At 64.8% G+C, this 56,808-nt stretch carries 56 protein-coding genes and 1 pseudogene (1 of these 57 only partly in view); 25 read left to right on the top strand and 32 right to left on the bottom strand.

Translation table 11 applies throughout. The features are described from left to right. On the bottom strand, positions 1-129 hold the start of the coding sequence (locus tag R4P47_RS18440) for a peptide deformylase (RefSeq protein WP_317785382.1). It extends 438 nt beyond the left edge of the window; 129 of the gene's 567 nt are visible here — the first part of the coding sequence; it begins with the start codon at positions 127-129; its stop codon lies off the left edge, out of view. On the opposite strand from R4P47_RS18440, the pseudogene R4P47_RS18435 reads away from it, so the two are divergent. From R4P47_RS18435 to R4P47_RS18425, 3 genes and pseudogenes are all read left to right on the top strand, one after another. Beyond that, positions 113-280, top strand: a pseudogene (locus R4P47_RS18435) (DUF2256 domain-containing protein); the annotation flags it as partial. The gene R4P47_RS18440 and the pseudogene R4P47_RS18435 sit on opposite strands and share 17 nt — an antisense overlap. A gap of 15 nt (positions 281-295) precedes the next feature. Continuing rightward, entirely contained in the window at positions 296-547 is a 252-nt protein-coding gene (locus tag R4P47_RS18430; RefSeq protein ID WP_255183390.1) for a DUF3253 domain-containing protein, read from the top strand. 45 nt (positions 548-592) lie between these two features. Further along, positions 593-2,386: an HNH endonuclease signature motif containing protein gene (locus tag R4P47_RS18425; protein ID WP_317785381.1), complete on the top strand. Its 1,794-nt coding sequence runs from the start codon at positions 593-595 to the stop codon at positions 2,384-2,386. A gap of 7 nt (positions 2,387-2,393) precedes the next feature. Here R4P47_RS18425 and R4P47_RS18420 read toward each other — a convergent pair whose 3' ends face one another. Beyond that, on the bottom strand, positions 2,394-3,890 hold the full coding sequence (locus R4P47_RS18420) for an acyl-CoA synthetase (protein ID WP_317785380.1): 1,497 nt from the start codon (positions 3,888-3,890) through the stop codon (positions 2,394-2,396). An 89-nt stretch (positions 3,891-3,979) separates the two neighbouring features. Between R4P47_RS18420 and R4P47_RS18415 the strand changes: the two genes are divergently transcribed. Then, the gene (locus R4P47_RS18415; protein WP_317785379.1) at positions 3,980-4,519 is read left to right on the top strand and encodes a DUF2231 domain-containing protein; all 540 of its coding nucleotides are present in this window, start codon (positions 3,980-3,982) and stop codon (positions 4,517-4,519) included. A gap of 1 nt (position 4,520) precedes the next feature. Here R4P47_RS18415 and R4P47_RS18410 read toward each other — a convergent pair whose 3' ends face one another. Next, a complete protein-coding gene (locus R4P47_RS18410; protein WP_317785378.1) occupies positions 4,521-4,970 on the bottom strand; it encodes a hypothetical protein in 450 nt (149 codons plus the stop codon). A gap of 174 nt (positions 4,971-5,144) precedes the next feature. Between R4P47_RS18410 and R4P47_RS18405 the strand changes: the two genes are divergently transcribed. Next, positions 5,145-7,442 (top strand): excinuclease ABC subunit UvrA, encoded by a 2,298-nt coding sequence (locus R4P47_RS18405; RefSeq protein ID WP_317785377.1) that lies wholly within the window; start codon positions 5,145-5,147, stop codon positions 7,440-7,442. Positions 7,443-7,516: 74 nt separating this feature from the next. Next, complete coding sequence (locus R4P47_RS18400) at positions 7,517-8,443, top strand: ABC transporter substrate-binding protein (RefSeq protein ID WP_317785376.1); 927 nt, start codon at positions 7,517-7,519, stop codon at positions 8,441-8,443. Positions 8,444-8,827: 384 nt separating this feature from the next. Here the strand turns inward: R4P47_RS18400 and R4P47_RS18395 are convergent, their stop codons facing one another. The 9 genes from R4P47_RS18395 to R4P47_RS18355 are packed head-to-tail and all read right to left on the bottom strand — an operon-like array spanning position 8,828 to position 18,184. Beyond that, positions 8,828-10,018 (bottom strand): CaiB/BaiF CoA transferase family protein, encoded by a 1,191-nt coding sequence (locus tag R4P47_RS18395; protein WP_068282244.1) that lies wholly within the window; start codon positions 10,016-10,018, stop codon positions 8,828-8,830. Further along, the gene (locus tag R4P47_RS18390; protein ID WP_317785375.1) at positions 10,015-11,481 is read right to left on the bottom strand and encodes a dihydroorotase family protein; all 1,467 of its coding nucleotides are present in this window, start codon (positions 11,479-11,481) and stop codon (positions 10,015-10,017) included. The genes R4P47_RS18395 and R4P47_RS18390 overlap by 4 nt, the downstream gene beginning before the upstream one ends. Positions 11,482-11,501: 20 nt before the next feature. Further along, complete coding sequence (locus R4P47_RS18385; protein ID WP_317785374.1) at positions 11,502-12,875, bottom strand: FAD-binding protein; 1,374 nt, start codon at positions 12,873-12,875, stop codon at positions 11,502-11,504. Next, positions 12,872-13,504, bottom strand: a complete 633-nt coding sequence (locus tag R4P47_RS18380; RefSeq protein WP_317785373.1) for a hydantoin racemase — start codon at positions 13,502-13,504, stop codon at positions 12,872-12,874. The genes R4P47_RS18385 and R4P47_RS18380 overlap by 4 nt, the downstream gene beginning before the upstream one ends. 13 nt (positions 13,505-13,517) lie before the next feature. Beyond that, the gene (locus tag R4P47_RS18375) at positions 13,518-14,222 is read right to left on the bottom strand and encodes an ABC transporter ATP-binding protein (protein ID WP_068047080.1); all 705 of its coding nucleotides are present in this window, start codon (positions 14,220-14,222) and stop codon (positions 13,518-13,520) included. Further along, complete coding sequence (locus R4P47_RS18370; RefSeq protein WP_317785372.1) at positions 14,219-14,941, bottom strand: ABC transporter ATP-binding protein; 723 nt, start codon at positions 14,939-14,941, stop codon at positions 14,219-14,221. Before R4P47_RS18370 ends, R4P47_RS18375 begins: the two co-directional genes overlap by 4 nt. Next, positions 14,938-15,981, bottom strand: coding sequence for a branched-chain amino acid ABC transporter permease (locus tag R4P47_RS18365; protein ID WP_068047081.1), 1,044 nt, complete (start codon positions 15,979-15,981; stop codon positions 14,938-14,940). Before R4P47_RS18365 ends, R4P47_RS18370 begins: the two co-directional genes overlap by 4 nt. Beyond that, entirely contained in the window at positions 15,978-16,967 is a 990-nt protein-coding gene (locus R4P47_RS18360; RefSeq protein ID WP_094670731.1) for a branched-chain amino acid ABC transporter permease, read from the bottom strand. The genes R4P47_RS18365 and R4P47_RS18360 overlap by 4 nt, the downstream gene beginning before the upstream one ends. Beyond that, the gene (locus R4P47_RS18355) at positions 16,964-18,184 is read right to left on the bottom strand and encodes an ABC transporter substrate-binding protein (protein WP_068051173.1); all 1,221 of its coding nucleotides are present in this window, start codon (positions 18,182-18,184) and stop codon (positions 16,964-16,966) included. Before R4P47_RS18355 ends, R4P47_RS18360 begins: the two co-directional genes overlap by 4 nt. 210 nt (positions 18,185-18,394) lie before the next feature. Between R4P47_RS18355 and R4P47_RS18350 the strand changes: the two genes are divergently transcribed. Further along, a complete protein-coding gene (locus tag R4P47_RS18350; protein ID WP_068051171.1) occupies positions 18,395-19,183 on the top strand; it encodes an IclR family transcriptional regulator in 789 nt (262 codons plus the stop codon). Then, a complete protein-coding gene (locus R4P47_RS18345; RefSeq protein ID WP_317785371.1) occupies positions 19,180-20,007 on the top strand; it encodes a CoA ester lyase in 828 nt (275 codons plus the stop codon). Before R4P47_RS18350 ends, R4P47_RS18345 begins: the two co-directional genes overlap by 4 nt. Positions 20,008-20,072: 65 nt before the next feature. Here R4P47_RS18345 and R4P47_RS18340 read toward each other — a convergent pair whose 3' ends face one another. Both R4P47_RS18340 and R4P47_RS18335 read right to left on the bottom strand, forming a co-directional pair. Beyond that, positions 20,073-21,500 (bottom strand): MmgE/PrpD family protein, encoded by a 1,428-nt coding sequence (locus R4P47_RS18340; protein ID WP_317785370.1) that lies wholly within the window; start codon positions 21,498-21,500, stop codon positions 20,073-20,075. After that, positions 21,497-22,309 carry a cyclase family protein gene (locus tag R4P47_RS18335; protein ID WP_068051189.1) on the bottom strand — a complete coding sequence of 271 codons (813 nt, stop codon included), beginning with the start codon at positions 22,307-22,309 and terminating at the stop codon, positions 21,497-21,499. The genes R4P47_RS18340 and R4P47_RS18335 overlap by 4 nt, the downstream gene beginning before the upstream one ends. Before the next feature lie 178 nt (positions 22,310-22,487). On the opposite strand from R4P47_RS18335, the gene R4P47_RS18330 reads away from it, so the two are divergent. Next, positions 22,488-23,855 (top strand): MmgE/PrpD family protein, encoded by a 1,368-nt coding sequence (locus tag R4P47_RS18330; RefSeq protein ID WP_317785369.1) that lies wholly within the window; start codon positions 22,488-22,490, stop codon positions 23,853-23,855. Here the strand turns inward: R4P47_RS18330 and R4P47_RS18325 are convergent. From R4P47_RS18325 to R4P47_RS18305, 5 genes are all read right to left on the bottom strand, one after another. Then, complete coding sequence (locus R4P47_RS18325; RefSeq protein ID WP_317785368.1) at positions 23,852-24,382, bottom strand: LpqN/LpqT family lipoprotein; 531 nt, start codon at positions 24,380-24,382, stop codon at positions 23,852-23,854. The genes R4P47_RS18330 and R4P47_RS18325 overlap by 4 nt on opposite strands. Then, positions 24,379-25,296, bottom strand: coding sequence for a hypothetical protein (locus R4P47_RS18320; RefSeq protein ID WP_317533735.1), 918 nt, complete (start codon positions 25,294-25,296; stop codon positions 24,379-24,381). The genes R4P47_RS18325 and R4P47_RS18320 overlap by 4 nt, the downstream gene beginning before the upstream one ends. Then, entirely contained in the window at positions 25,293-26,300 is a 1,008-nt protein-coding gene (locus tag R4P47_RS18315) for a hypothetical protein (RefSeq protein ID WP_317785367.1), read from the bottom strand. The genes R4P47_RS18320 and R4P47_RS18315 overlap by 4 nt, the downstream gene beginning before the upstream one ends. Beyond that, the gene (locus tag R4P47_RS18310; RefSeq protein WP_317785366.1) at positions 26,297-26,596 is read right to left on the bottom strand and encodes a type VII secretion target; all 300 of its coding nucleotides are present in this window, start codon (positions 26,594-26,596) and stop codon (positions 26,297-26,299) included. The genes R4P47_RS18315 and R4P47_RS18310 overlap by 4 nt, the downstream gene beginning before the upstream one ends. A gap of 211 nt (positions 26,597-26,807) precedes the next feature. Next, on the bottom strand, positions 26,808-27,482 hold the full coding sequence (locus tag R4P47_RS18305; RefSeq protein ID WP_094639859.1) for a GntR family transcriptional regulator: 675 nt from the start codon (positions 27,480-27,482) through the stop codon (positions 26,808-26,810). 199 nt (positions 27,483-27,681) lie between these two features. On the opposite strand from R4P47_RS18305, the gene R4P47_RS18300 reads away from it, so the two are divergent. Next, the gene (locus R4P47_RS18300; RefSeq protein ID WP_317785365.1) at positions 27,682-29,100 is read left to right on the top strand and encodes an MFS transporter; all 1,419 of its coding nucleotides are present in this window, start codon (positions 27,682-27,684) and stop codon (positions 29,098-29,100) included. A 3-nt stretch (positions 29,101-29,103) separates the two neighbouring features. Further along, the gene (locus R4P47_RS18295) at positions 29,104-29,769 is read left to right on the top strand and encodes an aspartate/glutamate racemase family protein (protein ID WP_317785364.1); all 666 of its coding nucleotides are present in this window, start codon (positions 29,104-29,106) and stop codon (positions 29,767-29,769) included. A 1-nt stretch (position 29,770) separates the two neighbouring features. Here R4P47_RS18295 and R4P47_RS18290 read toward each other — a convergent pair whose 3' ends face one another. The 10 genes from R4P47_RS18290 to R4P47_RS18245 all read right to left on the bottom strand — a co-directional run bounded on the left by R4P47_RS18290 (position 29,771) and on the right by R4P47_RS18245 (position 40,521). Next, positions 29,771-30,397: an SRPBCC family protein gene (locus tag R4P47_RS18290; protein ID WP_149407881.1), complete on the bottom strand. Its 627-nt coding sequence runs from the start codon at positions 30,395-30,397 to the stop codon at positions 29,771-29,773. Next, positions 30,394-30,897, bottom strand: a complete 504-nt coding sequence (locus R4P47_RS18285; RefSeq protein WP_149407882.1) for a (2Fe-2S)-binding protein — start codon at positions 30,895-30,897, stop codon at positions 30,394-30,396. The genes R4P47_RS18290 and R4P47_RS18285 overlap by 4 nt, the downstream gene beginning before the upstream one ends. Further along, positions 30,894-33,260: a xanthine dehydrogenase family protein molybdopterin-binding subunit gene (locus tag R4P47_RS18280; RefSeq protein WP_317785363.1), complete on the bottom strand. Its 2,367-nt coding sequence runs from the start codon at positions 33,258-33,260 to the stop codon at positions 30,894-30,896. The genes R4P47_RS18285 and R4P47_RS18280 overlap by 4 nt, the downstream gene beginning before the upstream one ends. Then, positions 33,257-34,108: an FAD binding domain-containing protein gene (locus R4P47_RS18275; RefSeq protein WP_317785362.1), complete on the bottom strand. Its 852-nt coding sequence runs from the start codon at positions 34,106-34,108 to the stop codon at positions 33,257-33,259. Before R4P47_RS18275 ends, R4P47_RS18280 begins: the two co-directional genes overlap by 4 nt. Beyond that, positions 34,108-35,538 (bottom strand): MFS transporter, encoded by a 1,431-nt coding sequence (locus R4P47_RS18270; protein ID WP_317785361.1) that lies wholly within the window; start codon positions 35,536-35,538, stop codon positions 34,108-34,110. The genes R4P47_RS18275 and R4P47_RS18270 overlap by 1 nt, the downstream gene beginning before the upstream one ends. Further along, positions 35,535-36,794, bottom strand: coding sequence for an FAD-dependent monooxygenase (locus R4P47_RS18265; RefSeq protein WP_317785360.1), 1,260 nt, complete (start codon positions 36,792-36,794; stop codon positions 35,535-35,537). The genes R4P47_RS18270 and R4P47_RS18265 overlap by 4 nt, the downstream gene beginning before the upstream one ends. Before the next feature lies 1 nt (position 36,795). Then, positions 36,796-37,827, bottom strand: a complete 1,032-nt coding sequence (locus R4P47_RS18260; protein ID WP_283347516.1) for a hypothetical protein — start codon at positions 37,825-37,827, stop codon at positions 36,796-36,798. After that, positions 37,805-38,698, bottom strand: coding sequence for a carbon-nitrogen hydrolase family protein (locus tag R4P47_RS18255; RefSeq protein ID WP_283347515.1), 894 nt, complete (start codon positions 38,696-38,698; stop codon positions 37,805-37,807). The genes R4P47_RS18260 and R4P47_RS18255 overlap by 23 nt, the downstream gene beginning before the upstream one ends. Next, positions 38,695-39,327, bottom strand: a complete 633-nt coding sequence (locus tag R4P47_RS18250; protein WP_317785359.1) for a flavin reductase family protein — start codon at positions 39,325-39,327, stop codon at positions 38,695-38,697. The genes R4P47_RS18255 and R4P47_RS18250 overlap by 4 nt, the downstream gene beginning before the upstream one ends. A gap of 159 nt (positions 39,328-39,486) precedes the next feature. Further along, a complete protein-coding gene (locus R4P47_RS18245) occupies positions 39,487-40,521 on the bottom strand; it encodes a formamidase (protein WP_317785358.1) in 1,035 nt (344 codons plus the stop codon). Between the two features lie 112 nt (positions 40,522-40,633). On the opposite strand from R4P47_RS18245, the gene R4P47_RS18240 reads away from it, so the two are divergent. The 11 genes from R4P47_RS18240 (at position 40,634) to R4P47_RS18190 (ending at position 51,492) form a co-directional block, all read left to right on the top strand. Continuing rightward, entirely contained in the window at positions 40,634-41,686 is a 1,053-nt protein-coding gene (locus tag R4P47_RS18240) for a LacI family DNA-binding transcriptional regulator (RefSeq protein ID WP_317785357.1), read from the top strand. A gap of 187 nt (positions 41,687-41,873) precedes the next feature. Further along, positions 41,874-43,625, top strand: coding sequence for a pyruvate dehydrogenase (locus tag R4P47_RS18235; protein WP_317785356.1), 1,752 nt, complete (start codon positions 41,874-41,876; stop codon positions 43,623-43,625). Positions 43,626-43,872: 247 nt separating this feature from the next. Continuing rightward, positions 43,873-44,868 (top strand): tripartite tricarboxylate transporter substrate binding protein, encoded by a 996-nt coding sequence (locus tag R4P47_RS18230; RefSeq protein WP_255183385.1) that lies wholly within the window; start codon positions 43,873-43,875, stop codon positions 44,866-44,868. Continuing rightward, positions 44,865-45,374 (top strand): tripartite tricarboxylate transporter TctB family protein, encoded by a 510-nt coding sequence (locus R4P47_RS18225; protein WP_317785355.1) that lies wholly within the window; start codon positions 44,865-44,867, stop codon positions 45,372-45,374. Before R4P47_RS18230 ends, R4P47_RS18225 begins: the two co-directional genes overlap by 4 nt. After that, positions 45,371-46,876 (top strand): tripartite tricarboxylate transporter permease, encoded by a 1,506-nt coding sequence (locus R4P47_RS18220; protein WP_317785354.1) that lies wholly within the window; start codon positions 45,371-45,373, stop codon positions 46,874-46,876. The genes R4P47_RS18225 and R4P47_RS18220 overlap by 4 nt, the downstream gene beginning before the upstream one ends. After that, complete coding sequence (locus R4P47_RS18215) at positions 46,869-47,789, top strand: sugar kinase (RefSeq protein WP_094639845.1); 921 nt, start codon at positions 46,869-46,871, stop codon at positions 47,787-47,789. Before R4P47_RS18220 ends, R4P47_RS18215 begins: the two co-directional genes overlap by 8 nt. Before the next feature lie 24 nt (positions 47,790-47,813). Then, entirely contained in the window at positions 47,814-48,569 is a 756-nt protein-coding gene (locus R4P47_RS18210) for an IclR family transcriptional regulator (protein WP_317785353.1), read from the top strand. Next, a complete protein-coding gene (locus R4P47_RS18205; protein ID WP_283347507.1) occupies positions 48,545-49,177 on the top strand; it encodes a bifunctional 4-hydroxy-2-oxoglutarate aldolase/2-dehydro-3-deoxy-phosphogluconate aldolase in 633 nt (210 codons plus the stop codon). The genes R4P47_RS18210 and R4P47_RS18205 overlap by 25 nt, the downstream gene beginning before the upstream one ends. 10 nt (positions 49,178-49,187) lie before the next feature. Continuing rightward, positions 49,188-50,240, top strand: a complete 1,053-nt coding sequence (mgrA, locus tag R4P47_RS18200) for an L-glyceraldehyde 3-phosphate reductase (protein ID WP_317785352.1) — start codon at positions 49,188-49,190, stop codon at positions 50,238-50,240. Next, the gene (locus R4P47_RS18195; protein ID WP_317785351.1) at positions 50,237-50,713 is read left to right on the top strand and encodes a heme-degrading domain-containing protein; all 477 of its coding nucleotides are present in this window, start codon (positions 50,237-50,239) and stop codon (positions 50,711-50,713) included. The genes mgrA and R4P47_RS18195 overlap by 4 nt, the downstream gene beginning before the upstream one ends. Before the next feature lie 74 nt (positions 50,714-50,787). After that, positions 50,788-51,492, top strand: a complete 705-nt coding sequence (locus R4P47_RS18190) for a tellurium resistance protein (protein WP_094615559.1) — start codon at positions 50,788-50,790, stop codon at positions 51,490-51,492. Here R4P47_RS18190 and R4P47_RS18185 read toward each other — a convergent pair whose 3' ends face one another. Further along, positions 51,493-52,560: a DNA polymerase IV gene (locus tag R4P47_RS18185; RefSeq protein ID WP_317785350.1), complete on the bottom strand. Its 1,068-nt coding sequence runs from the start codon at positions 52,558-52,560 to the stop codon at positions 51,493-51,495. A 34-nt stretch (positions 52,561-52,594) separates the two neighbouring features. On the opposite strand from R4P47_RS18185, the gene R4P47_RS18180 reads away from it, so the two are divergent. Then, positions 52,595-53,023 (top strand): DoxX family membrane protein, encoded by a 429-nt coding sequence (locus R4P47_RS18180; RefSeq protein ID WP_300522456.1) that lies wholly within the window; start codon positions 52,595-52,597, stop codon positions 53,021-53,023. Here the strand turns inward: R4P47_RS18180 and R4P47_RS18175 are convergent. Next, positions 53,017-54,009 (bottom strand): isopenicillin N synthase family dioxygenase, encoded by a 993-nt coding sequence (locus R4P47_RS18175; protein WP_300522453.1) that lies wholly within the window; start codon positions 54,007-54,009, stop codon positions 53,017-53,019. The two genes, R4P47_RS18180 and R4P47_RS18175, sit on opposite strands and share 7 nt — an antisense overlap. Positions 54,010-54,096: 87 nt before the next feature. Between R4P47_RS18175 and R4P47_RS18170 the strand changes: the two genes are divergently transcribed. Then, on the top strand, positions 54,097-54,765 hold the full coding sequence (locus R4P47_RS18170) for an SIMPL domain-containing protein (protein WP_317785349.1): 669 nt from the start codon (positions 54,097-54,099) through the stop codon (positions 54,763-54,765). A gap of 23 nt (positions 54,766-54,788) precedes the next feature. Then, positions 54,789-55,538 (top strand): YqjF family protein, encoded by a 750-nt coding sequence (locus tag R4P47_RS18165; protein ID WP_262498609.1) that lies wholly within the window; start codon positions 54,789-54,791, stop codon positions 55,536-55,538. On the opposite strand, the gene R4P47_RS18160 is transcribed toward R4P47_RS18165, so the two are convergent. Continuing rightward, positions 55,517-56,134, bottom strand: a complete 618-nt coding sequence (locus R4P47_RS18160) for a DUF6188 family protein (protein WP_317785348.1) — start codon at positions 56,132-56,134, stop codon at positions 55,517-55,519. The two genes, R4P47_RS18165 and R4P47_RS18160, sit on opposite strands and share 22 nt — an antisense overlap. Positions 56,135-56,808 lie beyond the last annotated feature (674 nt).

Raw genomic sequence — 56,808 nt, 5'->3', positions numbered from 1 at the left:
GTGCGCCGCAGTGTTGGTCTCGAACAGGTCCTCCACGAACGCGGCCAACTCCGCGTCGAACTCGGTGACGGGAGCCGCACAGGTCGTCAAACGTGGGTCGCCGGCAACGAGGATGGGTCGAATCGCCATGCGAGAAGGTTACTGTCGAAGCATGGCTCATTCCCGTCGCTCCCCCACGGCTCACCCCGCGGACAAGTTCTGCGCATCCTGCGGACGGCGAATCGAATGGCGCAAGAAGTGGGAGAAGAACTGGGATGACATCAAGTACTGCAGCGACGCATGCCGGCGGCACAAGGTGAGCACCACCGACAAGGAACTCGAAGACAAGATCCGTTCCCTGCTCGACGCCCGATCCCGCGACTCCACAATCTGCCCTTCCGACGTCGCACGAGCACTGTCCGACGACAATTGGCGTGAGTTGATGGAGCCCGTCCGCCGCGCCGCCCGCCGCATGGTCGACGCGGGAGAAGTCGAGATCACCCAGAAAGGATCCGTCGTCGATCCGTCGACCGCGAAGGGGCCCATCCGCATCCGATGGACGCGCTGACCAGCGACACAGAAGTTGTCGGTGGGTGGGTATAGCTTTCGTGGTGTGAAGACATGGGGGGATGTGTTCGGGCTCGGCGACCAGGATTTGGTCTCCGAGCTCGCCGACGTGTCCTCCCTCGAAAACGAGCTAGCTGCAACACGATTGACGCTGCTGGCGGAGATGGACCGACGCGGTCTGGCCATGAAACTCGGCTACTCGTCGGTCACCCGGTGGTACGCGCGATCGGTGCGCATCACCGACGGGTCCGCCGCTCGTCAGATGGAGCTGGGGCAGTGGCTCACCGACCGGCCCAGTGTGTTGAATGCCCTCGCAGGTGGCGATATCCACGCCGCGCACGCCTCGGCGATCGCCGACGGCTACGCCACCGTGGTGGTCGCCGACCCCACCCTCGACGAACGACGCCGCGACGCTGTCGTCGCCGAACTGCTCGAAACCGCTATGCGCAGCACCGCCGGGCAGGTCGCCTCCCGCGCGCAGGCACTGGCGCATTCCGCCGCGGACGACGCCAGAGCCCGCCACGAGCAGGCCGAGGAGCAACGACAAGAACAGGAGCGGACACAGGGGCGGGACCGGGCGAGCCGAGCTGATGCAGGTGGCGCGGGTGACGCAGCAAACTCCGGTGATGCAGGCGGGTCGGATGAGCCCGAACCTGCTGGGCCCGAGCCTGTTCCAGCTGGGCCGCCGCCGATACCGGTGTCGGAGAACCCGGAGTTGAACCGTTTCGATGTTCACCCGCTTGCCAGTGGCCGCTTCCAGATGGGTGGCAACGTCGACCGGCTCCTGGCCGAGAAGCTGCTCACCGCACTGTCGGCGTTGACCGCACCGCAGCCCGGCCCCGGTGGGGAACGCGATCGACGTGGTCCGTCGAAGCGGCGGGCGGACGCACTCGATCGGATCCTCGACCGGCACCTGAGCGGTGGTGGCCGCGGATCGGCGGGCGGGTCGCGCGCATCGGTGCACTTGATCGTCCCGCTGCGGGACCTGCTCGCCGACCGTGGACACACGCAATCGAACAGCGCAACAACGAGTTCGACGACAGACGGTTCCGGCGGCCACTCACGGACCGGTGGTGCCGACACGCGTCGCGATCGTGGTGCCGGCGGCGGTCACGTCGGCGAGAGCAATGCTGGTGCCGGCGGCAGTTCACGAGCCCGCGATACCGACGTCGGTCCCGATCGTGGCAACGGTCGTCGCGTCAGCGGGAGCGGCGCGGGTGCCGGCGACGACTCACGGACCGGCGATGCCGACACGCCTCCCGTGGCTGGCACTGACGGCGGGCACGACGTCGGGAGCGGTGTCGGTGCCGGTTCACGGACCGGTGATACCCGCGGCGACCGTGTCGGTCCCAGCACTGGTGCCGGTGACCATCGCGGACAGAAGTCTGCACCCAAGCCCGGTGATGCCGACTGGCCGTTCCACTTCGACTGGCCCGGGCCGATGAGCCGCGCCTTCGCCGAACTTCTCACCTGCGATGCCGACCTCACCCCGGTCATCGTCGACCACCACGGCGTCCCCCTCGCCCTCGGCCGCAGCACCAGACTCGCCAGCGACGACCAACGCATCGCCCTGACCATCCGCGATCGATGCTGCGTGATGTGCGGCCGCCCCGCACAGTGGTGCCAGGCCCACCACGTGAAGTTCTGGGAACACGGCGGCCGCACCGACCTGAACAACCTCGCGCTGGTCTGCGGAGAATGCCACCGCCTCGTCCACCACGGCGACTGGCAACTGCTCATGGGCGACGACGGACACCCCTATGCCATCCCACCCGAATCCATCGACCCCACAAGACAACCCATCCCCAGCTACCACCGCCGAAAACGTCGCGCAGCGTGACAACAGGTCAGCTGCGCAGCTCACGCTTGAGCAATTTTCCGCTCTGATTGCGCGGCAATTCGTCGACGAAGGTGACGGTCTTGGGTACCTTGAACGGCGCTATCCGCCCCTTCACGTGGTCGATCAACACCTGCGACGACAGCTCACTTCCGTCCTTGAGCACGACGACGGCCGTCACCGCCTCGATCCACTTGTCGTCGGGCGTCCCGATCACCGCGACCTCGGCGACCGCCGGATGGGTGTAGATCGCATCCTCCACCTCGCGGGACGCGACGAGGATGCCGCCGGTGTTGATGACATCCTTGATCCGGTCGACCACGGTGATGAACCCCTCGGCGTCGCGTGTCACCAAGTCACCGGAATGAAACCACCCCTCCGAGAACGCATCTGCCGTCGCCTCCGGCTTGTCCCAGTAGCCGTCGCACAACTGAGGAGAACGGTAGAGAATCTCACCGGGCTCGCCGTCCGGCACATCGTTGCCGTCGGCATCGACGACGCGGGTCTCGACGAAGAACACCGCACGTCCGCACGACGCCGGCCGCGCCTCGTGCTCCTCGGGCTGCAATACCGTTGCCAATGGCCCGATCTCGGACTGCCCGAAGCAGTTGTAGAACTCGATGTCCGGGTACCGCTCACGCAGCCGAGTGAGAACGGTGACAGGCATGATCGAAGACCCGTACTGCGCCTTCTTCAACGACGAGAGGTCGCGCGTCGCCAGGTCGGGGTGATTGGCGAGCGGAACCCACACCGTCGGTGCCAGGAACAGAGACTTGATCTTCTCCGCTTCGATGCGGCGCAGGATCTCCGGAACGTCGGGCCTGCGCATCAAACGGACGGTGGCACCCACCGACAGGTACGGGAGCATGAACACGTGCATCCCCGCCGAGTGGTACATCGGCATCACCAGCAGCGGATCGTCGTCCTGGGTGAACCCGAGCGCGATGACGCACGAGACGTACTCCGCGACCAGCGCGCCGTGAGACATCATCGCGCCCTTGGGTTTCGACGTCGTCCCGGAGGTGTAGAGCAATTGAGCGAGGTCGGTCGCATCGGCGACGGGGTCGAGTTCGGAGCCTTCGCCGTCCGTGCCCAGCACGTCGGGAAGGGAGACCACGTGCTCGATGCTCAGCGTGCCGCGAACCGAATCGAGCGTGCCCGCCAACTCCGGGTCGACCAACACTGCCCGAGAACCCGATTGCTGCAACAGGTACTGCAATTCGTCGCCCACGAGCGCATAGTTGATCGGGACGTGCACCAATCCGGCTCGCGCACAGGCGAGGAACGCGACCACGTACGCGTCGGAGTTGACGCCGTACGCCGCCACTCGGTCACCCTTGTTCAATCCCAACGCGATCAGTCGTCGAGCGGCGCGGGTGACCGCGGTATCGAGTTCTGAGTAGGTGTGACTGCGTCCCTCGAATGTCACCGCAAGACGGTCCGGGAATTTCGCGGCAGACCGTCGAAGGACGCCGTCGACGGTGTTCACTCGTGTTCCGCTGCTCATCACCCGACGTTATAGGACGTCCAAGCATCTCGTGCCGTGTTTGGCTGCCCTCAGGGTTCGATCGATGCCATCGGGGCATGCGAGAAGGTATGACAGCGAAACAAGCCCTCGACAGCCTCGAATCTGCCTCGTTCCTCGACGGAGCAAGCAACGCGATCAACAGTGTCCTGAAACCCGCACTGGACGACACCGCCGTCGGCGCAGGTCTACGCGGCCGGTGGATCGGTCACCCCATCCACCCGGCCCTCGTCAACGTCACCATCGGAAGCTGGACGAGCGCCGTCGTCCTCGATCTGCTGAACCACCAGTCCAGGGCGAGCAAGCTGGTCATCTCCCTCGGGCTTGTGTCCGCGCCGGCAGCCATCGCCACCGGATGGGCCGATTGGTCGACGATGAACACCCGTCAGCGACGCGTCGGGATGATCCACGCGGCGTCCAACGCGACCGGCGTCTTCCTCTTCCTCGGCTCCTGCTTGCGGCGCCGCAAGCAGACCGATGGCATCGCCAAGGCCCTGGCCGCTGCCGGTCTGGCAACGGCGAGCGTCGGCGGTCTCATCGGAGGCCACCTCGCCTACACCTCGACCGAGCAGGAACCGGCTCCGGCAGGCAAGCACAGCATTCGCCGATAGATCAGCAGTTGTTCGGCTCCCCGATCTTCACCGCGGACAGCAGAGCATCACCCTCACCGACGAGCACCCCTGCTTGCGGATCCTGCGCCACAACAATCCAGTTCGAGTCGTTGACCTGCATCCGGCTCGCACCGGACGCGTCGACGCTCCGGGAGTAGAAGATCCCCGCCGCCTGGATCGCGTTCTGGGCGGACTGCAGATTCATGCACACGACCGAAGGCATGGCGGCGAGGACGGGCTCTGCCGCGGGCGGCTCGGACGCGGTGGTGTCCGGGACAACGATCCTGTCGACCGGCGTCGGTGCGGGCGTGGTCGCCTCGACGGTCACGGTCCGAACTTCGGTCCGGACTTCGGGCTCGGCGGAGTCCGTGGATCCGCAGCCCACGAGGACGAGCGCAGGAAGGGCGAGCCCGATGACCGAGTGCACGCGGGAACGACTACTGCTTGTCATGAAAACCCTTCGACACGACCGATGGCCTGGCGCAACCGGTACCCATGGGAGATCGCCAGACCGGTAAGTCTGTTACTTCCCGTCCATCGGTGGCGTTTCCGTACACCGTACGGTAAGCTGCGTCGGCCCCGGGCGAACCAGCGTCGGGGGCGGCGAAAGGCGACCGAAGCGCACATGACCCAGGCCCAGCCGACGACACCAACTCAGCCATCCATCGACGAACTGTCCACCATCCTCGTTCGCGGAGCACGCGAGAACAATCTCCGCGACGTGAACCTCGACCTGCCCAAACGCTCGCTCGTCGTCTTCGCGGGCGTCTCAGGGTCAGGGAAGTCATCACTCGTCTTCGACACCATCGCTGCCGAAGCTCAACGGCAGATCAACTCGACGTTCACCGCGTTCGCGCAGACGTTCCTTCCGTCCTACGGCCGTCCCGACGCCGATCTCATCGCCAACCTGTCGGCTGTCGTCATCGTCGATCAGAAGCGTCTGTTCGGCGGCCCGCGCTCGACCGTCGGCACCATCACCGACATCGGCGACTGGCTGCGCATGCTGTGGTCCCGCGGCGTCACCCCGACGATCGGGTTCGCGAACGCGTTCTCGTTCAACGACCCGGCCGGCATGTGCCTCGAGTGCGAGGGGCTCGGCGAGGCGAAGGTCGTGGACCTCGGCGAACTGGTGGACGAGTCGAAGTCTTTGCGCGAGGGGCCGTTCAAGCATCCGGACTTCGAGGTCGGCAAATGGCCGTATCGGGTGTTCGCCGACTCGGGCCTGTTCGATCTCGACGTCCCGATCGAGCAGTACTCCGCCCGCGAGCGCCACATGTTCTTCGACGCGAAACCCGGCGAGTTCGAGGTACTGAACCCCGATGCCGTCATGAAGAGCTACGAGGGGATCGTGTCCCGGTTCCGGCGTAGCTACCTGGCCAAGGACGCCGACGCCCTGAAGGGCAAGGCCAAGCTCGCGTTCGAGCGCATCGTCACGCGCGGGGTCTGCGAATCCTGCGGCGGCTCCCGCTACAACGAGACCATCCGCGGCGCGACCCTCGAGGGCCTGTCTCTGCCCGACGCGTTCTCGATGCAGGTGTCCGAGCTCGCCGACCGCATCGACGGGTGGCAGATCGACGGCCTGGGCACCGTCACCGCCGAAATCGTCACGCAGCTGCGAAGACTCGTCGATCTCGGTCTCGGCTACCTCAGCCTGGACCGCGCGACGTCATCGCTGTCGGGCGGTGAATCCCAGCGCATCAAGATGGTCCGGCACCTCGGAGCCACCCTGAACGACATGCTCTACGTCTTCGACGAACCGACGACAGGCCTGCACCCCCGCGACGTTCACCGCCTCGACGACATGTTGCTCGCGCTGCGCGACAAGGGCAACACCGTCCTCGTCGTCGAGCACGACCCCGAGGTCATGGCCATCGCCGACCGCATCGTCGAGATCGGCCCCGGCGCGGGAAAGGCGGGCGGCACGGTCGTGTTCGAGGGAACCTACGACGAGCTGCGCGACGCCGACACCAGGACCGGTGCCGCGTTGCGGCGCGAGGATGTCGTATTGCGCAATCCCCGAACTGCTTCGGGCTGGCTGAGCATCACGGGAGCCAGCACCCACAATCTGCGCGACGTCAGCGTCGACATTCCGCTGGGAGTCCTGACGGCCGTCACCGGCGTCGCCGGTTCCGGGAAGTCGAGTCTCATCCACGGGCACCTCCGTGAGGCCGCACCGGACGCCGTCATCATCGACCAGGCACCCATCCGCGGATCGCGGCGCTCCTCCCCCGCGACGTACACCGGTCTGCTCGATCCGATCCGTACGTACTTCGCCAAGAAGACCGGCCAGCCGCCGTCGCTGTTCTCGCCCAACTCCGACGGCGCGTGCCCCGACTGCCAGGGCAGCGGTGTCATCTTCACCGATCTCGGGTTCACCGACCCGGTGACGAGCACCTGCGAGACGTGCCAGGGCAGGCGATTTCGGTCGGGCGCGATCCGGCATACCGTCGATGGCGTCAGCATCGCCGATATCTTCGAGATGTCCGTCGAGGACGCTCAGGACTTCTTCGAGGTCAAGAAGATCCGCGACATCCTCCGCCGGTGCCGGGACGTCGGGCTCGGCTACCTCTCGCTCGGCCAGAACCTGTCGTCGCTCTCCGGCGGCGAGCGACAACGGCTCAAGCTCGCCACCGAACTGGTCGGGTCGTCACCGGTGCTGGTCCTCGACGAGCCGACGACCGGTCTGCATCCGTCGGACGTGTCGAACCTGATCGCGTTGCTGTCCGGGATGGTCGACGAGGGCAGGTCCGTGATCGTCATCGAACACAACCTCGACGTCATAGCCGCCGCCGACTGGGTCATCGACCTCGGCCCCGACGGCGGGCACAACGGCGGTTTGATCACCTTCACCGGAACCGTCGACGAGTTGGTGGTCTCCGACACCCACACCGGCACGTACCTGGCACGGAGCCTGGGCCGGTGACCACCACCCGATAGTGTTGGCGCTCCAGGGGCATCGGACACACAGGAGTGGCAGTGCAGCGTCGATCGGCACTAATGATCTCAGCAGGGTTCGCGGTCGTCGCGCTGGTCGCGACCGGCTGCGGCAGCACGACGGCCGACTCCCCGCCGGCGACCACCTCGGCCACGGCGTCGAGCGGAGAGTTCCCGAGGACGATCGCGTCGGGCACGGACGGCGGGACCGTCACCATCGACGCGATGCCTCGTTCGATCGTCTCGCTGAGCCCGACGGCGACGGAGACCCTGTACGCCGTCGGAGCGGGCGAGCAGGTGGCGGCCGTCGACGATCAGTCGGACTATCCCGCCGACGCACCGAAGACCGGGCTGTCGGCGTTCACGCCGAGCCTCGAGGCGATCGTCGCGTACGACCCCGATCTGGTGATCACCTCCACCGACCTCGGCCTGGTGACGTCCACTTTGGCCGAGGCCGGTATTCCGACGCTGCTGGTCCCGGCCGCGACGAGCCTCGACGACGCGTACTCGCAGATCGAGCTCGTCGCGGACGCGACCGGGCACGACGCCGAGGGCGACGCGGTGGTCACACAGATGCGCGACCGAATCGATGCCGCCGTGGCGAGTGTCCCCGCGCGCGACGAGCCCCTGACGTATTTCCACGAACTCGACGACACGCTGTACACGGTGTCGAGCGCCAGCTTCGTCGGTCAGATCTACGGTCTGTTCGGCCTGACGAGCATCGCCGACAGCTCCGGCGCAGGCGACTACCCGCAACTGTCCGCCGAATCGGTGATCACCGCGGATCCCGATGTCGTGTTCCTCGCCGACGCCCAATGCTGCGGCGTCACAGCCGAATCGGTTGCAGCCCGACCGGGGTGGGGATCGATGACCGCCGTCCGAGACGGCAGGATCTTCCCGATGGACGAGGACCTGTCGAGTCGATGGGGCCCCCGCATCGCGGACCAGGTCGAGGCCGTCGCCGCAGTGATGCAGCAGATTCCGGCGTGAACCCAGCGACGATGGGGTAACGCGTCACCCAGCCACAGCCGCCTTCCGCTGCACTGCAGCAGATTCCGGCGTGAGCCCGGCGACGATGGGGTAAGGCGCTAATCGGCCAAGGCCGCCGTCCGATGTGGTGAGACAGGTTCCGGCGCGCACGCGGCGACGATGGGGTATCGAGTCAGCCGGCCACGGTCGCCTTCCGATGTGGTGAGACAGGTTCCGGCGTGCACCCAGCGACGATGGGGTAACGCGTCAGCCGGCCACGGCGACCTTCCGTCGTCGTGCAACAGATTTCAGTGTGAACCGAGGACCGGCCCGATGGCGCGTCCATCGGCAACGGACCCTCGGCAGTGCTGCCGAAGGGGACCGTTGCCGGGCACTGGCCGTGCTCTACACGACGCTGTCGCGCCGCATTGCCTCGATTTCGTCGGCGCTGCAGCCTATTTCGGTGAGCACCTCGTCGGTGTCGGCCCCGTGCTTGCGGCCGGTGTACCTGATGCGGCCGGGGCTACCACCCATTCGCCACATGACGTTCTGCATCCGGACGGGACCGAGGTCGTCGTCCTCGACGGTCGTCACCATCTCGATGGCGTTGACCTGCGGATCGGACAACAGATCGCTCGGCTTGTAGACGGGAGCGACTGCGGCACCTGCCTTCTCGAACTCGTCGATCACCACGTCCTTCGTCCGTTCGCCGATCCAGCCGCCGACGTACTCGTCCAACAGGTCCGCGTGGGCGGCGCGCTGACGCCCGGTGGCGAACCACGGTTCGTCGAGCACTTCAGGGTGACCCACCAGCACGAGCACGCGCTCGGCTATCGAATTGGCGCTCGTGGAGATGGCCAACCAATGCCCGTCTGCGGTCTTGTACAGGTTGCGGGGCGCGTTGTTGCTGGACCGGTTCCCGGTTCGCTCCTGATCGATCCCCAGCTGGTCTGCGTAGATGACGCCCGGCCCGACCGCGGCCATGATCGGGCTCAACAGATCCAGATCGATCTGCTGGCCGATGCCGCCGTTGTTGGTGCGGTGCAGCAGAGCCATCGACACGGCCGACGAGCCCGCGATCCCGGCGAGGGAATCGGCCAATCCGAACGCCGGAAGTGTCGGCGGCCCGTCGGCTTCACCGGTCAGGTGCGCGAACCCGCTCATCGATTCGACGAGCGTGCCGAAGGCGGGCCTGGTGGCGTACGGTCCGGTCTGACCGAAGCCGGTGACACGCAACAGGATCAGACCCGGGTTGAGCTCGGAGAGCACGTCGTATCCCAGCCCCCAGCGTTCGAGGGTCCCGGGCCGGAAGTTCTCGACCACCACGTCGGCCTCCGCGGCGAGGCGGCGAAAGAGAGCTCCGCCCTGCGCGCTTCCGAGGTCGAGGGTCATCGTCCGCTTGTTGCGACCTATCATCGTCCACCACAGTGGGTGACCGTCCTTGTCAAGACCGTGCCCGCGCATCCCGTCGGGCTTGGTGGGGTGCTCGATCTTGATGACCTCTGCCCCGAAGTCGCCCAGGATCTGCGCGACGAGGGGCCCGGCGAGGATCGTCGAGATGTCGAGAACCTTGATGCCCTCCAGTGGGCCCGTCACAGGTACGGACGGTGCAGGTAGCGGCCTGCGGGGGCACCGGCGACGGTACCGTCGGCGAGTACCCGCTGACCACGGACGAACGTGTCGGTCACCTTGGCACCGAGCTCGAATCCCTCGAACGGCGTGTACTCCTGAGCCGACTCGGAATCCTCCGGGCGCACGGTCCATGTGTGATCGGGGTCGATGAGGGCGATGTCTGCGTCCATGCCGACTGCGATGTCTCCCTTGCCCGGCAGGCCGTAGCGTCGGGCCGGGTTCAGTGACGTGAGCTCGGCGATACGACGCCAGCTCAGGCCGCGCTTGCGTCCTTCGCTGACGAGACCGGGCAGCAGGTATTCCGCACCACCGAAGCCGGACTTCGCGGCGAAGATGTCGCCCCGGTCCTCGGCGAACTTCTTCTCGTCCTTGCAGCAGGCGTGATCACTGACGACCCAGTCGATGTCACCGGCGAGCAGGTGCTCCCACAGTGCTTCGACGTCGTCGCGCGGGCGCAGCGGCGGGTTGACCTTGCCGCCGAGTCCGTAGGCGGTGACGATGTCGGCCAGCAGGTGCCCGATGGTGACCTCGCGGCGGAAGTCGACGTGCGGGAACGCCTTTGCCATCCGCATCGCCGCGGTCAATGCCTTGCGCGAGGACAGGTGCAGCAGGTTGATGTTGGGCAGCTGCGTCTCGTCGGCGAGGAACGATGCGATGGTGACGGCGAGGCCCTCGGAATGCGGCGGCCGTGACGCGCTGTATGCCGCGAGGCCCTCGAGAGTGCCTTCCTCCTCGACGATCTTGGTGTACGCGCTCATGATCTCAGCGGTCTCGCAGTGCAGCGACAACGAGATGTGATCGGCCTTGTCGCCCATCTGCTCTCGGGCAGCCTGGATGCCGCGCATGACGAACTCGAAGTGCGCCAGGTCGTAGCGCTCTCCCTCGGGTGTCATGAGGAATTCGCTCTGATCGGTGGACCGGCCGTGCAGCCCGTGGCTGCCGTAGAACATGAAGATCTTGAACGACGTGACGCCGTGATCTGCGATGAGCGCAGGGATTTCGTCGATGTGTTCCTTCGACATCGGCGCGAGGTGGTACGCGTAGTCGACGTAGGGGCGCCCCTCGGTGGCATCGAGGACCTTGGGGAACACATCCGCGTACGAACCACCGGTGTTCATGTAGTACTGCCCGGTCCGCATGTAGGAGAGCGACGTGGTGACGCCGCCCTGGACACACGCCCGCGACTCGGTCTCGGCGTCGTCACCGAGGGAGTTGTAGATGCCCCAGTGCTGGTGTGCGTCGACGACACCGGGGAACGCGACCTTGCCGGCCGCGTCGATGACGGTATCCGCTGCCGAGGCATCGATATTCGCTTCGATGCGAGTGAACTTGCCGTCTTCGATCAGCAGGTCCAGAAACTCGCCCTCGTCGGGGGCGTCGGATCCTGGTCGAACTACGCGCGCATTGGTGATCAACAGCGTTGACATGGTGGTCCTTTCGAATTTTTTCACAAGAGTTGGGTTGTTCGAGGCGAACTTGCCGCGAGGTATGCGAGTCCGAGCGCCGGGAGCAGTCCGTTCCCCGCGAGATACCCGGCAGCACCGTGGCCGGAGATGCCCGTTGCGGCACCGCCCGAGGCGAACAGACCGGTGATGGCGGAACCGTCGGTGCGGAGAACACGTGCGTTCTCGTCGACGACGAGCCCGCCCTGGGTGTGGAACAACGCGGGCACGATCTTGATGGCTGCGTACGGTCCGGTGAGCGAATGCTCGAAAGAGGTGCGGCCGAACGGATCCGACGCCTCTCCCCGTGAATACTTTTGCACAGCGGCGAGCTCCTCCGCCACTGCCGCAGGTGGGAGCCCGGTTGCGGCAGCAAGGCCGTCCGTGTCGTCGGCCCACACCGCGGCACCCGAGTCGACGGTCTGCTGGAAGTCCTTGAACGACAGGCACTTGTCGTAGATCTCGCGGTCGATGACGACCCAGCCCTCCGAGCCCGGCCTGGCGGCCAGAATGGCTGCGTACTCGGAGTACCCGGTCGTCTCGTCACCGAACCGGTGCCCGGATGCGTCGAGCACGATGCCGCCGTGCATCACCGTCGCCCATCCGACGAGAGTCGTCGCCTGCTTCGAGAGTGCCGCGTGTCCCTGGTACGCATCCAGATACGCCGAATCGGCACCGAGACGGCGCCCGATGGTCAGCGCGTCACCGTTGGAGTGCTCACTTCCGTGATAGCGCGCCGCGGATATCTCCGGCACGTGCTCTGCCACCAACTCTGCGTTGGCACCGTAGCCGTTGGTGGCCAACAGGACTGCGCGCGTCGGAACTTCGTCGACGCTGCCGTCGGGCATCGTGATCGTCACGCCGTCGACGGCCCCGTCGGAATCGACGGACACATCGGTCAGCCGGGCGGGCATCAGCATGTCGATGCGCGGCTCGGCGGCGACCGCTCGCGCGAGGTGCTCGAGCATCCCACTGCCGTGACGGCCTTCGACCGTGTGACAACGCAACTGCGAATGGCCGGGGTATGCGAAATCGGTGACGAGCGTGAGGGGCAGCTGCACGTGATCTGCGAGCCATTCCACCAGCGGCGCACTGACATCGGCGAGGGTGGACGCCAGCCGCAGATCGGCAGTGCCCTTCGTTTTGCGCAGGACGTCGTCCAGGAACTGTTGCGGCGAATCGTCGATTCCGGCCGCTCGCTGCCACCGTGAGCCGGCACCGGGGATCATGGCCGTGGACATCGCCGTGTTGTTGCCCCGCTTGAAGTGCGCACTGGCCTCGACGACCAGCACGTCGAGCCCCAGCTCGGCTGCACGCAGAGCAGCGACGAGGCCACCGCCCGCGCCGGCCACCACCAGGTCGGGGCCGTCCTCGCTCACGCGGAGACCTGCAGCTCGGAACGCAGACCCAGCAGCCGCAACGCCGTGCCGGTCGGGTCCACCACCTGCGGTGACGTCGGTGGATCGACGAGATCGACGGCAGAGCAAGCATTGATGGCGATGGTGCAGCGGAGCTTGCCCGCGTGTTCGGAGACCGCTCTCCCCCAGGTGCCGGTGTCTGCGATGTCGTGCACACCGAGCCCGAGTACTTCGGTGGCCTCGGCGACGATCCCGTAGAACCCGAGTCGGCGGTCCAGTTCCGCAGCGATCGCGTCGTTTCTCGCCAGGGCACCGATCCGGTGCCCCTGGGAGGCATAGAACGAGGCCGTCAGCCGGGTGAGGCCGTAGAGCGGCCGAGCGAACGAATCCGCTTCCTCGGCGCAGGGGTCGAGCACGCAGTCGGGCAGGAACCCGTCGGCGTGCGTGTCCAGCACGGAACGAAAGGCCTGTGACAGCACCTGTTCCGACCGTCTGACGTCGAGTTCGGTGTCCAGTGCGCTCGGCGCGTCGGGCCCGATATTGCGGAGCTCGACGGTGATCCCCGCGGGCGAAAGGTGGTCGTACCGATCCTGCCGGCGCTGCAGTTCTGCCGCGTCGACGTCGATCGGGGTGAAAGCCAAAAGGTGCATGTGAGGTGAACTCCTAAATGCCGAGGTAGGCAGCTTTGACCCGCTCGTCATGTGCCAGTTCGGGCCCGGTGCCGGTCAGCACGATGGACCCGCTCTCGATGACGTAGGCCCGATCGGAGATCGCGAGTGCCTGCGCGGCGTTCTGTTCGACGATCAGTACGGTCACACCCGAGTCACGGATACGCACGATCGCCTCGAGCACTTGAGCTGCCAGCTTGGGAGCGAGCCCGACGGACGGTTCGTCGAGTGTCAATACTCGCGGCTTCGACATCATGGCGCGGCCGATGGCGAGCATCTGCTGTTGACCGCCGGACATGGTGTCGGCCCGCTGCTCTCGTCGTTCGGCGAGAATGGGGAACAGGGCATAGACCTGGTCGAGTGATTCCTTCACGCCGCTGCGCTTCTGGGTGTACGCGCCCATCTCGAGGTTGTCGGCGACGGTGAGGCTGCCGAACAACGCCCGGTCCTGGGCGACGTGCACCAGCCCCGCTCGCACGATCCGGTCCGCCCGCATCCCGTGAATCGCGTTGCCGTCCAGCATGATTCTGCCACCGGAGGTGGATACCATGCCGGACAGCGCACGCAGCGTGGTCGTTTTACCCGCACCGTTCGCGCCGATCAGGGAGACGATCTCGTGCCGATCGACCGAGAGGTTCACCCCGTGCAGGATCTCCAGCCGACGGTATCCGGCGTGCAGGTTGTCGATTTCGAGCATCATGCTGTCTTCTCCTCACCGAGGTATGCCTCGACGACGCGGTCGTCGGCAACCACCGTGCGTGGGTCGCCCGAGGTGAGCACCGCCCCCTCGTGCATGACCACCAGACGTTCGGACAGGGCCATCACCGCAGCCATGATGTGTTCGACGAACAGCACCGTCTGACCCTGCTGATGCACCGTGCGCAGCAGTTCGATCATCGGTGCTCGCTCGGCCGGAACCAGACCGGCGAGAACCTCGTCGAGGAGCACGACGCGTGGCTCCATGGCCAGGGCGCGAGCGAGTTCGAGTCTCTTCAATCCTGCCGTCGACATGGTCGAGACCTTGCCGCCGACCTGGTCGGACAGTTGCACGCGGTCGAGGACGTCGAGGGCATGCCGCCGGGCGTCTTTGCGTGACTTGCGCTTCGACAGTGCGGCGATGGTGACGTTCTCGAGCACCGACATCGACTCGAAGGGGCGCATGAGCTGGAACGTACGCACCAGCCCGGCTCGCGCGATCTTGCTCGCCGGCCATCCGGTGATGTCCGTACCGTCGAAGATCACTCGGCCTGCTGTCGGGGGCTGCTCACCCGACAGCAGGGAGAACAGGGTCGTCTTGCCTGCCCCGTTGGGGCCGATGATGCCGAGGAATTCGTGCTCGGGCACGTCGAGGCTGACCTCGCGTACCGCGTGGATTCCCGAGAAGGATTTGCTCAGGTTCTCGATGCTCAACAAGCTCATCGGTTCCACCTCTCACGGATCGTGCCGAAGATTCCTTTGGGCAGGAAGATCACGATCGCGATCAGAATCACCGAGTACGCGGCGACGTCCAATCCGATTGTCCCCTGGAGGAATTCGAGGAAGGCGGGTGGGTTTCTGAGCAGTTCGTTGATCAACTCCGACAGCGGCCCGATCACGGCGGCACCGATGACCGGGCCCCAGATCGTTCCGATGCCGCCGATGACGGCCGGCACGATCGCTTCGACGGAAACCGCCGAACCGAAGGCCTGCTCGGGACCGACGAAGAAGTAGTACTGCGTGTAATAGACCCCGGCTACGGCGGTCAGCGCACAACTCGCCGCCACGGCGATCAACCGATACTTCATCGTGTCGATACCGAGCGAGGCTGCAGCGGTTTCGTCGTCACGGGTGGCCTGGACGAACTGCCCTGCGCGGGAACGGGTGTAGAAGATGGTGCCGAGAACCGCGAGCGTCAGAATGACCAGCGGAATCCAGACGTAATTGGGGCTGCCCTTCTCGAACTGCAGCATCCACCACGAATCACGCGGCAGGATGGGCACATTGAAGCCCTCGGTCTTGTTGAACACCTCGAGGTTCTGCACCAGCAGCAGAAACATCTGCGCGAAGGCGAATGTCGCCAGTGCGAAGTACGACCCGGCGAGTCGGTAGCGCAGGCACAGGTAGGCGATGAGTGTGCCCACCGTGGCCGAGAGGACTGCCGCGACCACCATCGAGATCCACGGGGAGATTCCGTGCTCGACCAGAAGATACGCACCGGAGTACGCACCGATTCCGAAGAACGCGGCGTGGCCGAAACTGAACATGCCGCCGAACCCGCTCATGATGTTCCACGCCACGGCCATCACGGCGAAGATGAGCGTGCGCACGGCAACCGTCTGGGCCTGCTCGCCGAGGAGCAGCGGCAATGCCGCCACGACGACGAATCCGATGACCAGCGTGATCAATTGGCGGCGTAGCCACGTGTCCTTCAACCGCGGATCGTGCTGCACCGGTGTGGGTGCGCTTCTTGTCGTAGTCATCGGCGCGCTCCGTACAATCCTTCGGGCTTGAGAAACAGAACGAGAACGAACACCGCGAATACCAGGATCAGCGAACCTGTTCCGGGGAGATACAGCGCGCCGACGGTCTGCACGAGGCCGATGACGAGCCCGCCGACCATGGCTCCGACGACACTTCCGAGTCCGCCGAGAACCACGATGACGAACGCCAGGATGGTGAACTGTTCTCCGACCGACGGCGTCAGGCTGGTGAACGGTGTCATCAACCCGCCTGCGACCGCGACGCAGGCTGCGCCGATACCGAAGGTGAGCGCGTAGACCCGACCGATGTCGACGCCGACGAGCTTGGCTCCCTCGGAGTTGGATGCGACTGCGCGGATGGACAATCCGAGCGGCGTCCGCTTCAGTACCGCGGTGAGCGCGACGGCTACCAACGCAGCCCCGATGAACGCGATCACTCGCGGCCACGACGCGACGGCACCGAGTACGTCGAGGGAACCGTCGATCGGAGCCTGCACCGATTGCGGCCGCCCACCGAAGATCATCAGCAGCACGTTGATGATCAGCAGCGACAGGCCGAGGGTGACCAGCAGCGGGCCGTCGTGACTGCCGCTGATGGTGAGTTTCGTCAACAGTGTCGCTTGCACGACCATGCCGAACAGGAACATCACCGGAACGGCGACCAGTGTTGCAACGTAGACCGGCAGCCCGGCGGTGGACAGCGCGTAGACGATGTACATCGCCATCGTCAGCATCGCACCCTGGGCGAAGTTGACGATGCCGAGAACACCGAAGATCAGCGTCAGTCCGACGGAGATCAGTGCGTACACACCGCCGAGAAGGAGTCCGGAGACGACCGACTGCGTGACCAGGCCCTGGTCTTTTCCACCGACGAGGTAGATCACCGCCATGATGACGACGATCGCTGCTGCGACCGGGATACCGGGGTTGAGCCCCGCGAGACCTTTGTTACCCGCTTTCTCTGCGGTCGAGGTAGCGGCCGTCACTGGCCGGCTCCCGCGGGGAACTGGATTGCGTCCGTTGCGAACTCCTCGGGGAAGACCTGAGCGACTGCTCCGTCGCGAACCTGCATGACGATGACGGTGGCGTTCTTGTTCTGGCCGGTCTCGTCGAACTCGATCGGTCCGTTGAACGCGAGAAGCGGATCCTCGATCGAGACGCCGGAGATGGCGTCGCGCAGATCCTCGGGATCACTCGACGCACCGTCGTTCAGTCCGGCCGCGATGACCTCGACTGCCTGGTAGGACAGCATTGCTGCGGTCTCCATCGGACGTCCGTATTCGGCCTCGAACCGCGAGCGGATGTCGGTGACGCGGTCGCTGGTGGCGTCGAAGTGGTAGTTGGCGCTCAACACGCCCTCGCCTGCTGCACCTGCGTCACTGGGGAACGAGCTGTCGTCGAACGCGCCGTTGGCAATTCCGTAGACGCCCTTGACGTTCAGGTTCAGCTGCTCGACCGCACGTGCGATCAGCAGCCCGTCCGGGTAGTAGCCGGTGGCGACGATGACGTCGGGGTTGGACACTGCAGCCTCACGCACCTGCGTGGTGGCGTCGGAGAAATTCGTTGCCGGGTAGGTGATTTCCTGTACCGACGAGATCCCCTGGTTCGCGGCCTCGGCCTCGAATGCGTTGAAGACGCTGTCGCCGAAGGATCCCTCGATGTGCAGGTAGGAGACGCGGTCGATCGGCTGACCGGTCTGCTCCTCGATCGCGGCGAGCGCCTTGGCACCGTCGGTTCCCATGCTGGACGCATTCGGCTGCATGCGGAAGGAGTACTGGTAACCCTGGTCGAGGATCTTGTCGTCCACCGCCACATCGATCACGAGCGGAACCCGAGATCGCTCGGCAACCGAGGCGACGTTCTGTGTGACGTCGCTCTGGTACGTGCCGATGAGCGACACCGCGCCGTCGTCGATCAGCCGCTGCGCCTCACTCTGTCCGACCTCTGCTTTGCCCTGACTGTCGCCCGACACCAACTCCAACTGCCGACCGTCCATGGACGAAATGCCGCCTGCTGCATTGATATCGGCCACGGCGAGGGCAGCACCGTCGTTCATCAGCCCGCCCACTCCCGCCAGAGCTCCGGTGGTGGGATGAACCGATCCGATCTTGATGGGGCCGGAGTCGTCCGAGCCGGTGGAGGAGCCACATGCTGCCGCACCCACGACTGCAACGGCTGTCAGCACGCCTACGAGCTTCTTCATTGTTGAGTCTGCCTTCCGCGCCCATCGGCGCCGAGTCGAACCACTGGGCGGAACCTATCGTTCCGCTGAGCGCACCATCAGATTGATGATTGATCTCGCTGAAATCGAGTATGGCACGCATCACGGCCTCAGAACAGGCTCTTCCGTCAATTTCTTGTTACGGGTATGGTTCGCTCAGCGGAACGCACGCACATCCGAAAGGTGACACTTATGGTCAGCAGGCCTGCACTGGAGACGTCGACGGGAACAGAGTCCGCCGATCGTGTCGCCGATGTGCTCATCGCCTTCGCGCAATCCGATCGGGCACTGGGCGTGTCCGAGATCGCTCGCACTCTCGACCTGAGCAAGGCTGTGGTGCACCGCATTCTGCAGTCGCTGGCATCGCGGTCGATCGTGCAGCCGGTTGCGGGCGAGTCGACGTATTCCCTCGGCCCGGCGGCGATCGGACTCGGCACCAAGGCGTGGAGCCAGCTCGACGTCCGGTCGATTGCGGCTCCCGTGCTGCGCGCGCTTCGCGCGAACACACGCGAGACCGCAACGCTGTCGGTGCTCGTGGGGCACCGTCGTGTCTATCTCGATCAGTACGAGAGCCCCCAGGAGGTGAAGATGGTGGTCGAGATCGGCCCTCAGTACGCGTTGCACTCGGGAGCCTCGAGCCGAGCGATCCTGGCGTTCCTCCCCGATCGATTCGCGGACGAGGCCTTCCAGGAACTCCGCAGCAGTTCCCCCGACGCCGACGAGACCCGCTTCCGCGCCCGCCTCGCAGAGATCCGTACCAACGGATACGCAACCTCGACGAACGAGCGAAACACCGGTGCAGCGTCGATCGCCGCGCCGTTCTTCGACGCCGCAGGGCACGTACTCGGATCGGTCAGCTCCTCGGGCCCCGCTTTCCGCTACTCCTCGTCCGCGGACGACGAACACATCGTTCATGCTGGTCAGGTCGTCGCGGCGGCCCAGTCGATCACCACCATCCTGGAAGCGCGTGCAGCTCGATGACCCCTACCTCCGCCCGGTCGTTCCTCTACGTACCGGCAAACAAGCCCGAGTTGTTCGACAAGGCCGTGCGCGGTGCCGCAGACGCGGTGATCATCGACCTCGAGGACGCGGTTCCGTTGGCGGACAAAGGCCGAGCGCGTGCCGACCTCGCGGGGTGGTTGGCCTCGACGGCGTCGACCGATACCCAGATCTGGATTCGCATCACCCCCGAATTCATGACGCAGGACCTCGAGGCCGTCGCCGGAGGCGGTGTCACCGGCATCATGGTGGCGAAGTGTTCGGTCGAGTCACTCACGCGCGCAGACCGATTGCTCACCGAGCACAACCTGCCCGGGGTCGAGCTGATCGGGCTGATCGAGACGGCTCACTCCTTGCGCGCTCTGCCGGAGATGGCTCGATGCAACAGAGTGCGAACATTCGGGATCGGTGAAGTCGACCTCCTCGCGGACCTGCGCATCACCCGTTCGGAATCGACGGAAGCGATGATCGACGCGCTTCGGCTGAACGTCGTGATCGATTGTGCTGCTGCGGGATTGACAGCACCGATCGCCCCGACGTCGACCGATTTTCGCGATCTGGACGGGTTCGTCGGCACCACGGCCCGTTTCGTGCAGATGGGTTTCCGTGGCCGGACGGCATTGCACCCCAGTCAGGTTCCGATCATCAATGCCGCGCTCACCCCGTCCTCGGACGACATCACCACAGCACGTCGACTGGTGGAGCTGTACGAGGTGTCTCGGGGAGGACCGACCGTCGACGACAACGGACGATTCGTCGACGAGGCAGTGGTGCGGGGCGCACGGGAAATCCTCGCCCGGGCCTGAACCGACCGAACTGCAGCTCGGGCACCGCCACACGAGTGACGGTGCCCGAGCCGGTGGGGACTGTTCTATTGCTGCGTAGTCGATTTCAGATCGGTCAACGGTGCGAGCAGTGTCCCGACGTCGGTCAGGTCCCCGAGAGAATCGCATCGGCCGGCCAATTCCTTCAGTTCGACGTCGGAGAGGAACGGCCCGGCATTGCTGGTGAACTTGGTCGAGACCTCGCCGAACGACAGCGGCCGTTCGGGTCCGCCACGAGTGGTGAGCACCTCTTCGACCACTACTGTTCCGTCGGTCAGGGTTGCGGTCAGCACCGCCGGGAACTGATGCGGGAAGATGGCGTCGCACTTCGGGTTCGGAACGACGTCGACCTTGGCCATCAGAGCTCGCCGATCTGCCGACTTCGCCAACTCGTCGGTGTAGTCCTCGAGTGCTGCGCCGAGACCGCCCCCGCCGAGCAAGCCGACGACCACGGCGTACGGTCCGCTGAACTGCGCCATGTACCCGGTTTCGGGCGTGCGCTTGACGTCGATGGGTTCACCGATGGTCCGCAGGTTCGCCGCGGGCACTCCCAGCTCGAGCTTCTCGATCTGCTCCGGCCGGATTCCTCTCGCCCGCAGCGCTGCTCCTGCGTCTATTGCCGCATGGGTGAAGTGATTGGCGGGGTACGGCTTGAAGAAGATTCCGGGAACGGCCCACTCGGAGCCGAGTCCGTCCAGAATCTCGTTGGCTCGGCCAGGCTCGTGCAGCCACGCCTGGAAGAAGCCGAACCGTCCTTCGAGGACCGTCGGCGGCCCGGTGATCCCGTGTCGGGCAAGCCCTGCCGCGGAGAGCGCGGAATGCGCAGCCCAACCGCAGTGCATGCGCTTGACGGTGCCCCCGGTGCGGTTGGCCTCGATGATGCCCGACGCCATCGACGCGGCAATGCCCATCGTGTCGACGATCTGCTCCTCCGACGCACCACCGATGACAGCGGCAGCCACAGCGCTACCCATCGCACCGCAGATGGACGTCGCGTGCTGTCCGTGCTCGAAGAACACCGAGTTCTTGGTCTCCGGGTCGAACCCCGCCATACCGATGCGCACACACACTTCCAGCCCGATCGCGATGCCGCGGACGAGTTCTCGACCGTCGGTACCGTGCTCCTGAGCAGCCGCAAGAGCCGCGGGCACGACACTGGCGCTCGGATGCAGGATCGATGGAAGATGCGTGTCGTCGAAATCCAGCGAGTGTGCGAGCACTCCGTTGACGAAAGCGGCGAGGGCCGGAGGGAGAGCGATGTCGAGGCCGACCGCGGATGCCGTTGCTGCCCCGCCTTGTTCGCGGGCCCATGCGGTCGCAGCCTTGCTCGTCTCGAGGTCGGTGGCCGCAACCGCGATCCCGAGCGTATCGAGCACCCGCATCCCGACCGAGTTGACGACGGCGTCGGGTAGATCCTGATAGTGGGTGGTCGCGGCGAAACGCGCCAGGTGCTGCGCGAGCGTACGTTCGCTCATGCGGACGTCACCGCCAGCGGCCGTACCGGCGAACCCGTTGCGCCGAAGATGTTCAGGGGAACGAGAACGAACGTGAACTCGAACAGTTCCTGCTGGGAGAGCTCTTCGAGGTCGAGTGCTTCGATGATGTAGATACCGCTCTCCACCAACAGAACTCGGTGCGCGGGGAGCAGCGCGTGACCACCGCCCGGGGCGAGCCGCTCGAACGCGATGGTGTCTGCGCCTGCAGCGTGTACACCCTTGTCCGCCAGCCATTGCGCGCCTGCTTCTCCGACTCCGGGAACTCCGGACGGGCCGCCGACGTACGGCGATCCCTCGGCGAACAACTGCCCCCATCCGCTGCGAATCAGCACGACATCGCCGCGTTCGATCTCGATTTTCTCTGCAGCACATGCCGATTGCAGATCATCGACAGTGATCTCGTACCCGCCCTCGCAGCGACCGACACCGAGGAGCCTCGGGATGTCGAGCAGCACGCCGCGGCGGATCATGGGTTCGATGGTGTGGACGCCGTGTTCGACATACTTGCCGCCCAGGCACGACTGCCCGGCATCGGCACCGCCGTGCAGCTTTCCGTCGTGGCTGACGTGGGCAAGCGCATCGATGTGAGTGCCCACGTGCGTTCCGGTGGTGATCATGTCGTTCGCGGCGCTGCCGCCGTCTGCTCGAGTCACGTCGCCGTGCCTGCGCGGCAGGGTGTGCCAGAACTGAGGATGATTGGGCGACTGCGGCATCCCGACCCTCAACTGTCTACCGAGATCGACCGCGCGCACGCCCCCCTGGACTGCACGAAGAAGTTGATCGGACATTGCTTCGTCTCCTCGTTCGACGCTGCGTGCGAACCTCACACCAGCGTTGTTTCGTTTCGCTAGCCGGAACGGTTCTGAGCGGTATGGACTCGCGCCGGCGGTAGGCCGAGCCTAGCAGTCGGCAGGTTGCACGTCTCGATCATTGACTCTTTCTTTCCGAGCCTTCTACAGTCCAGTCATGGACGGTTCACCGGCGTTTCGCTCAACGGAACACATACGTGCGGTCGACGCCTTGGCCACCGCGATGGTCGAACTACGGAAGTCACCCCTCCCCGCACCGCTCGGCGATCGAGCGCGGTTGATTCTGTTGGACCTGCTGGGCGTCACCCTTGCCGGTGCCCGCACCGGCGAGATGGTCGAACTACGGAAGAAGTGGGACTCGGAACCAGGATCGACGTACCCGATAGGCGGAAGCACCGGCACCACCATCGAGACTGCGGCCGAGCTCGACGCCATTGCATCGTGCTGCCTCGAACTCGACGAGGGCAACAAGTACGCCGCCGGACATCCTGCTGCGCATGTGCTTCCTGCAGCGATCGCCGCGGCCAGGCTGGCATCCACGCCGATCTCGGGCCGGGCCTTCCTGACGGCCGTCGTAGCGGGATACGAGGTTGCCGCTCGATTCGGCTGGGCTCTGACCCGGCACAGTGCGTGGCACACCCATGGGCACTGGGGTGCCACGGGCGCGGCCACGGCAGCCGCGTCGATTCGTGGTGCCGATGCGAACGAGGTTGCCGCGGCGATCGACTCGTCGTCTGCGTTGATTCAGGTAGCGCCCTGGGCGGTGGTTCTCGACGGCAATTTCTCGCGAAACCTGTGGATCGGCGGTGCCGCACGGGCGGGCGTGACCGCGGCCAGGCTCGCCCGATCCGGGGTCGTCCACAACTCGGGGACCATCGAGCACACCCTGGGCGCTCTGGTCGGGACATTGGACACCTCCCGACTGACCGAGGATCTCGGCGAGCGATGGCTCACGCTGGAGGGCTACACGAAACAGCACGCCAGCTGCTCGTACACACACGCCGCCGTGGACGCTGTGCAGAGCATGCGCGCTGACGCCGAATGGTCCGCCGCCGACATCGAACATGTTCGGGTGCGGACACATTCGTTGGCGGAGCCCCTGTTCCGCCGACATCCGTCGAACAGGTTGGGCGCGATGTTCTCGCTGCCGTTCGTGGTGGCCGCCGCGTTCGTGTCCGACGCGATAGACGTGGATTCTCTGGATCCCCGAGGTTCGGGCTTCTCGACGGCCGAATCGTTCAGCGCCCGAGTCGACGTCGCCTCGTCGAGCGAGCTCGACGCGCTGCTGCCCGAGCGCCGAGCCGCCGAAGTGACGATCGAATTTCGGGACGGCACCACACTCTCGGCGACTGCCCCGAATCCGCTGGGCGACATCGACCATTTTCCGATGGATTACAGCGCGGTGCGCGCCAAGATCGCCCGCTTGGTCGGAGAATCCGATACCGCGGTCATCGAGGACATCGTCGACTCCCTCGGCGATACAGAGGACGTTGCGGCGCTGTTGCGCGCACTACCGATTCGCTAGCGTCGACCGATACGCACCTTGTCGACGAATTCGTCTGCAAAACAGGACAATCTCTGTCGTAGCGAATCCGGCACGGTGACCGTCACCTGAACCAGGTACTGGTCGACGATGTGGTGGACGACGACGTAACGGGTCCGGGCGAAGAGCAACCGACCGGCGCAGTCGTAGCGACCCGCGATCGAGACGGACGGTAGACCGCAGAACGAACCTCGGTCGTGACTGATCTCGACCCAGCCGGGCAGTGCCCGCGCGTCTCCGAAGCCGCACTCCAGTAGGGCATCCGGGTCGACCGACCGTGCGAGCTTCCCGACCAGAACCACCGCATTCGGTACGAATCCGTCGACTGCGTTCGCCGGCGAGCACAGCACCGCGGTGGCGTGTGGGAAGTGAAGCTCTGAAACAGCCTCCCAGTCCGGTAGCACCGGGAGCTCGAGCCCGAACCTGTCGCATTCGTCGCGATGCACCGGTGCCAGTTCGACACCCTGCTGCTGGAGATAGGTGTATACCGTCCTTTGTCGAACCGTCACTGGACAGTGTTCCTTCCACCGACAGTCGTTGCGGCACGGTCGGCGCGGATACGCTCGCGCAGCCTGGGCGGGCGCAGCAACTCCCGCGCATCGTCGTGGCCCAGTTGCGCACGGGCCCAGGGATTGTCGCGGCACCACAGAAGCAGCGCGAGCAGCGAATTCGGTTCGACCTTCTTCTCACACGCCATGATGACCAGCTCCGGCTCGTCGGTCTCGCTCGATCGGCGCGAGACTCTGATCACCGGCAGGTCACCTCGGTGCGGTACTGCTGGATTCGGATGCTCCTCCAGGCGCAGATCCGCAATGTCGCTCCAGGGCACGACCATCACGTCGTTCGACACCTTCCACCCACGACGTCGATAGATCTGTTGGACAATACCTTCGGGGTGCAGAGAGATCCAGGTGCGGTTGACGACGACGAACCCGACCACGAACCACGCCAGGCATGCCGGCGCGCCTATCGCCGTCAGCAACTCTGCCCTCTCTTGGCGAGGGTCAGGTCCGTCGTCTCTGAATACGAAGTAGGACAGGCCCACCACCGACGCGAAGGCGAGTAGACCTGCCCTGGCCACGAAGTCCCCGCGCCCGGGCACCGACAGACCTGCGCCGACGCCTGCAACGTCGACCCGCCGCACGAAACGCGACAATCGCGCAGCTCCGATGCCGGACATCGGCACCGCCATTCCCAAGGGAAGGAGCACGAAGAACGCGAGCCACAACAGTGCCAGGAGTCCGCCTGCGCCCGTCCTGGCAATCACAGGTACGGCAGCAACCAGCAGTCCCACCACTGCCGTACAGATGCCGAAAACCGCTGCGAGCCAGCCGAGGTGAACACTGCGCCACCTCCGCACCCAGACAGGTCCCGGATTCGCTGTCGCAGGCATGTTCGCGCCTGTGTCCTCACGATCGGTCATCGCAGTGTCCATTCGAAGACCTTCGAGACGCCGTGGCTGACGGAGCCCCCGACCAGGGCACCCAACGCGACGCCTGCGGCAGCACCGGCAACCGTGCCCGGCCCGGGAAACACCGAACCCGCGGCACCACCGACTCCCACCAGGGCACCGGTCACGTAGCTCGCAACTGCGAGGCCGGCGGCGGTACTCGCCGTATTGACCGCAATCGCCTCGGTGGGGCTCACCCCCTCATCGATATCGTGGGCAATCGAGGGCACCGTTCCCGCCACCGCGCCGAACGCCCCCAACCCCCGACCGATGTTCTTGGCAACATCGTCGACGGAACCGACACCCGGAAGTTCGAGAGTCCTCCTCGTCACGTCGGTCATGCCACCGATGACGGTGGCTGCAACGGTCGTCGGCCAATCCGGCATCCACGAGAAGGACCCGTCCGGGTTCTCGACGAACTTCCCGGCCGGACTACCGAGCGCAAGCTCGGTCAACAGCTTCGTGGGCTCGGCCAACTGCTGCGCAGCGTCGAGTGCGGCCCTGTCTGCCTGTCTCAGAGCTCCCTGAATGTCCTCGGTCAACTGCGCTGCAGCAGAGCGTAGTTCGTCGGCCTTCCGTATCTTTTCTTCACCCAGGACGTCCGGTATCAATGCGATCATCCCGTCTGGATCCACTACACCGTCGGCCCGAACGGCGAACCCGCTCGCCGTCGCCGCCGAGACCTGCGCCTGCAGGTGGGCCTTCGCAGCATCGACCAGTCCTGCTGCGGTCTCGAATGCTCTACCGAGTGAATCGATTTCACTGCACACCGAGCTCATCCGGGAGCATTCGCTCACCACACGCTCGGCTGCGGCGTCGGCTGCTTCGCCGGTCCACGTCTCGGCCAGTACGTCCTGCTCCTCGAGCACTCCGGTGCGCTGGCCGTTGACGCGCTCGACGATCTCCGACAACTCGATCATCGTCTTGCGCATCGACTCCGGTTCCCAACCCGCGACGTGCGGGACCGTCGGGGTCATTTCGGCTGGTCCATCGCTGCGAGGCGGCGGGCGAGTTCGTCGTCGGCGATCTCGTAGTTCTGCGCGACGCCGCGGGCGATGTCCGCGACGCATTCGGCCCGCCCGGCCAGAGCTGCAACAGCTCCGGCCGCCGCGGCTGCTGCCGCCGCACATGCTGCGTGAAAGTCACTACCCTGCAACGCATTCTCCGACGCACGGAACGGAGCAAGAGCATCCACCTCACGGATCACCCCGCCAGTTGCCGACAACACATTCGAGAACTGCCGCAGGATCGCTGGATCCACATTCACTATCATGACGCTCCCCCGAGTTGCACCGTAGCGACGCCCGGTGAATCGGCGTCATCGGGTTTGACGCGAGTGTGCCCCGATCGGTTCCCTCCGGCCGCTTCGAGAAACGTTCATGGGCATCACGGTGATGCGCACCGCCCCGTTACCGCCCCGTCATCGCCCATCGGACCTACCGCGGCAGGACTGCCTGCGACGCGGTGAGTACGGCGGACTCGGCTCAGTGCTGTGGGTCGTAGCCCGGAACTTGCGCCAGAGTCTCGAACGTTCGCGCTCGACCCCATTCCACGTGCGCGAACGCAACAGCGGCAGCCAATTCCGTATCCCCCTTGGCGATGGCGTCGACGAGGGAGACATGCTCCCCGTGTCGTAGCGACGGATCCCGTTCGAGATTGGCCATGTTGAGTCGATTGCTGCGCTCGCGCAACGGTTCCATGATGACCGGGAACAGCCGGTTGGCGGACAATGCCTCGATCCCCGAGTGCACCCCCGAGCTCGCGTGATGGAATTCGAGCAGATCACCCCGATCGAGCGCTGCACCTGCACGGGACACGGCGTCGACCAACGACGACGAGTCCGCGCCCGCCGCCACAGCGGACGCTGCCCGGCGAGCAACGAGCGGCTCGAGCGCGGACCTGATGTCGTACAACTCGTCGACGGAACTTCTGGTCACTCCTGTCACCACGGCAGGGCGTCGCGGCGACAGCGTCACCAACCCGGCTGCTTCGAGCAATGGAAGCGCCTCGCGAATCGGGACCCTCGACACTTGCAGCTCGGTTCCCAGATTGCGCTCGCTCAGCGTTTCACCAGGCCGGAGGCGGCCGTCGAGGATGCGTGTTCTGATCGCGTCGAACACCGAACGCGACAGCGATTCGCGACCTTCCGTGGATGCCATGATGCTTGTATACCAGCGAACTGTAGGTATACCGCGCATCCGCCGGCGTCATCAGCAGGCTTTGCCCAACGAAGACCTAGACAGCAAGAGGCAGGTGAGAGGACCTGGAAACACAAGTGTTACCGCCGAGAAACCATTCGCGGCCCAGCGCTCCGTAAATTCTCCATTGTTGGTATACCACTTAGCGAGAGGCACTGGGATGAGCGTCCCGACCAGGAACGAGAAGCCGTCACCGATCGACCCACCGCCCGAGGCCGGCAGCCTCAGTGAACAGATCGAGGCGTCGTACTCGAAGATCGGCCTCACCACAGCGCACTTCGGCATCGTCGCCATGGTCCTGTTCGGTGTGTTCTTCGATGCCATCGAACAGAATGCCGTCGGCATCACCGGACCGCTCCTGCGTGAATCCTGGGGCCTCGGCGGAACCGAGATCGGACTGCTGAACACCGCGACGTTCACCGCCGTCGCACTCGGGCGCATCCTGGCCGGAGCCGTGATGGACCGATTCGGTCGTCGAACCCTCCTCGGTGCAAACCTCCTCGTCTTCGCATTCGGCTCGCTACTGTGCGCATTCGCACCCAACTACGAGGTGCTGGTGGGCGCTCGATTCCTGGTCGGGCTCGGACTCGGCGGTGAGATCGCCGTAGCGGTGATCATGCTCTCCGAGTTCTTCTCCGCCAAGCATCGCGGTACTGCGGTCGGCATGATCAACGTCGCGGCCGCAGGTCTGGGCAACATGCTCGCCCCTCTGTTCGGGGTCATCGTCTTCGCGATCTTCACCGGTGACGACCGCTGGCGTTGGCTGTTCGGTCTGCTGGTGCTACCCGCACTCGCGGTCGTGTTCTATCGACGCTCGCTTCCGGAAACACCTCGCTTCCTCGCGGCGACAGGCCGGGTGGCCGAGGCCAACACCGTCATCAACCGCCTGGCACAGGGCAAGCTTCGCGGCACCCTCGACTCCGAGGTTCAGTACTTGAACGTCGACACCACAGTCGATGATCACGCCGCACCGCGCGCACGGTGGACGGAGATGTTCGGGCAGCGTTACCGCAGAAGCACTCTCGCCCTCGGCATTGCCGTCTGCATGTCCTACGCAGCACAGATCTCGATGCTCACGCTGATCCCAGTCATCCTGACCGAGCGGGGAATGTCGATCTCGAGTGCGCTCTGGTACACCCTCGTGATGCAGTCCGGGTCGTTGATCGGCGCGCTGATCGCCGCACTCATCGCTCGCAAACTCCCCCGCAAGGTGACGCTGACCGGTGGCGCTGTGCTCGGTATCGTCGCCGGGCTCGGATTCGGCTTCTTCGCAACGTCCATCGGCCTCGTACTGTTCTTCGGTGCCCTGTTCAATTTCTCGGTCATCGTCCTCAACACGACGATCTGGCTGTTCGCACCCGAGCAGTACCCCACGCGAATTCGTGGCCTCGCGACGTCGGTGATCCTGGCGCTGGGCTCCCTCTCCGGCGGATTGTTCCCGCTCATTGCCGGAGCCGTACTGGACTCGTCCGGCGTTGGCGCTATGTTCGCGATGCTGGCCGGTCTGTTCATCGTGTGCGGAATTGCCGTGCAGTTCCCGAAAGAGACTTTCGGACAACCCATGCCGGAAGATGGCTGAGCAGTGAAGATTCTCGTGATCAACCCCAACTCGAACACTGCGACGACGCAGCTGCTCGTCGACGTCGCACGGCGTTGCCTCAGCACCACAGAATTCACCGTCATCGGAATCACCGCGGGTACCGGACCGGCGATGATCACCTGCACCGAACAGTTGCGTGCTGCCGGACCGGATGTCGTATCCGCGGCCCTCGACGCGATCGAGCGCCATGGCCCGGCAGCGGTGATCGTCGGCGCGTTCGGTGATCCCGGTGCCGCCGAACTCCGAACCCTCGTCGACATTCCGGTCGTCGGAATCGGCGAGGCAGGAATCCTGCACGCTGCACGAGGTGGTCGGCGCTTCGCGATCGCCACCACCACAGCCGATCTCGCCGCCCAACTCGATGCACTGACCCGTGCCACCGTGCCCGACGGCGATTTCGCGGGTGTGTTCCTCACCGCGTCGTCGCCGTTGGTCCTGGCCGAGGACCTCGCATCGAGCGTCGTCGAACTGGGAGCAGCGGTCGATGCAGCAGTCGCCGCCGGAGCGAGCGCGGTCGTCATCGGCGGCGGTCCGTTGAGCGATTCGGCCCGGCGGCTGGCACTGCGCACCGACGTGGACGTCATCGAGCCGGTTCCGAGTGCCGTTGCGATGGTCGTCGACAGAATCTCGAACGCGGTACGCAGCTGAGCTATCGACGTCCGAAGGCCCTGGACACCAGCCAGCCCTCGACCATTCCCGCGAGGAAGATGCCCGCGATCGGTGCGTACTTGCGCACCGGTTCGGGCATCAGGCTCATCGCGTTCAGTTCGCCGCCGACCGGGCTTGCAACAGCAGTTCTCACAGCTGCCGGTGTGGTCGGCTCGGCCGGAGCCGAACCGCTCAGTAGCGCACCGAGATTGACGGCGAACTGTTGCAGCACCTTGTTCGACACCGCGACGATCGCGCCCTTGCCGAACGAGACTATCTTTCCGCTGATCACCAGATCGGTATTCAGGGTCAACCGCGAACGGTCGCCGATCGCCTCGACCGCCAGATCGACCTGGGCCTCGGCGTCGCCGTTGCCGTGCGAGTCCGCCCCCTTGGCTTCGAGTGTGAGCGTGCGGGTCTCCGCGTCGACCTCGAGGAACCTGATCGTGCCGGCGTACGACGCGCTGATCGGGCCCACTTTGACCTTCACACCGCCGAGGTAGGTCTCGCCGTCCTTACCGGTGATGGCCGCCCCCGGTACGCAGGTCGCGACTTTCTCGACGTCGTTGATCAGCCGGAACACGTCCTCGGCGGACGCGTCGATATCGAGTGTATTGGTCAGTATCACTTGGGAACTCCGTTCACACAGCCGGCGCAGCGGCGCTGCTCGGCGCACGAGTCGATGGCCTCGACGATGGTCTGGTACCCGGTACAGCGGCAGTAGTTCGACGCCACCACCTCGCGGATCTGTTCCTTGGTGGCATCGGGGTTGTCGGCGAGGTAGCCCTCGGCCAACATCAGGAACCCCGGTGTACAGAACCCGCACTGCAGACCGTGGTGGTCTGCGAAGGCCTGCTGCAGATCGTTCAATTCACCGTCGATGCCGAGTGATTCGACGGTTTCGATGTCCGAGTTCTCCACCTGCGCTGCGAACGTCAGGCACGCGCGAGCCGGCTTGCCGTCGATCAGCACGGTGCAAGCTCCGCACACGCCGTGTTCGCAGCCGACATGGGTTCCGGTGAGCTGCAGATCGTGCCGCAGTACGTCGACCAAAGTTCGCCGTGGTTCGGTGATCACCTCACGGACGGTGCCGTTGACGTTCAGTTCGATCAGTTGCTTGTTGCTCATGGCCTGCCCTTCGCCAGTGCTGCCTGTACTGCCACGGGGGTGATCGGTGTGTCGTTCAGTTCGACTCCGGTGGAGCGCAATCCGTCGTTGACGGCGTTGAGCACGGCGGCGGGTGCACCGATCGTTCCGCCCTCACCGGCTCCCTTGGCTCCGGATTCGGTGAACAGGCAGGGAGTTTCGAGGTGGTGGATCTCGATGTCCGGGATCTCGCAGGCAGTCGGCACCTTGTAGTCGATGAAGCTGGCACACAGTGGATTTCCGTGATCGTCGTACGACACCTGCTCGAACAACGCCCCGGCGATGCCCTGGGCGATCCCACCCCGGCACTGGCCCTCGACGATCTTGGGGTTGATGGCGACGCCGCAGTCCTCGACGCACACGTACTTCAGGATCTCCACTCGTCCGGTGCCCTCGTGCAACTCGACCACAACGCCGTGGGTGGCGTTGGAGAAGGTGCCGTCGTTGAACACGTCGAAGCTTGCCGTCGCGGACAATCCGGGTTCCACGCCCTTCGGCAGCAGTTGCGCCTTCAGATACGCGACGTCGGCGATGTCCCGGTAGGTGACGTACTTCGAGTGGTCGTCGCGCTGACGTACGCGCCCCGATGCCAACTCGACGTTGTCGTCGCGAGTCTCCAGCAGGTGCGCTGCGATCTCACAGAGCTTGTCTCCCAGCTTGTTCGACGCCAACGCCACCGCGCTGCCGCCGATGGTGATGGAGCGAGAGGCGAACGAGCCGAAGCCGTAGGTGATCCGATCGGTGTCGCCCTGCACGATCTTGACCTGTTCGACGCCGATGCCGAGGCGATCGGCGACGATCTGAGCCATCGTGGTCTCGTGACTCTGACCGTGGCTCATCGTTCCGGTGGTCACGACGACCGTGCCGGAGGTGTCCATTTTGACCTCCGAGATGTCGAACCCGGGCACCACGTTCATCTTGCGCGCCGCGAATGCGCTGCTGCCGTATCCGGTTCGCTCGCTGAAGCACGAGTATCCGATGCCGATGTGTCGGCCGTCTGCGGTTGCCCGCTCCTGGACGTCGTACCAACCGCCGTCACGGAGGGTCTGCTCGCACAGGTTCAGCGCTTCGAGGTACGAGCCCGGGTCGTAGGTGATGTTGTTGACGCCGGTGTACGGGAAAGCGGTGATGACGTTGCGCCGCCTGATCTCCACCGCATCGAGGTTCAACTCACGGGCCGCTCGCTCGAACAGTCGCTCCATCACCATGACGTACTGCGGCCGGGACACCCCGCGGTACGGCGCGGTCGGTGCCTTGTTGCTGAACACCGAGCGTCCTCGAACCCGGTACGCCGGAACCTGATAGACCCCCGGCATTTCCGCCGAGGCCATCAGCGGCTCGATGCCTGCGGTGAACGGGTAGCACGAGTAGGCACCCATGTCGCACACGACGTCCGCGTCGAGGCCGAGGATGTGGCCCTCGGAATCGAATGCTGCCCGCACGTCGTACTGCTGTTCGCGCGCCAGGAACGACGCCGTCAGTGCGTCCTTGCGATCCTCGATCCATTTCACGGGACGGCGGAGCTTCAACGCAGCTGCGGCGACGGCGATCTCCTCGCGGCCGACGACGCACTTCTGCCCGAACCCGCCGCCCATGTCGGGTACCACGACGCGCACCTGGCGCTCGTCCAGCCCGAGGCAGAGCGCGGTGACGGTCCGAACCTGGTGTGGCACCTGAGTACAAATGTAGATGATCAGCTGCTCGTCGCGATCGTCCCAGTACGCGATGCATCCGCGGGTCTCGAGTGGAAGCGCGTTCTGCCGGCCGGTTCTGGATTGCACCGACACCACGGTGTGCGCGTCGTCGAAGATCTCGTCGATGCCGTCGGTGGCGAACATCTGCACGTCCACGACGATGTTGTTCGGAACCGAATCGTGAACCAGGGGAACGTCATCGGACATGGCCTGATCTGCGGAGGTGACGGCGGTGACGGTCCGGTACGACACTCGTGCCGCCTCGAGCCCGTCCTCGACGCTGTAGGCATCGGCGGCGACGACGATGGCCAGTGGCTCACCGACGTAGCGCACCACGTCGTGCGCCAACACGGGCATGTCGGTGGGCACGAATTCGCTGAGCGGACGCGACAACTCGGCGCGGATCGGCCGCAGGTCCAAATCCGCCGCGGTGAAGACGCCGCGCACCCCCTCGACTCCGGCGACATCACCGACGTCGAGACCGGTGATCGATCCGGCCGCGACGGTGCTGCGGACGAACTGGGCGTGCAACATTCCCGGCATCGCGATGTCGTCGACGAATCTGCCTCGGCCGGTGAGCAACCGCGGGTCTTCCCGGCGTGCGACCGAGGTGCCGACGAATTTCGGCGTGAGTACCTGATCGACGCTCACGTGGGCACCCCCTGCGATACCAGTGCGTCGCTGCAGGCTTCGGCGACCAACGTGCGCACCAGGGTGCGGCGGTACTCGGCGGTGACCATGCCCTCGTCCTCCAGTTCCAATGATTCGGCTGCGGCATCCGCGCAGTCCGCGAAGGTCCCGCCTGCGGCCAGGACGGCTTCCCCTGCCGGCGATCGCACGGGAGTTGCTCCCACTCCCGCGAGGGCAACCCGTCCGCCGACCACGGCCACGCCGTCGAGATCGAGGGACACCGCTGCGCCCACGATCGCGAAATCTCCCTGCCGCTCTGCGTATTCGGTGACCGCAGCGTGCGGTGCCGGGTTCGGGAACACGATCTCGACGATCATCTCGTCGAACGCGAGATCGGTGGAGTAGTACCCGAAGAAGAACGAGTCTGCCTCGACGGTTCGCCGCCCCCGCACACTCTCGACGACGATGCGGGCGTCGAGCAGGATGGCCAACAAGCACCATTCCGCGGTGGCGTCCGCATGGGCGATGCTGCCCCCGACGGTCCCGCGGGTACGGATCGGGTAGTGCCCCACCCACCGCATGGCCTCACGAAGGACGGCGAAGTCCGTTCCCACGTCGCCGGATTCGACGTCGTAGTGGGTGGTGAGCGCCCCGATGTGCAGGCCGTCGGTTTCTCGGCGGATGTACTGCAGAGTGTTCAACCCACCCACGTCGACCAGATGCCCGAGCCGGGCGAGGCGGAAGTTCATCATGGCGACCAGGGACTGGCCTCCGGCGATGATCTTCGCGTCCTCGCCCAGCTCGGATAGCAGCCGCACCGCACCAGCGACATCGCGCGCCCGGTGATAGTCGAACTGCGCGGGCTTCATCAGACTCGAGCCTCGCCTGCGACGACCTCGGTGGGTTCGTCGACGAGGGTGTCGAGTTCGCGACCCTTGGTCTCGGGTGCGAAGTACGCCATCCAGATCACCGCGAACAACACGAACGCGGTGACGATGCCGAAGGTCAACGGAAGACCCAGGATCGGCCACATGACGGAGCCGAACAACAGCGGCGCGAAGCCGGTTGCGACCCGGCTGACCGAGGACGCGTAGCCGAATCCCGAGGCGCGGATGTTGGTGGGGTACAACTCCGAGACGTAGCAGTACAGGACCGGGATGGTCAGCTGAATGACGAATCCGAAGATGCCGAGCCAGATCAGCGCAGCCGACTGGATGTCGAGCATGACGGCGAACATGACCAGCGCGCTACCCGCGATCGGGCCGGACAGTCCGATGACCCACTTGCGTCCGAAGATCTCCACGATGAACGCGGACGTGAGCACACCGACGATGCCGACGCCGGTCATCAGCGTCGTACCGGCGAAGGCTGCGAACTCTCCGTAGCCCTCGGCGCGGAGGATGGACGGCATCCAGCTCAGCGCTGCGTAGTAGAGCAGCATGATGGACACGAAAAGCATCCAGGCTGCGGCGGTGATGCGCGGGCTGTAGCGCCACACCGACTTCAGCTGCGTCAGTGCAGCTTTCATACCGCCCGGCCCCTTGGGCACGGTATCGGCAACGATGACGTACTCGACTGCCTCGGATCCGGTACGGGTCACCATGTCGTCGATGACGGCGCGGGCCTCGACCTCACGGCCGACCTTGGCGAGGTAGATCGGTGACTCGGGGATACCGCGTCGAACCCAGAACAGCAGCAGCGCAGGCAGAACCATGAACAGCAGCATGTAGCGCCAGCGAACGTCGCCGTCGATCGGGACGAGCAGCGTGGCGACGACGCCGCAGATGGTGGCACCGATCGGCCACCAGACATCCATGGCGGAGAGAATCTTGCCGCGAATGCGACGCGGTGAGAATTCGCTGACCAACGCGTAGTCCACCGGTATGCAGCCACCGAGACCGAACCCGGCGAGGAACCGCAGAATGATGAAGATCTCGAAGCTCGGCGCGAACGCTCCGAGGACCGAGAACAGCGCAAAGATCAACAGCGTCAACGAGAATGCACGCTTACGTCCGACTCGGTCGGCGATCGTGCCCCACACGACGGCCCCGACGGCCATGCCGATCAGGTTGCCGGTGGCGACCAGACCGCGCTCGGCCTGGGACAGGTCCCAGTAGCTTCCGAGCAGCGGGGTCAAGAAGCCGTTGAGCGCCACGTCCCAGGCGTCGAACATGTAGCCCAGCCCACCGATGATGAAAATCTTGCCCTGCACACCCCATTTCCAGGGGAGTTCCTGTACTACCTGATCACCAGTCTTCATCGCAGCCTCCGGCGCGGTGTTGTGGTCCGAGGTCGTCATCGGACGAACGAGTAATGGAATTTCTCGTCGTCGCTGTCGTCGAGCGGGGTACCGCTCCACAGCCAGTCGTACGAGATGTCGGATTCCCCATCGAACGACGCCAGTGTCGCGTCCCGCTTCTGCTGCTCGGGTCCATCGGGTATGTGATAGAAGGTCTTGTTCTGCAGGCTCGCGTCCTGCACCATCCGCGCGTGCCTGGCCCGCCGAAAGACGTAGCGCGCCAACGCGTCGTCGATGCCGCTCGAGGTGACCTTCGCGAGCTCCTCCGCCAGCACTGCCGCGTCCTCCATGGCCTGCGAGGCACCCTGCGCCTGGTACGGCAGCATCGCGTGGCAGGCATCGCCCAGCAGCGCGACGCGGCCGTCGGTCCACCGCGGGTCGGGCCTGCGGTAGTAGAGCGCCTGGCACAGCACGTTCTCGTCGGCTTTCGAGAGCATCGCATGAGCGCGATCGTCCCAATCCGGGAACGTCCCCATCAGTTCCTCGGGTCCGACGAGCCGTGGTCCACCGTCGCGGACCTCGTTGGTACACGGGGCCAGCGCAACGACATTGAGGTATTCGCCGTTACGAATCATGTAGTGCACCAGGTGCCGGTCCGGTCCGTACCAGATGGTGCTCTGGTATCGGTCGACGAGCCAGCGAGTAGCCGGATCCTTGACGATGCGATCACCCGGAATGAGTGCGCGATAGGCCATTTCGCCGGAAAACACGAGCGTATCGGGTAGACCGATCAGATCGCGCACGGTCGAGCGAATACCGTCGGCTCCGATGAGCAGGTCCGATTCGTAGCGCTTACCGGTTCCGGTGACCGCGACAGGCCGCGTCGGATTCTTTCGATCGACCTCGACGACCTTCGCGTCGGTCTCGAACACCACCATCGGGCCCGGGCCGTCCGGATCGAGGCACTGCGCATGAATGGCCGAGTGCAGGTCTGCGCGGTGGTAGTGCCAGTAGGGCGCGTTGAAGGTCTTCTTGCAGTACTCGCCGAGCGCGGTGAGAGCGATGACCTTGCCGTTCTCCCAGCGCCTGCGCACCTGATCCATCGGCTCGGTCTTGATCGCTTCGAGCTTCTCGCGCATCCCGAGGGCGATGAGGATACGGCTGGCGTTGGGAGCGGTCTGAATTCCCGCGCCCACCTCGCCCAGCTCGGCAGCAGCCTCGAGTACCGTCACCTGAATTCCTCTGTGCCGCAGCGAGAGCGCCGCGGTCAGACCGCCCAGGCCACCGCCTGCGATCACCACTTCGATCGGTGCCATGTCAGCTCTCCACCAATCGACCCTCGGTGACGACATCGATGCCGTCGATGGACACGGTGCAGGCGCGCATGCCGATGTCGAGGTGTGCGTAGGAGTCCCGGCCGAGGACAGGGTGCGGGCCGGTGGACCACAGGAAGCTGCCGGCGAACGCGCGGGCGTCCATGCCCATGATGTCGTCCTTGCCGTACATCGCCGCCGCGAACCAGTCGCCGGTCTTCATCAGTCCCCAGCCCATGTGGGACAGGTAGCGCGCCCACTTGTCGTTGGAGTCGGCGAAGAACATGTTCAGCAGCGCCGCCTCGCCGCCGCCGGTGACCTCGTCGATGTGACCGTTGGTGACCGTCAGCGTCGTCTCGTCTCGGACGTACTCCTTGAACGGCAACAAGATGTCGCCCTCGGACAGCACGATCTTTCCGTTGGAGATCTCCGGCCAGCACAACACCATCGTCGACGGCCAATGATCCCAGCGGCCCTTGTCGTCGGCGAAACCCACCTGGAACTCGGGCTGCGAATTGCTCAGTTGCACGGTGAGATCGGTGCCGGCCTCGTTGGTGATGCGCATGGTCGAACCGTTGCGAATCAGATCGACGCCGGCCTGTACTCGCTCCTTGTCGCCGTCCTGGGGCATGTTGCGGATCAACACGTCCGGGGCGTCGCAGACGAAGATGATGCGCGTTCCGGCGGCCAGGATCTCCTGCTGGATGGGCGCGTGGATGAAGCCTTCACTGGTGAGGTCGACCACGAGGTCCGCGCCCTTGAGCATGTCCTGAGCCACCGAACTGTTCATGACCGACACCAGGCCTGGGCCTGCCCCGGTGTGAGTGCTCGGCATCGGCGCCGGACTACCGCCGGGGACCGTTGCCGCGAGCACCTGGGCACCCAGGCTCTGGGCCGCACCGAAGGCAGCCGAGATGTAATCACCGCGGCTCGACGGTTCCGCGAGAATCACCACCTGCTCTCCGGGCTGAACTTTGCACAGCTCGAGCTGACGGGTGAATGCGCGCAACAGATCAGCTGATCGCAGATCGAACATCTCGGTTCCTCTCGTGATCGTTCTCGGTCGTACGTGTCTCGGTGATACCGCCCAGTCGGGCAAGGTCTTTCAGATAGGGCACTTCGTCGCGTGCGTCGAGCAACTCGCGTCGAGTCACTGTGGCCGATACCGATCCGACGCCCTCGTCCATCTCGACGATGGTGCGCCCCTGCGGTCCGACGATGACGCTGTGACCCGCGAACCGTGGGCCGTCGCCGGTCTGTCCGGTGAGTCCGGCGGCCGCGACGACGACGCCGTTCTCGAGTGCACGGGACCGGGTCAGCAGCTTCCACACGTGCAGGCGAACGTGCCCGAATGCGGACGGCACGGCGATCACATCGGCTCCTCGCTGGACCAGATCGCGGACCGTCTCGGGAAAGCCTGCCTCGTAGCAGATCACGACGCCGATGGTGCCGAACGGAGTGCTGACCAGCAGTCCGCTCTCTGCTCCGGGAGTGAACACCGATTTCTCTCGGTCCCAGAGAAAACGCTTGTGTCCCAATGCCAGCAGGCCGTCCGGACCCACGACGAGCGAGCTGTCGAAGACGACTCCTGCGGAGTCGCGAAACACGATTGCCGTCACCAGAACCGTATCGGTATCGGCAGCGAGATCGGAGAGCGCGATCGATGTACGACCGGGTACCGACTCGGCCATCGAATCGAGGTCGTCGAGATCGTAACCGCTGGCGAACAATTCGGGTAGGACGATCAGCTTGGACCCGGCCGCGGCGAGCGTACGCACTTCTGCTGCCACTGCATCGATGTTCTGCTGCCAGGCACCGGTCCGCGAACCGGTCTGCACCACAGCGATATCGAACGTGTCGACCACCGGCTCGGTGTCGACGCCGCGCAGGCGGGCCGACGTGGTCATTGCGCCACCCGGTTCATGTCGGTGGTGTAGAACGGGCCGGCCAACCTGCCGAGGAATCGGTGTTGGAGTGTGTCGACATGCAGGTCGCTGGTGAGCAACCCGGGCCTGCTGGTCACCGTCGTCACGGTCCCGAGCACCAGAGTGTCCGAGCCGAGCGCAATTTCTTGCAACGTTCGGCATTCGAGCGAGACCAGGGATTCGAGGACCGACGGAGCCGAGACCGTCACCGACGGCACCGCGGTCATCTGCGAGAGCTCGAACTCGTCGATCTCCGCATCGACGGTGGCGAAACTCGCGGTCACCGCATCCACGGTGTCGGCGGACGGGATGTTGACGACGAATTCGCCGGTGTCGCGAATGTTGACCAACGTGTCCTTGAGCTCTCCGGGGGACCCGATGCGCTCGCCGATGGAGATCATCAGCGTCGCCGGATTGCGCGAGGCGACGTTGAAGAAGCTGAACGGTGCCAGGTTGCGAACGCCGTCGCCGGAGACGGTCGAGATCCATGCGATCGGACGAGGCTGCACCGCGCAGGACAGCAGCTTGTACACATCCCCCGAAGACATCGAATCGATGTCGTGGCGGGTGCGATCCGTGAGCTCCAGAGAGTCGCCTAACTGGGAAGTCATCGAAACGAGCCTTCTTTCGCTTGCTGTGCAATCGGTCGTGCAACCGATTGCGTTGCCCTGACGATAGAGGGGTTTCGAGCTCGATGTCGAGCTTTGGGCGACAAATCCGGAACCAATTAATGGCACCGTTACACGGGCCCCGGCCGCGTAACCTCCGCCTTACTCGCCGCGCAGACCGGCCCGCGCCGAATCGGTTGCACTGTCGGGTCCACGCGGGGGCCCGTACCCCTCCGATGTCCCGTCGACGATGCGCACCTCGTCCTCCCACGGCAGTCGATAGGTTCCGTCGGCCAGGTCGCGAACGTAGGTGTACGGGCAGTCCTGCGCGCCACCGGCCAGGGCAGTGAACCCGCGATGCCCCAGTTGGTAGATGTTGTTCTCGACTCCCCATTCTCGACGTGCCGCATCGGCCCTGGTCGGCTCGATCGATACCGTCACCACTCGATCGGGTGTCGAATCGCCGCGCTCGACGATGGTTCCTTCGTAGTCGCACACCATCGCCTCGCCCATCGACGGGATGCCGTTGCCGTCCTCCCCCGCCAGACACACCGATGCCGTGTACGCCAAGTTGTGAAAGGCATTGGCCTCGTTGGTGATACGCCAGGACTGCCGCAGCGGAAACTTGTACCCGGCCGTACGCAGCAGCACGTTGGCACCGCGGTAGCTCGCCTCCCTGGCGACTTCGGGGAACATCCCGTCATGACAGATCAACAACGACAGAACCGAACCCTTGGGCCCCGGGCAGACCGGCAGACCCATATCGCCTGGCTCCCAGGGCTCCTTGGGCGTCCAGGGATGCAGTTTGCGGACGTACAGCGCGATGTCACCTCGGTCGTCGACGATGATTCCGGAGTTGAACGGCGCCCCGCCCGGGTTACGTTCCATGATGCTGAAGCACCCCCAGACCTTCGACTCACGGCACGCGGCGCGCAGTCGCTCCACCTGCGGACCGTCCATATCGCACATCACCTCGTCGGATGCCCACGAGGACTTACGTAAGCCGTGCAGCGAATACTCCGGGAACACCACCAGATCCAGGGCCGAGAATCCAGCCTTCGCCTCACGCAACTGCCTGCACACGCGATCGGTCGTCGCATCCACGTCGGCCATGCTGGTGATCAGCGGAACCTGCTGTTGAACCAGGCCGAGCGTGAGCGACGTCGGCGATGGATTGAGACCACCCAAACCTGTCATCGAATGTCCGTTCCTCGAGAGCAACTTGTTGCGCAAACGATTGCGCACGGTGCTAGCTTAGGGGTCATCAGGGGTCGGGGCAGCGCCGACGGAGGACCGAGGGGAACCGCCAGTGGACAGCACTACGTCGGGAAGCGTCACGCTCAAAACGGTCGCAGCTGCTGCGGGAGTGCATGTCTCGACCGTTTCCCGAGCTCTACGACGCGTCGCGCTCGACCCGGCCGGTGCCAGCGCGGGAGACCTGCGATTGTTCGAGCTGGCCCGCGAGATGGAGTACGTCCCCAACCCCAACGCGGCGAGCTTGACCACCAAGAAGTCCACCGCGTTCGGAGTACTGGTCCCGCGGTTGACCGACGTGGTGCTCTCGGCGATGTACGACGCCATCGAGGAAACAGCGAACCGTGCCGGGTACGAGACCTTCGTCGCCAACACCCACGACGATCCGATTCAGCAGCGTCGACGCATCGATCTGCTGCTCGGCCGCAACGTCGACGGCCTGATCTTCGGTGATGCTCGCCTCGACAGCGAGAACCTCGAGGACCTTCACCGCCGAGGGATCAAGTTCGTACTCATCAGCCGTAGATACCCGGGGATGACCTCGGTGACGTGCGACGATCATCGGGGCGGCTACCTTGCCGGCGAGCACTTGGCCAGGCTCGGCCACACCCGAGTGGGGATCGTGTCCGGCCCGGCGTGGGCCAGCACCGGAATCGACCGATTGGACGGCTGCCGAGCTGCCCTCCGCGATGCAGGCATCGACGTTCCGGACGAGTACGTACGGGAAGAGGGCTTCGATCCCGAGGCCGGACGACGCGGGGCCACAGCACTTCTGGCGTTACCGACACCTCCGACCGCGATCTTCGCGACCAACGACTTCAGCGCCATCGGAGTCCTCGGCGTCCTGCGCGAAGCGCAGTTACAGCCGGGACGCGACATTGCCGTCGTCGGGTACAACGACATCTCGATCTGCAGCGAACTGACGGTGCCCTTGACGACAATTCACAGTCCGCACCGCGAAATCGGCACACGCGCAGCCGAAATGCTGTTGGCCGTCACCCACGGGCTGCCGGTGTCCTCGGTGGCACTCACACCGACGCTGGTCGTCCGCGACTCCACGGTTCCGGGGCGAACTGCACCGGCACAGTTCTCGCCGGTCGGCGGGTAACCGCAGTCATCGGTGGGCGTAGTGCGACGTGACGGAGATCGCCACGGCGTTCTACCAGCACTTTCCTCGTGACGGCCCTCATGGACGTGCACGTCCATGTTTGGCAGACCCTCGGTGCAGGGAAGGCGTCGACAAGACGCAGCCGAGGCACATCGGTGCGTCACCGAAATTTTGAGGAGACAGTGAAATGCCCACCACAGTGGCCGATCAACTCGTTCGAGGACTCGTCGACGCCGGCGTACAACGCATCTACGGCATCGTCGGCGACAGTCTCAATCCTGTGGTCGACGCGGTGCGCCGCACCGGCGGATCGGCCAAGGGCGGCATCGACTGGATCCACGTCCGACACGAGGAAGCCGCGGCCTTCGCCGCATCGGCCGACGCGCAGACCACCGGTACGTTGGCCGTCTGCGCCGGCTCCTGCGGGCCCGGGAACCTGCATCTGATCAACGGCCTGTACGACGCACACCGTTCCGGCGCACCGGTTCTGGCGATCGCGTCGCACATCCCCAGCAGCGAGATCGGCTCGGGCTACTTCCAGGAGACGCACCCCGACCGCCTTTTCGGTGAGTGCTCGCTCTACAACGAATTCGTGTCCACCGCCGCGCAGGCTCCCCGGGTGTTCCGCGCAGCGATCAATGCGTCCATCACCGGCGGTGGAGTGTCTGTGTTGACGCTCCCCGGCGACATCGCCGAGCTGTCGGCGGCCGGCACGATGGATCCGATCGCCATTGCGTCCACACCGATCGTCACACCGCCTGCGTCGGACATCCAGAAGCTGGCCGACGCCATCAACAACGCCGAGAAGGTTGCTATCTTCGCCGGCTACGGAGTCAAGGGCGCCCACGACGAGGTGGTCGCGTTCGCCGACACGATCGGCGCTCCCGTCGGACATTCGTTGCGCGGCAAGGAGTTCATCCAGTACGACAACCCGTACGACGTCGGTATGACAGGTCTGCTGGGCTACGGCGCGGCCCATGCAGGAATCCACGACGCGGATCTGCTCATCCTGCTCGGCACCGACTTTCCTTATCAGCAGTTCCTTCCCGAGGACGTCACGACCGCGCAGATCGACATCGATCCCACGAAGCTGGGGCGTCGAACCTCGGTGCAGTACCCGATCCACGGTGATGTTCTCGCGACGTTGAATGCGTTGCAGCCATTGGTCACTCGCAAGACCGATCGCCGCTACGTGGAGAAGTGGGTGGACAAGCACAACGACCTGATGGGGAAGACCGTCGGCGCGTACACCCACAACGCCGAGAAGCTGGTCCCCATCCATCCCGAATACGCCGCGTCGGTTCTCGACGACCTCGCCGCCGACGATGCGGTGTTCACCACGGACACCGGCATGTGCAACGTGTGGACCGCGCGCTACATCAACCCCACCGGCAGAAGGGCATTCGTCGCGTCGATGCTGCACGGTTCCATGGCCAATGCCCTGCCGCACGCCATCGGAGCGCAGTTCGCCAATCCGGGCCGCCAGGTCGTGTCGATCTCCGGCGACGGCGGGTTCTCGATGCTGCTCTCCGAACTCCTCACAGTCGCGATGTACAAGCTGCCCGTCAAGATCGTGTTGTTCGACAATTCCACGCTCGGCATGGTCAAGGCCGAGATGCTCGTCGACGGTCTGCCCGACTTCGGCGTCGACGTGCCGCAGGTCGATTACACCGGCATCGCTGCCGCCGCGGGTATTCACGCACAACGCGTCGAGCAGCCCGAGGACATTCGCGGCGCACTCGAAACCGCGTTCGCTGTCGACGGTCCGGCACTGGTTCAGCTGATCACCGACCCGCTGGCACTGTCCGTTCCCCCGACCATCACCGGGGAGCAGATCAAGGGATTCGCGCTCGCAATGAGCAAGGTCGTGCTCAACGGCGGCGTCGGCGAGGCAATGCGGATGGCCAAGTCGAATCTGCGTAACGTGCCACGGCCGTAGATCGAATCGGCGCCCGAGACATCGGCGCGATGGGTGGCCCTTCGAGGTCTCACCCGTCGCGCCGATTTTTCTGTCGGTGGTTCGATCGGCTCGACCTCGACAGCGCAGCGCGCTCCATCACAGTAAAGAAAGTCTATGCCGGGGGTCACACATGAGTTACTCTGTGTGCACAGTCAGCAACGCTGTTGCATACAGCGCAACAGAAGCTCCGCCATCCACCAGATACACCTCACCCCCGGAGGACCCCGTGCCCACATTCACGTTCCGCTCCCGCACCGTCAGGGTCGCCGTCGGCAGCAGTGCCGCGGCAGTACTACTCATCGGCGGAGTCGCCGGCTGTGCCGACCGCTCATCGGGAGGTGGCGACGGCGAAACGTATCCGAGCGGCAACATCACCCTGCTGACGCCGACGTCCGCAGGTGGCGCAACAGACCTCACCGCACGCACGCTGGGCAAGCAGATGGAAGCCGACCTGGGCGTCAGTGTCATCGTCGAAAATCGGCCTGGCGGAGCGGGTTCCATCGGCATGCAGTATCTCGCCGACCAGGACGCCGACGGTTACACGATCGGCGTTCTTCCAGTCGAGGTGAGCTTGCTCGGCCATCAGGGTTATTCCATCGACCCGGCGGCCTACGACTTTCTCGGCCAGGTCAATTCCCAACCCGGCACCATCGCAGTGCCCGCGAGCAGCCCCTATCAGACCCTCGATGATCTGATAGCCGCAGCCGGCGCAGACCCCGGTTCCATCACCGTGTCCAATGCCGGACCTGGGTCCATCTGGGAGGCAGGGGCTGTCGAGCTCGGCCGCGTAGCCGGTGTCGAGTTCACCGGAGTCCCGTTCGACGGTGGCGCACCCGCGGTGACCGCTGCAATCGGATCTCAGGTGGATGCAGTGGTCGCAGGCATCGGCGAAACTGCACCGGCGCATTCCGACGGACGCCTGCGTGTACTCGCCGTGTTCACCGAGGACCAGGCACCCGCACTTCCCGGGGTCCCCACCGCCACCGAACTCGGGCTCGATGTGGTGATCGGCAGCTGGGCCGTCATCGCGGCGCCGACCGGCCTGCCCGAGGATGTTGCCACGAAGCTGGAGCAGTCCATCGAGACGGCCTCGGCCACAGACGAATACATCGATCTGATCGAATCCGGCGGCAATCTGCCGCTCTACCGTCCGGCCGGCGAGACCACCTCGTTCGTGGGATCCGAATCCGATCGCTTCGCGGAGTTGGCGGCCCAGGAATGACCACCCGAGACCTACCCACCGTCGATCAGATGGTGGAAGACGCAGGTGCGGATACCCCGCGCTCCCCCAACCGGCGATCGTACGAGGTGGCTGTCGCCGTCTCGGTCATCGCCCTGGGCGTACTCGTCTACGTCATGACCAGCCGCATCGACGTCGCCCGCGAAGGGCAACAGTTCGGACCGCGCTGGTGGCCCACAGCCCTTGCCGTCGCGATGATCGTCATCGGACTCGGTTTGGCGCTGCAGTCCCTTCTCAGCCGTATCACTTCGGACGAACCGCCCATCACTGCATCCGGCGGGTTCGTGCTGGCAGCGACGCTCGCGACCATCGTCGTCTACGGATTTGCCTGGCAGTACCTGGACTTCCGGCTCGTCACCGTCTTCTTACTGGCAGCCATCACAGCGATCTCGGGCGGTCGCGGCGTCAAAGCTCTCGCCGTGTTCCCGATCGTCACCACCGCAATTCTGTGGCTGATCTTCGGCTTGTTGTTGCAGGTTCCACTGTGAGCGCGGTCGCGGAAGGCCTGGGCGCACTACTCGATCCGAGCATTGGTCTGTGCCTGCTGGTCGGTGTCCTCCTCGGCACCCTCGTCGGTGCAGTTCCCGGTATCACCGCCGCTATGGCCGTCGCTCTCGCCGCCGGCTTCACCCTCACACTCGAACCGCTGCAGGGCCTTTCGGTTCTACTGTCCATCTACGTCGCGGCGCAGTTCGGCGACCGCGTCCCGGCGATCCTGATCAACACCCCCGGCACCCCGGCCTCCATCGCGACGACGTTCGACGGATTTCCGATGGCCAAACAAGGCCGCGCCGGAGTTGCTCTGACCAGCTCGGCGTTGGTTTCGGCCGTCGGCTCGGTCGTGGGCATCTGTATTCTGATCTTCGCCGCACAACCCATCGCCAGTATCGCGCTGGAGTTCGGCCCGGCGGAGATGTTCGCACTCGTCGTCTTCGGAATGACGATGATGATCGGTGTATCCGGCGGACGCGTAGTCAAAGGATTGTTCGCCGGTGTACTCGGACTCCTGTTCGGGGCCATCGGCCGTGACCCGATCACTGGCGACGGACGTTTCACGTTCGGGATGAACGAACTGAGCTCCGGCATTCCGTTCATCGCCGCGATCGTCGGACTGTTCGGCATCGCAGAGGTGTTCAACCAGATGATCACTCGGCACCCCAACATGATCCCGACGCCCATCACACAACTCGGCAAGTGGTGGCCGGACAAGGCCGAGCGACGTGAATTGATCAAACCGGCCATGATCGGCTCCGGCGTCGGCGCAGTAGTCGGTGTGGTTCCCGCAGCAGGCGGCGACATCGCCGGAATCGTCTCCTGGGACCAAGCGCGGCGTGCATCGAAGACACCGGAGAAGTTCGGCAAGGGCTCAATCGAGGGACTCGCCGCGGCGGATACCGCAAGTACCGCGACCATGGGCGGATCGGTGACAACCACTCTGGCACTCGGTGTTCCGGGAGATGCCGTCATGGCGGTCATGATCGGATCGATGGTGATCTGGGGCCTGCAACCCGGCCCGGCGCTGTTCGTCAACTCACCCGATCTCGTCTACAGCCTCGCTGCGATCATGCTGCTCGCCACCTTCGCCGCCCTCGCATTGGCACTGGTCCGCATGCGCGGTGTCATCAAGCTGCTGGATCTCCCCCAGCAGTACCTGTGGGCCGTGATCATCACGTTCTGCATGGTCGGTACCTATGCCGTACAGAACAGTGCATTCGACGTCGGACTCATGCTCGTGTTCGGCCTCCTCGGTCTGGTGTTGCGACGCAACGGTTTTCCGGCAGGGCCGCTGGTACTCGGGCTCATTCTGGGTCCTCTGGCCGAAAGCAACATTCGCCGTGCATTCCTGATCGACGGCGCCGCCAGCATCTACACGAGCGCGATCGCGGTCGGTCTGCTGGTGCTCAGTGTGCTTGCCGTCGTCGGCCCCCACATTCGGACCGTCTTGACGAAGACCCGCCGCCGCGAGGCCATGGAGGACATCGATGCCTGAGGTCATCTGCATCGGTGAGACCATGACACTGGTCGCACCCGTCGACGCGACACCTCTTGCGTCCGCAGACCTGTTCACGCTGCACATGGGCGGTGCGGAATCGACTGTCGCCCTGTATCTCGCCGAACTGGGCCACGACGTCGCCTGGGCCAGCCGCGTCGGCAACGACCCGCTCGGCCGCCGTATTGTCGACGACATCGCCGCGCACGGCGTCGACACCTCCCTCGTGCGTTTCGCGGACGAAGCTCCCACCGGGGTGTACTTCAAGGACCCGAAAGGCACAGCGACAACGGTCCATTACTACCGGCGAGGGTCTGCGGCCTCACACATGTCTCCCGCAACCCTGGACGGCCTACCGCTGCGAGAGGCACCTCTGGTGCACGTCTCCGGCATCAACGCCGGGCTGTCCGATTCGTGTCTGGAGATGATGCGCGCATTGTTCGACCTGTGTGTCGGCTCGACTACACGCATCTCCTTCGACGTCAACTACCGTCCGGGAGTCTGGAGCACAGCGGAGGCCGGTCCGATCCTGCTCGAACTCGCACGACGCGCCGACGTGGTGTTCGTCGGCCGAGACGAGTCGGCCGAGCTGTGGGGCACCACCGACGCAAGATCCATCGGCACATTGATGGATGCCGGGCCGCATCGAGTGGAGACACTCGTGGTCAAGGACAGCGACGTCGGTGCCACCGAGATCACATCGGCGGGTGCGACATTCGTGCCGGCACACCGAGTGGACGTTGTCGAAGTGGTGGGAGCGGGGGATGCGTTCGCGGCGGGGTACCTGTCCGGCCTGCTGACTGGCAAGGAGGCTCGCGAACGATTGTCTCTGGGACACGACCTTGCCGCACGAGCGTTGTCCAGTACCAACGACTACGTTCCAGCTATCACCGGGGTCCGCACTCATGGGTGAACCCGTACGAACAGGAGTCAGCAGATGTCGCAGAGCGTGGAACGTGCAGTCGAGATACTCGAATACGTCGCCGTGCGGCCGCGCACGCAGAGCGAGGTCGCAGCTCACCTCGACGTACACCGATCGACAGCCCTGCGAGTACTGCAGACGCTCACCGACTACGGACTCACTCGCAGACGAGAGGACGGCAAGTACAGCGTCGGATACCGGCTCGCCGGGCTGGCGAATGCCGCCCGCGAACAGTTCGACTTCGCCAACGTAGCGCGCCCCTACCTCGTCGGGCTCGGCGAGCAGTGCTCGCACACAATCCATCTCGCCGCGTTGGAGGCGAATCGGATCATCTACATGGACAAGATCGAACAGCCCGGCATGATCAAATTGTTCTCGCAGATCGGCGCATCGGTATGTCTGCACACAGCAGGCGTCAGTAAAGCAATCCTGGCGTTCCAGGATGCCGAGACGGTCGATTCAGTAATGGCTGCAGCAGAATTCGAGAAATACACGTCCACCACGATCACCTCGCGGGCGCAATTCGACGACGAACTCGCGGTCGTCGCAGAGCGAGGCTGGTCCGTGGACGACGCCGAATACGAGGACTACGTCAACTGCGTCGCAATGCCGGTACGCGACGCCGCGAACCGCGTCGTCGCAGCAGTCTCGGTCACAGCCCTCAAGGGCCGTGCCGATCTCACCGCACTCGGTCTTCTGCTGCCCGATCTGAAGGCAGTGACCTACAACATATCCAAGGAGCTCGGATGGAGACCACAGAATACGGGGTAGCTCAGGCGAACTCCTGGTTCGACGAAGCGTTCACGAACACTCCCGTCATGGCAATCCTGCGGGGTTTCTCACCCGAACGAACCGTCGAACTCGCTCGTCGGGGCTGGGATGCCGGAATCACCTGCATCGAAGTACCGATCCAGTCTGCGGTTGCACTCGACGCACTCGCCGCAGTGGCGGACGCCGCGCGTGAACGTGGGCTCGTGGTCGGGGCAGGCACCGTAGTCAGCTCCGAACATGTGGCTCGAGCACACAATTGCGGAGCATCGTTCACTGTGGCACCCGGATTCGATCCCGCGGTTGCCGATGCCAGCATCGCCGCAGGAATGCCGCACCTGCCGGGTGTGGCAACCGGTACCGATGTACAGCACGCCGCCGCCTTCGGCCTGAGCTGGGTGAAGGCCTTCCCTGCCTCCATACTCGGCGCCGATTGGTTCACTGCGATGCGAGGACCGTTTCCGCAGGTGAAGTTCGTTGCCACCGGAGGCATGAATGCACGGAACGCCCCTGCCTACCTCGCAGCCGGAGCCAGCGTGATCGCCGTTGGGTCCGCCCTCGAAGACGAGGTCCAAATCGACCTTCTCTCCAACCTTCTCGCAGTTCGATAGGAGATCCACCATGCCCTCGCTACTCAACGACGCCTACACCCCGTCGTCCTCTCGTTACGAATCCATGCACTACCGCGCCGTGGGAGCCTCCGGACTGGTGTTGCCTGCGGTCTCACTCGGCATGTGGCACAACTTCGGCGACGACACGCCTCTGCAACGTCAGCGAGAGATCATCAGAGCCGCTTTCGATCTCGGGATCACTCACTTCGACCTCGCCAATGGCTACGGTCCGCCGCTGGGGTCAGCGGAGAAGAATGTCGGGCGCATCTTGCACGAGGATTTCTCGAATCTCAGGGATGAGATCGTGGTGTCCACCAAGGCCGGGTACGACTTCTTTCCGGGTCCGTACGGCCGCGGGGGCGGAGCCAAGTATCTCCTCGGCAGCCTCGACCATTCGTTGCGCAGCCTCCGGCTCGACTACGTGGACATCTTCTACAGTCATCGTTTCGACCCGAATACTCCGCTGGAGGAAACAGCACGCGCACTCGACGCCGCTGTGCGCTCGGGTAGGGCTCGCTACGTCGGTATTTCGTCGTATTCGGCAGCGCGAACCGTCGAGATGGCCGCGTTGTTGCGTGATCTCGGAACCCCACTGGCCATCCACCAACCGTCGTATTCACTCCTGAACCGCTGGGTCGAGGACGGTGAGCCGTCGTTGCTCGACGTACTCGACGCTCAGGGAATCGGCTGTATTGCCTTCTCCGCGCTGGCACAGGGGCTGCTGACGACCAAGTACCTCGACGGTATTCCCGACGGATCACGCGCCACGCAAGGCAAGACGATGCGCGAGGGAATGCTATCGCAGGAAAACCTGGACAACGTGACTGCGCTGAACAAGATCGCCGAAAGGCGCGGTCAGCCGCTCGCCCAGATGGCGCTGGCGTGGGTACTTCGTCGTTCGCAGATCTCGTCTGTACTGATCGGTGCGTCACGCCCAGACCAACTCGCCGACAGCGTTCTTGCACTGCAGAGTCCGGAGTTCTCCGACAGTGACCTCGCCGAGATCGACGAGTACGCAGTCGACGGAGGCCTCAATATCTGGCTGGCATCGAGCACCGCGTGAACACCGCCGACGCCGTGCTGCCGGACGAACTACAGGTGCACTTCTCCTCCTTCGATTACGACGACGCCTGGACCCTGGGCTGCCAGTTGCGCAGTGCTGCAGTCGAACGCGGGCTCCCGATCGTCATCGGGGTGGTGCACGGCCAACAGCGCGCATTTCACACCGCGCTCCCCGGGTCATATCCGGAGAACGATCATTGGCTCAACCGCAAGATCGCCACCGCGCAGCGCTATGGCCGCAGTTCATTGGACGTGCTCGAACTCTTCACTTCGACCGGCCGCGATTTCGACACGGACTCGCGACTTCCCCACAACGAATTCGCAGCTGCGGGCGGGGTTCTTCCCATCGTTGTCCGGAGGGTGGGCATAGTCGGATTCGTCGGTGTGTCCGGCCTACCTCATCGTGACGACCACACGTTCGTAGACGAACAAGTGGAGTTGTTCCGCCGGTCGCAAATCTCCGATCCGAGGTAGCGGCCGGGGCACGGGTGGTCGGTTTGTTAGGGTCACTAGGCATTTCGGGCACACCGCGATCGAAAGGCACGACCATGGCCATCGACTACACCCGCAAGCCCTCGACCGGGCAGAACCCAGCGCAGCAACCCGGAGCTCCTGTCAGCCTGAGCAAAGTGACGCTGTCCAAGGCGTCACCGACGATCAGCCTCACCAAGTCCGGCGAGAAGCAGGGTTCGATGCGGGTCAACCTGAACTGGTCGACCGGCGCACCCGCGGCACAGCCGAAGAAGAAGGGCTTCCTGGCCAAGCTGGCCGCTGCGTCGTACGGCTCCGGCGGTGTCGATCTCGACCTCGGCTGCCTCTACGAACTGCGCGACGGTTCCAAAGGCGTCGTCCAGGCACTCGGAAACAGCTTCGGTTCACTGCAGGATGCCCCGTTCATCGCGCTCGACGGTGACGATCGCTCCGGTTCGGTCAGCGGCGGCGAGAACATGCACATCAACCTTGCCCATCCCGAGAAGTTCGCTCGAATCCTGATCTTCGCGATGATCTACGACGGCGCACCGAACTGGGCCGCAGTGGACGGAGTGGTGACGCTCTACCCCACCAGCGGACCGCAGGTAGAGGTACGCCTCGACTCTGCCGAGAACTCCGCGCGAATCTGCTCGATCGCGTTGTTGGAGAACACCTCTGCGGGCATCACCGTCACCCGCGAGGTCGAGTACATCCAGGGGAGCCAGGCCGATCTCGACAAGAAGTACGGCTGGGGACTGCGCTGGGCGGCGGGCCGCAAGTAGTCAGAGAGGTTGCGGCGGAATCATTTCCAGCCGGACGCCGATCAATCGAACCTCTCTCGTGTGGTCGAGGCGATCGACGAGCGCTACCGCAGCAGAGGTCAGAATCTCCGGATCGAAGGTCGGCGCGCCGACGATCGGTGCGCTGACGGTATGCGTCTCGAACGGCGCGTAGCGAATCTTCAGTGCAGCTCGAACTGCCGGCCGGTTCTCGGCCTCGATGTCGGCCAACACCTTCGACGTCAAACCGGCCACCTCGTCTCGGATGACCGCCCAGTCGGCGACGTTGGTCTGGAACGTGATCTCACGGCTGTGCGACCGTGCAACCCACGGCTCGGACGTCACCGGTGCGAGGTCGATGCCTCGTCCTTTCGTACCGAGCCACGGACCGATCTTCGGCCCGAACGCGGCGGCGAGGTCCGCGTCCTCGGCATCGGCAAGTTCTCGGACTGTCGAGATGCCGAGGGCGGCCAGCCTCTTCGAGATCTTCTTGCCGATCCCCCACAACGCATCGGTACCGCGATCGCCCATCACCTCGAACCAATTGTCCTGTGTGAGCCGGTAGACGCCCTGCGGCTTGTCGAAGTCGGTGGCGATCTTGGCTCGTAACTTGTTGTCTCCGATGCCCACCGAGCAATGCAGCCCCGTCGCGTCGAAGACAGCGTCGTGCACTGTCTTCGCTACCCCCTCGGGGTCATCGGTCTCGACACCGAGAAAAGCCTCGTCCCAACCGATCACCTCGACGACGAATCCCAACGTCCGCAGGGTGTCCATCACCATCGCCGACGCCTCGTCGTACGCCGGCTTGTCCACGGGGAGGAAGACGGCGTCGGGAATCTTCTTCGCGGCGACGCGCAGTGGCATTCCGGATCCGACGCCCTTCGCACGCGCCTCGTAGGAGGCGGTCGAGACCACCCCACGCTCGGTGGGATCTCCCCTGCCGCCGACCACCACTGCCTTGCCCGCCAGATCCGGATTGCGGAGCACTTCCACGGCAGCGATGAACTGATCGAGGTCGACGTGCAGTACCCATCGGTGCCGCGCTGAGTCGGTCGGTGTACTCCCGGTCATAGTGCTCAGTCTGCCTGTGGTGTCTCATGACGCCATGACGAAATCGATATCTCGCACCATCGGACGGGTAGTACTGGGAGCGTTCCTCGTCTTCGCCGGCCTCAGTCATCTCTTCTGGGCGCGCGAGACGTTCGCAGCGCAGGTTCCCGAGTGGGTGCCGCTGAGCACCGACTTCGTCGTACTGGCATCGGGCGTCGTGGAAATCGTGCTCGGCCTGGCGTTGCTGTTCTGGACGGCTCGGGCACCGCTCGTCGGTTGGGTCGTCGCGGCGTTCTTCGTCGCGGTCTTCCCCGGCAACATCTCGCAGTTCGTCACCCACACCGATGCATTCGGCCTGGACTCCGATACAGCACGAGGAATCCGATTGCTGTTCCAGCCATTACTGATCGTCTGGGCGCTGTGGTGCACCGGTGCCTGGGCCCAGTTCCGCGCGTCCCGACGGGGGCGATCGGGCCGTCAGTAGGTGGACTGCTGACCTGCCGGCACGACGCCGTGGTGCAACTGCGCCACGTCAGGGTGCGCTCGCGTTCGGGACTTCCACGCGTTTTCGCCGTACGTGCGATAGATGGGGTTGTCGGGATCATTCTCGACGCCCCGTGACTGCAGCGCCAACTCCGGTGGCAGTTCGATGACAGGTACGACGGCATCGAGGGCGGGGCTCAGGAAGTGAGGCACGGAGACTCGATCGGTGCCGGGCCCGGGCGCGACCACCCGATGCCGCGTCGCGCGAAGATAGCCACCGGTCGCCACTTCCAACAGCTCGCCGATGTTGACGATGAACGCCCCGTCCAGCGGCGGCACATCGATCCAGGTGTCGGGTGTCGTCTCCACCTGCAGCCCGGTCGAGTCCGGCTCGACGAGCAGCAGCGTCAACACCCCGGAGTCCTTGTGCGCACCGACGCCCTGCGAATGATCTGGAGTGCCCGGGTAACGCACGACCTTCATCAGTGTCGCGGGCGCGGTGGCGAAAGCGTCGTCGAACACGTTCTCGGGCGCCCCCAGGGAATGTGCCCAATGCCGAAGCAGCCGGAGTCCGAGACCCGACACCGTCCGTTCCCACCGCTCGAACGTCTCTCTGAATCCTGCGGGCTGCGAAGGCCAGAGATTGGGGCCCTGAAGATTCCAGTAGCCCTCCGCACCCTCGATCGCCGGACGTTCGGGCCCGATGTCGATCTGCTCCCGCCAATCCACCCGACCGTTGGTCAGCTCGCCACCCACCCGCGAGTAACCGCGGAAGTGCGGGCTCTTCAGCTGACTGATCTCGTCCTTGACATGGTCCGGCACGGCGAAGAACTCACGCGCTAGGCGAAGCACATCGTGCATACGAGCGTTCTCGATCCCGTGTCCGACGAGATAGAAGAAGCCGGACCCGTGAGCCGCTTCACGCAGCGACAGCTCGAACGAGCGGGGGTCGTCGTCGGCCAGACCGAGATCCAGAACGGGAAGCATGCTCGCAATTGTCCTCCCCACCTGACGCGTCGGCCAGCACTGTTGAGGTTCGGTGAATATCGGCGCGTGGATGCCAGACTGGACGCCATGAGCCCTGAAGCACTCGACATCACCGTCGTCGGTCACGGCGCAGCGACCTACCCACCCGAGCAGTGCACACTCTCGCTCACCGTTCGCACCGACGGCCGCACGGCGGAGTCCGCGTCCGAACCCGCTCAGCAACTCGTCCGGGAGCTCACCAGACTGGTCGAGCCGCTCTACAACAGCGACGGCGGACCGATCGATCGTTGGTCGGTGGACCAGGTGCGCCACTCGCGCCACCGCCCGTTCAACAACGACGGAGAACAACTCCCTTACGTCTACCAAGCCGAAGCGTCGGTGGAGGTGCAGTTCAGCCAACTCGATCTGGTGGACGCGTTCGTCTACGCAGCCTCTGCACTGGAGGGAGTGTCGATCGACCACTTCGACTGGGACCTCACCGAATCCAGCAGAACCGCTCGTACTCTCGCGGTCCGAGAACTCGCTGTGCGCGACGCTGTCTCCAAGGCCGAGGCCTATGCATCGAGCCTGGGCCGTACGGGCGTGCACGCCGTCGCGATAGCCGACCCTGGTCTGCTTCCTGGGACCACCGAACATGGTGGAGCCGAGCCCTCCGCTCGCATGTTCGCCGCGCAGTCGACCCCTGCCGGATTCGCACTGAAACCCGAGAACATCACGATCTCCGCGAGCGTGCACGCCCGGTTCACGGCCTCCTGACGCGTTGCGCCTAGGCTCGAATCATGAATCGAGACGATGCCCGACGCCTCTGGCCGCGGCCGCCGCTGCTGCCTCGTCCGATCCTGATGGATCAGCGCTGGGAACGGCTCGTCTTCCTGCATTGGCGGGTTCCGAGCTCGGCCGTCGCCCCGCTGTTGCCTCGCGGGTGCACGCCCGACGAATTCGACGGCTCGTCGTGGGTCGGGCTGATCGGCTTCCACATGGTCGGTGCCGGCCTCGGTTACCGTCACCCCGTTCCGTACTTCGGCACGTTCGGTGAGATCAACGTGCGCCTGTACTCGATCGACGCGGAAGGTCGACGCGGCGTCGTGTTCCGATCTCTGGAGGCATCCAGACTCGCAGTTGTTCTGGGTACCAACGCCGCTCGCATTCCCTATCGCTGGTCGTCGATCGACATAGACGACGACACGACGACAATCGGCTATCGAAGTCGGAGACTCGCTCCCCCGCATCGCGGTGCCACAACGGACTTCGGAATCGTCCGAGGAACTCGCGATATGTCCGAGGACGCACTCGCGGTCTTCCTCACCGCGCGATGGGGCTTGCACACATCGTTGGCCGGGCGATTGCTCTACGTACCGAACGTGCACCGACACTGGCAGCTGGTCGATGCTCAACTCACCCACTGCTCCGACGAGCTCGTCGCTGCGGCAGGCCTACCCGATGTCAGTACCCGGCCACCCGACTCGGTGCTGTACTCCCCCGGTGTCGAAACTCAGTTCGGCAAGCCCTACACCGTGCGCGGCCGGTAGAAGATCACGTGACCCGAGGATAGTTCGACGACCCAATCTCCCTCTGTGACAGCACCGTCCGAGTGGGAGCTCGACGTCACACTCTCCCGCAGTACGAGATACCCGGCGTCGAGGGCGAGGTCGAACAACAGCTTCGTGCCGTCCGAGAATTCGACGGCAGGATCGTCGCCGGTCGAGAGCCGGACCACAGTGGCACCGATGGAGGGAAGCCTTTCGACGGTCGGGGGCTCTGCCTTCTGATGTTCGGGTGCGGGCCACGATTCGACGGCCCCTCCCGGTCCACACAACACGGTCGAACCGTCCACCGCGGTGTACTCCCAGGATTCGACTTCGTCTCGCGGGGCGGCCACCACCCTTTGCCGGCCCTCGAACGTCAGGCGGAGGACACCGGATTCGTCGTAGTCTGCGTCTTCGCAGACGAGACCGTGCAGTGTTGCGAAGGCTCGTAGACCCTCGAACTGATTGTCTTCATCGACAGTGAGGCCATCGATCACTACCTCACTGAAAGCAATGCTGGCACCGTTGTCGAACTCGATGCTCAGATCGAAATCGAGCAGAACTCTGCTGACACGGCGCTGTTCGACGGGGAGTTTCATCGACATCGACTGTGCCACAGAATCTGTTCGACACCCACAAAGCCTCGCCGGGGAGAGGGTGTTCGACCTGGCTCGTCGCGAATGCGCGCGCGTTCGTCGGGTGCGCGGGAAATGGTGAGTGGTCGGGGTGCGATTCTGCGCGCGGATGGCAAACGCGCGCGTATGTGTCGGAGGGGGGTGGGGGCTGGGCGGCTGGGGTGCCGGGCAGCACGGGGTCCGCTATTGCAGGCATGGCAGTTGCTCCCGCCTCGGCATCGTCCGCAAATGCGCGCGCGTTCGTCGGGTGCGCGGGGAATGGTCACTGTTCGGGGCGCGATTGTGCGCGCAGATGGCGAATGCGCGCGCCTTTGCACTCCTACGAGCGGCCGCAGTCCGCGGTCGCGTCTTCTGTCCGCCACCCCGAGGTCAGGCCCGGGCTGTATGCGAATGCGCGCGCGTTCGTCAGGTGCGCGGGAAATGGTGACCGGTCGGGTTGCGATTGTGCGCGCGGATGGCGGACGCGCGCGCGTTCGTCAGGTGCGTGGGTGTGTGGTGGTGTGGGTGGTTTCGAAATGCAGAATGGCCCTCGACCGTGGTCGGGGGCCATTCTGGGATGTTGTGTTCGGCGGTGTCCTACTCTCCCACACCCTGTCGAGTGCAGTACCATCGGCGCTGGAGGGCTTAGCTTCCGGGTT

Origin of the sequence: Rhodococcus sp. IEGM 1370 (genome assembly GCF_033142325.1) — a bacterium.
Classification (GTDB): domain Bacteria; phylum Actinomycetota; class Actinomycetes; order Mycobacteriales; family Mycobacteriaceae; genus Rhodococcoides.
The sequence above is the reverse complement of the archived record's forward strand: the minus strand, read 5'-3'. Positions and strand labels throughout refer to the sequence as shown.

Excerpts from the sequence above, each read along its gene's own strand:
- R4P47_RS18420 (WP_317785380.1), bottom strand. The coding sequence starts at position 3,890 with ATGAGCAGCGGAACACGAGTGAACACCGTCGACGGCGTCCTTCGACGG.
- R4P47_RS18415 (WP_317785379.1), top strand. The coding sequence starts at position 3,980 with ATGACAGCGAAACAAGCCCTCGACAGCCTCGAATCTGCCTCGTTCCTC.
- R4P47_RS18410 (WP_317785378.1), bottom strand. The coding sequence starts at position 4,970 with ATGACAAGCAGTAGTCGTTCCCGCGTGCACTCGGTCATCGGGCTCGCC.
- R4P47_RS18405 (WP_317785377.1), top strand. The coding sequence starts at position 5,145 with ATGACCCAGGCCCAGCCGACGACACCAACTCAGCCATCCATCGACGAA.
- R4P47_RS18400 (WP_317785376.1), top strand. The coding sequence starts at position 7,517 with ATGATCTCAGCAGGGTTCGCGGTCGTCGCGCTGGTCGCGACCGGCTGC.
- R4P47_RS18390 (WP_317785375.1), bottom strand. The coding sequence starts at position 11,481 with ATGTCAACGCTGTTGATCACCAATGCGCGCGTAGTTCGACCAGGATCC.
- R4P47_RS18380 (WP_317785373.1), bottom strand. The coding sequence starts at position 13,504 with ATGCACCTTTTGGCTTTCACCCCGATCGACGTCGACGCGGCAGAACTG.
- R4P47_RS18375 (WP_068047080.1), bottom strand. The coding sequence starts at position 14,222 with ATGATGCTCGAAATCGACAACCTGCACGCCGGATACCGTCGGCTGGAG.
- R4P47_RS18370 (WP_317785372.1), bottom strand. The coding sequence starts at position 14,941 with ATGAGCTTGTTGAGCATCGAGAACCTGAGCAAATCCTTCTCGGGAATC.
- R4P47_RS18365 (WP_068047081.1), bottom strand. The coding sequence starts at position 15,981 with ATGACTACGACAAGAAGCGCACCCACACCGGTGCAGCACGATCCGCGG.
- R4P47_RS18355 (WP_068051173.1), bottom strand. The coding sequence starts at position 18,184 with ATGAAGAAGCTCGTAGGCGTGCTGACAGCCGTTGCAGTCGTGGGTGCG.
- R4P47_RS18350 (WP_068051171.1), top strand. The coding sequence starts at position 18,395 with ATGGTCAGCAGGCCTGCACTGGAGACGTCGACGGGAACAGAGTCCGCC.
- R4P47_RS18345 (WP_317785371.1), top strand. The coding sequence starts at position 19,180 with ATGACCCCTACCTCCGCCCGGTCGTTCCTCTACGTACCGGCAAACAAG.
- R4P47_RS18340 (WP_317785370.1), bottom strand. The coding sequence starts at position 21,500 with ATGAGCGAACGTACGCTCGCGCAGCACCTGGCGCGTTTCGCCGCGACC.
- R4P47_RS18335 (WP_068051189.1), bottom strand. The coding sequence starts at position 22,309 with ATGTCCGATCAACTTCTTCGTGCAGTCCAGGGGGGCGTGCGCGCGGTC.
- R4P47_RS18330 (WP_317785369.1), top strand. The coding sequence starts at position 22,488 with ATGGACGGTTCACCGGCGTTTCGCTCAACGGAACACATACGTGCGGTC.
- R4P47_RS18320 (WP_317533735.1), bottom strand. The coding sequence starts at position 25,296 with ATGACCGATCGTGAGGACACAGGCGCGAACATGCCTGCGACAGCGAAT.
- R4P47_RS18315 (WP_317785367.1), bottom strand. The coding sequence starts at position 26,300 with ATGACCCCGACGGTCCCGCACGTCGCGGGTTGGGAACCGGAGTCGATG.
- R4P47_RS18310 (WP_317785366.1), bottom strand. The coding sequence starts at position 26,596 with ATGATAGTGAATGTGGATCCAGCGATCCTGCGGCAGTTCTCGAATGTG.
- R4P47_RS18305 (WP_094639859.1), bottom strand. The coding sequence starts at position 27,482 with ATGGCATCCACGGAAGGTCGCGAATCGCTGTCGCGTTCGGTGTTCGAC.
- R4P47_RS18300 (WP_317785365.1), top strand. The coding sequence starts at position 27,682 with ATGAGCGTCCCGACCAGGAACGAGAAGCCGTCACCGATCGACCCACCG.
- R4P47_RS18285 (WP_149407882.1), bottom strand. The coding sequence starts at position 30,897 with ATGAGCAACAAGCAACTGATCGAACTGAACGTCAACGGCACCGTCCGT.
- R4P47_RS18275 (WP_317785362.1), bottom strand. The coding sequence starts at position 34,108 with ATGAAGCCCGCGCAGTTCGACTATCACCGGGCGCGCGATGTCGCTGGT.
- R4P47_RS18270 (WP_317785361.1), bottom strand. The coding sequence starts at position 35,538 with ATGACGACCTCGGACCACAACACCGCGCCGGAGGCTGCGATGAAGACT.
- R4P47_RS18265 (WP_317785360.1), bottom strand. The coding sequence starts at position 36,794 with ATGGCACCGATCGAAGTGGTGATCGCAGGCGGTGGCCTGGGCGGTCTG.
- R4P47_RS18260 (WP_283347516.1), bottom strand. The coding sequence starts at position 37,827 with ATGTTCGATCTGCGATCAGCTGATCTGTTGCGCGCATTCACCCGTCAG.
- R4P47_RS18255 (WP_283347515.1), bottom strand. The coding sequence starts at position 38,698 with ATGACCACGTCGGCCCGCCTGCGCGGCGTCGACACCGAGCCGGTGGTC.
- R4P47_RS18250 (WP_317785359.1), bottom strand. The coding sequence starts at position 39,327 with ATGACTTCCCAGTTAGGCGACTCTCTGGAGCTCACGGATCGCACCCGC.
- R4P47_RS18245 (WP_317785358.1), bottom strand. The coding sequence starts at position 40,521 with ATGACAGGTTTGGGTGGTCTCAATCCATCGCCGACGTCGCTCACGCTC.
- R4P47_RS18235 (WP_317785356.1), top strand. The coding sequence starts at position 41,874 with ATGCCCACCACAGTGGCCGATCAACTCGTTCGAGGACTCGTCGACGCC.
- R4P47_RS18225 (WP_317785355.1), top strand. The coding sequence starts at position 44,865 with ATGACCACCCGAGACCTACCCACCGTCGATCAGATGGTGGAAGACGCA.
- R4P47_RS18215 (WP_094639845.1), top strand. The coding sequence starts at position 46,869 with ATGCCTGAGGTCATCTGCATCGGTGAGACCATGACACTGGTCGCACCC.
- R4P47_RS18210 (WP_317785353.1), top strand. The coding sequence starts at position 47,814 with ATGTCGCAGAGCGTGGAACGTGCAGTCGAGATACTCGAATACGTCGCC.
- R4P47_RS18205 (WP_283347507.1), top strand. The coding sequence starts at position 48,545 with ATGGAGACCACAGAATACGGGGTAGCTCAGGCGAACTCCTGGTTCGAC.
- mgrA (WP_317785352.1), top strand. The coding sequence starts at position 49,188 with ATGCCCTCGCTACTCAACGACGCCTACACCCCGTCGTCCTCTCGTTAC.
- R4P47_RS18190 (WP_094615559.1), top strand. The coding sequence starts at position 50,788 with ATGGCCATCGACTACACCCGCAAGCCCTCGACCGGGCAGAACCCAGCG.
- R4P47_RS18185 (WP_317785350.1), bottom strand. The coding sequence starts at position 52,560 with ATGACCGGGAGTACACCGACCGACTCAGCGCGGCACCGATGGGTACTG.
- R4P47_RS18180 (WP_300522456.1), top strand. The coding sequence starts at position 52,595 with ATGACGAAATCGATATCTCGCACCATCGGACGGGTAGTACTGGGAGCG.
- R4P47_RS18175 (WP_300522453.1), bottom strand. The coding sequence starts at position 54,009 with ATGCTTCCCGTTCTGGATCTCGGTCTGGCCGACGACGACCCCCGCTCG.
- R4P47_RS18170 (WP_317785349.1), top strand. The coding sequence starts at position 54,097 with ATGAGCCCTGAAGCACTCGACATCACCGTCGTCGGTCACGGCGCAGCG.
- R4P47_RS18165 (WP_262498609.1), top strand. The coding sequence starts at position 54,789 with ATGAATCGAGACGATGCCCGACGCCTCTGGCCGCGGCCGCCGCTGCTG.
- R4P47_RS18160 (WP_317785348.1), bottom strand. The coding sequence starts at position 56,134 with ATGAAACTCCCCGTCGAACAGCGCCGTGTCAGCAGAGTTCTGCTCGAT.